The sequence below is a fragment of the Undibacterium sp. Di27W genome (assembly GCF_049340345.1).
In the GTDB taxonomy this organism is placed as follows: domain Bacteria; phylum Pseudomonadota; class Gammaproteobacteria; order Burkholderiales; family Burkholderiaceae_D; genus Undibacterium.
In genome coordinates, this window is record NZ_JBMPOS010000011.1 from 1 (window position 1) to 57,671 (window position 57,671).

Here is a 57,671-nt window from a genome sequence, read left to right on the forward strand (position 1 = left end):
CCAGGTTTCCGCGCCCTCCGAGTGGTGCCAAAGAAGCCTGACCTAAACCAGTACCATTTCCGCTGACAATCGCTACCATGTAATTTACCTTTTCTGTTCGTGCCAATTATTTTTACGACAATTGCAAACCTGTTGCATGTCGCTTTCGTAAGCAATAATCCAAACATTTCGGAATTTGTTTAGGTGAAATCGAAAATAATTTGCATATCCGTTGATTATTTTTAAATTAATCCCAATTTATTATAAAATATTTATTATTTTGCTAAATTACAGAATAAATGACGGCGACAGCATCTTGTGAAAGGCTTGGTTTTTGAAGGTCCGATAATGGCAACGGGCTAGAAATTAAGCAATCAGGCATGCACTTAAATCTGCATGTGGGCTTGCTTTTTGGCTAGAATGTCGCCGTGTTTGCGTATTTGCAGCACCATTGGCCAGACTATTACTAGGACTTTATTGATGAATACCACTACTACCGCTAGCTTTGATGAGACTTTGCAGGAGGCTTTGCGTGTCAGTCAGGCCAATGATGGCCTAGCAGCCATCAGGCTGTTTCAGCAGGCATTGGCGATTAATCCGCAATCGGCAACAACATATTGTTTGCTGGCGGCGGAGTACATTACGCTTGGTCAGGTAGCAGAGAGTGAAACGGCCTATGCGAATGCGCTGGTGTTGGCACCTGATTTCCACTTGGCACGGTTTCAGATGGGTTTGTTACAGTTCACGTCTGTCCGGGTGGCAGTTGCGCTCTTGACCTGGCAACCTTTGTTGGCGTTGCCGGATGACCATGCACTAAAGTTGTTTGCCATGGGCTTTGCGCATATGGCACAGGATGATTTTAATGTGGCGTTGGGATATTTTGACCGGGGTATTACTTGCAACATCGATATTGCGCCTTTGAATACGGATATTCAGCGGGTGATTGCGGAGATCAAGGCCTTGCAGGAGAAACTTGCTCTGGGGGCGTCAAATCCTGCTGAGCCAGCCCCAAGTATCGCGCCAGTTGAAGAGGGAAATAACGAAGAGTCAGAGATAGAAGCTAGTGCACATTTCTTGCTGAATAATTATCAGCAGCAGGGGCCTTTGCACTAGTCTATTGGTCAACATCCATGGCCACGAGGGTGGTCAGAATTTTGTGTAAACGTTATTTCGTTTATTTCTGCAATATGTGGTCATCAAACTGGATGGTGAAGCGATTGAGTGCTCCTTTCCAGTCCCGTATTGGTATTATCTATTTCTTGCTGTTGTTGAGCACCAGGTAGAACAATCTAATGGCTGCTTCATTAGTGGGAAACGAACTATGCGTTTTTATGACCTTGTGCAGCCTCATGTTAATTGACTCAATGACGTTCGTTGTGTAAAGAACCTTACGGATCTCCGCCGGGGAGTCGCTCTCCGAGTTACACCGTCATGATTACCCTATTGGCAGTTACCGCTGGCCTCACCTGGCCGCGAATTGCATGAGAATGAGACTAGCTTCGTCGACATTGACTGCAGTGTAAACGGTGCGCAGATTGCGCGGCTACTGTGCTAAACATAGAGAACCATAGATGCAATTTATCCAATATATTTCAGAGCAAATCCACACATTGCTTGATAAACACATCAGTGTTGCGTTTAAACCGTGTTTAGATGTCAATAGTGTTGCGTACCCAAGACGACCACTCTGCAACAAATCTAGAACTCACTGAAAAGCAACAGGGCTTGCTAATAATCCTGCGGATTCGCCTTGTACAGAATATGCAATACTGCGCCGGAACTACATAGTTTGAGAAATTAAGAAGAGTTTGACACGAGTGGAAAAAGATGCTGCAATCTCTGATAAATCGGTCGATACTTTATCTCTTTCCTTAACACTTTCGCGTTCAAAGTTGTGGCCGCAACAATGCTCAGGATAAAATTTTCAAGTACTACTTAATTCCAGGTGCTTAGACGTCGAATGGAACCATCCTGTATCATGTTTTCTATGGCTTTCGCCAATAATTTGGATGTAGGATTGTTTTGAGCTTCAGCCCGGCTACGTAATACAAAGCTTGTCTGACCAATTATGAGCGGAGTTCCTAATTGTAATTGTGGTTCTTGTTTTTCAATTGCGTCAAGAATGCCAGGCAGGGTTGCCACAATTGCAGCAACCCGCTCTGCCTGAAGCATGCGAAGTCCATTCGCTACGGTATTAATTTCGACTCTTTTTATTCTTGCGTCTTGGCCTATGTGCGGGTAATTTAAGCGACGCATTACACCTAATCCTTTGTCTGCAACATAGGGAATAATATCTTCATACGACTTTAAGATGATCTCTTTTTTGGTAATGAGCGCCACTGGGACTTGCCAAACTGTCGCTAGTTGAGGCGCATCTTTGTCATTGAAATTTTCAACCAGGGCAATGCTGTAGCCGTCTTTATCTTGATTAAACAAGTTAATGTGACGACTACTGGGTACGATCACTATCGTCAAAGGGATGCCGCTGCGGAGGCTGATCTCCTCAGCTATCCGAACGTTGATACCCTGAGACAGGCCATTCTTTATGTAGGAATATGGTGGCGCTTCAGTTAAGTAGAGAGTGGCAGAAGACGCATTCAACGACCACAGGACGCTAGCTAAGGTAACAGCATGAAGCCATGAAAACATTTTCCACCTCTGTATATCAAAGACGACAAGGCGAGCATATTGATTGTAGATAGAGTATATCTGCAAAGAAAGGGCTATTCATTTTTAAGCCAGCGATGTTGTACTCCCAGCGTCAAGTCTTGCTCCATACAAGTCCCAAACAAAGCCCGCATGGCGCCTGAGTGTCACCAATACCGATCAGGATTGATTATTCTTTGAAATAACTAGAAATAAGATTGATTCTCATTTACACTCATGAGATTGTTTGTCTGACATGCATTTTTGTTTGCTTTGTCTTGCAAGTTCATTTGTTCAATCGTATTTTGTAATGGCGCTTATGAGCGGTTTGAGATCAATGCCTAATCAGTTTGAGGATACTCGCCACCAAATATGCACTGGTCCGGGTATTAGAATTTCCCATATCGACTACACACCACAGCAATACCGAAGTGTGAAATCAGAGTCCCCTCCCTGCCTGGCTTTATGTGTTTTTTTGGAAGGAAGTGGGGAGTCAATACTGGCCGACCGATCAAGAATCAATTTTGCTCCGGATCAGGCTTTATTATTCGCGTCACCAATGAGTAGTTGTTCGGAAACAAACTTGCCTGCTCATCAGAGATTGCGCGCCATCGAAATTCATTTCACGGCACAGACGCTGGAGCAGATTCAGGGAATGCAAATTCAAGCCATGTTGCAACGTCTGGCGGCAAATTCTAAACTGCGCCCTGGTGGCACTGAGAGTTTTCTGTATCAATTTCCAGCTTCTGCTGCAATTCGTGCGATTGCAGAGCAAATTTTTCGCCTGCGTACACCTGAGGGGGTGCAGCAACTATTTTTGCATAGCAAGGCGTTGGAATTATTGTCATTGATGGTGGACACCTTGTTATCAATCTTGGCGGCACCGCAAAGCGTAGATAAACCCGCCATGCAAAAACGTGATCACAAGAAACTGGATCGGGCACGAGAATGCCTGCTGTCAAGACTTGATCACAATTGGTCGTTGGCAGAACTGGCCCATGTCGCCAATTTGAACGAACGAAAACTGAAAGAAGGTTTTAAGACATTATTCGGCAATTCAGTGCATGCTTATTTACAGGAAAAACGCATGCAAGCTGCTGCACATTTGCTCAATTGTACAGAGCTTAGTATCACCGAAGTCGTGATGCAAACCGGTTATGCAAATCCTAGTCATTTTTCAAAATTGTTCCGCCGCCATTTCGGTATGTCGCCCCGTGAGTTTGTGCAGTTAAAATCGCCCTCCTCTTAATAGCTGCTGTCATTCAGGCGGCTTGACGAAAACGCCAGTGGCGGCTGGCTTGCTGTTGTTGCCAGAAATGTGTATACATACCGCCATGCTGCATCAGCTCAGCATGATTGCCTTGTTCGATAAGTACGCCATGATCAAGCACCAGTATCTGGTCAGCATCAGCGATGGTATGCAAGCGGTGTGCAATCATCAGCACGGTTTTGCCGCGTACAAGTGCTGCCAAGGCCAGACGTATTGCGTGTTCATTGCCAGCATCTATGGATGCCGTAGCTTCATCGAGCAGGATGATGGGTGCATCTTTCAGTATGGCGCGTGCAATCGAGATACGTTGTCTTTCACCACCAGACAGGTTACTACCACCCTCGCCCACCATGGTTTGATAAGCTTGCGGTAGTTCTGCAATGAAGTCATGGCAGCACGCAGCACGCGCAGCAGCAATCAGTTCTTCCTGTGTTGCATCAGGCCTGGCTATGCGCAGATTGTTTTCTATAGTGTCGTTAAAGAGATAACTTTCTTGTAGCACGATGGCTAGTGTGCCTATGAGTTCATCTTGGTGCATATGACGTATATCGACACCACCTATCAGGATTTTACCGCTTGCCACATCATGAAAACGTGCCAGCAAGTGCACTATGGTGGTCTTGCCAGCACCACTTGGACCTACCAGGGCAGTCACTGTGCCTGGTTGTGCGCTAAATGAAATATTGCTCAAAGTTTGCGCACCAGGCTCGGCACTGTAGCTGACATTGCAGAATTCTATATCGTGGCGCTCAGGCACTACAGTCAAAGCAGGTTCAGGAAGACTTTTCTCATCCAGCAAGGCTGCTATTCTTTCAAAGCTTTTTCCATAGTATGCCAGTTGCGCCAACAACAAGGCCGATTCATTCAGCATGGCATAGAAACGCTGGCTCATGACCAGGAACATGACGAGCGCGGCATGTGCCAGGCTAGCTTCCAGATTCAATTGAAAGGCACGCGCCAGTACCAGTAAAAAACCGATTTCCAGCAAGATAGAAAAGCCAATAGCTGCGATACCTGCAATGATTTCCACACGTATAGACAATGCACGCAGGTTTTGCAGCGCACCCAATACCTTGTCATAGCCACGTGCTGACACACCAAAAGCACGGATCACCTTGATACCTTGCACGAATTCCAGCAAGCGGCTATTCGTCGCCGCTTTTTGGTTGACTTTGGCGCGGCTGATCCTGTTTGCTGCCTCTTTGACGAGATGGAACAATAATAAACCTGCTGCCACACTGGCCATGGCCAGCACGCCTAAACGCCAATCTATATAGAGTAACAATGCTCCCGTCAAACTGGCAATGGCCAGCCTGCCACATAACTCACCGGCCAGATGGGTAAAGGCTTCTTCCACATGTAGCAGGTTTTCTGTCATGACAGCCGTCAACTCACCAGTCTGCCTATGTGCATAAAACCCCAGTGGCAGGCATCGCAGGTGTTCAGCAATTTGCAGTCGCAAGTCACACATCATGCCAGTGCCACCAATAAAGCCATCCACATTGGATGCGATGCTGCACACTAATTGCAGCAGCAAACTGGCGGCCAGTATCAGGGTCAGTTTGATCAGCAGAGTCATGTCGAAATAAGCACCAAACATGGCATTTAATGCGGCAAACAGGACGACATAGGGGATGGTCGCAAACAGTGATTCTGCCACCCGCCAGGCAATACTACAGCGGAAGCGCCCCGTATTACTTGCTGGCGCGCGGTCTTTCACAATGCGCATTAATCCAAATATCATCTGCATCAGGCAGCTCCCTTAATGTACTCATCGGCTGAGGCAGTTTTGATTTTCCAACTGGCGCTCTCGCTTTGCAATTGCCATAGCTGGCGGTATAAAACACAGTCTTCCAGCAACTGTGCATGCTTGCCACAAGCGATGATACTGCCTGCATCCAGCACCACGATCTGGTCAGCGTTGATGATGGTCGACAGTCGATGAGCGATAACCATGACGGTCTTGTCACGCGTTAGTGCACCCAGGGCTTGCAATAATTGTGCTTCGTTGATGGGGTCAGAAAATGCCGTGGCTTCATCAAGGACAATAACCGGTGCATCCTTGACCAGTGCCCTGGCAATGGATAGACGCTGTTTTTCGCCACCAGATAGACGCGCACCACGCTCGCCCAATACAGTTTGATAGCCTTGCGGCAAGCGGCCAATAAAGTCGTGAGCCTGGGCCGCAGTCGCCGCTGCGATGACCCGCTCTTCGCTGATATCTTCGCGACCAAGGCGTATATTTTCCAGCACCGTATCGTGGAACAGGAAAACATCCTGCATCACATAGGCTACCTGGGCAGGCATGTTTGCCAGAGGCAGTTCACGCACATCTACGCCACCAATGTTGATCGCACCTTGCTGCACATCCCAAAAACGCACAAGTAATTGTGCGAGTGTCGATTTGCCAGCACCACTAGGGCCAACGATGGCAGTTAAACTGCCCGCAGCCATCTTGAAACTGATGTCTTGCAAGACATTCACATCACCGTAAGCGAAGCCTGCGCGAACAAATTCCACGCTGTTGTCAACGGGTGCCAGTGTGCCTGTGGTGTCTGGTAATTCAGGCGCCTCCATCAAGTCCTGTATACGTCCATAACCATCCTGTATCAGGCGCATCAAACTGCCAAAGAATGCCAGTTGAAACAGCGGTCGGGTAATACCCAGACCCAGCAACAGGCATAGAACAAATAATTCCAGAGGCAAACTGCCCTGCAGATACCAATAGCCACCAAACGGCAATATGCACAGCATATTGGCTCCAATGACCACGGTGAAGGCTGACCAGGCTGGTACTGTCAGTTTCACCATGCGTACGATGACGTCAAAATAGGCGGCGACCACCTGCGGTAGCGCCACTGCACTGCCATTGCTTGCAGCACCGTGATGATAAGTCTTGATCACGGCAATACCTTGTACATATTGCACGACCTGGCTGCCCAGGCGGACATTGACTTCATTGTATTCACGCATGACTTCCGGTACTTTTTTCCATAGCAGCAGTTGAACTAAAATTGCCAATGGCACAGTCACCAGGGTCACTAGGGCCATGCGCCAGTCCAGATAAAACAGGGCAATGGCGCTGACCAGAGGTAAGGTCAAGGCAGCGGCGCTATCATTAAGATGGTGGGCAATGAATAACTCCAGCCTGTCTACGTCATCACGCAATACTTTATTGGTGGATTCTGCACTGCGTGCAGTTATCCAGCCCATCGGTACACGCCTGAGCTTGTCTGCCACCGCCAGACGCAGGTCGAACAGAATATTGAAAGCCGCCAGATGTGCCAGTATCCCACCACTGACTTGCAGCAACCAGCGCAAGCCCATTGCCAGCGCGCCCCAGCCTAGTATGGGCCAGAATCCGGCAAACGTTGTTTTCTGCCCTGCTAAACGCAATAACACCAGATAAATGACGATTAACGGTGTCAGTGACAACACACTGCTGAACGCGCTGAGTATGCCAGCCCAGATCAGGCTGGACTTGCGTGTGCCAGCCAGTGCCAGCAACGCACTCAAGCCACGTTTGCGCTTGGCCGTAGTCTTTGATTGATCATTCATCATGCTGCCCGCTTGCTTAGCTGTTGTAGTTGAATGTGCCCTGCCAGATGAATTTCTTCCTGCGCACTTTTGAGAAAATAATTAAGCAAGATGGACTTGGGCATGGCACTCATAATCCAGTTGCGCATGCGAAAAGACCATGCGCTGTCCGGCAAATACAAGCTAGCCGCCTTACGTCCTCGCACTTGCAAGGCATGTATGCCAGGGCGCATGCGCTGCTGATAACGTTGTAAGGCTAAAGGGCTGGAATCTGCCGCCAGCTCTTGCGCCAGACAACAGGCTCCAGCCAGTGCCATGCTGGCAGCTTGGCCGTTTGCCAGACTCAGGCAATGTGCGGCATCGCCCAGCAAGACTACCCTGCCGCGACTCCAGTCAGGCAGATGTACCTGCATCAGGGCATCCATATAAATGGGGCTTGCAGCAGGTAAGCTAGCAATGGCATCTGTGACACGCGCATGGCTGCCAGCAAATTGAACTGACAACCGGGCTTTGCGGGTGTCTTGCTTAACTGCGGTCTCCAGGTCAGATTTCCAGATGTGCAGCGCCGTGACGCCTTTATCACCGAGTCGGTAATACATGCTCATGCGGCGTGGCTCGGCTACGGCCACCATGTCTTCTTCCAGCAGCGTATCGGCATCCATCCAGTAAGCTGCTGCCTGCATGCCCAGATGCTGACAAAATTCAGTATCTGGCCCAAATGCCAGCCGCCGTGTCGCCGAACGAAAACCATCAGCACCGATCACATAGTCAAAGCGTTGGTCATGGCCATTGCTGAGTTGTACGTCTACACCCTGCTCGTCTTGTCGCAGGGAAGAAATTTTTGTCCCCAATTGCAAATCTGCTGCATCATTCAGACTTTGGTACAAGATGTCGGCGAGATCATTGCGTAAAACCGTATGATGCTCAAGTTGTGCCATCAGCTTGCCATGGTTAAATTGCATGATGGTGCGTCCATGCGCATCCAGATAGAGATGACGTTCCATGGACAAGCCTGCATGGCTGAGTTGTGCCAGCAAGCCCATTTCCTCTATCACACGCAAGCCTGCGCCAGAGACACTGAGCATATAACCCTCGTCGCGCAATGTTGCAGCCTGTTCAACGATAGTGACTGCATATCCGCTACGACTTAACCACCATGCTGCACATAAGCCACCAATACCAGCACCGGATATCAAAATACTTTTACTACTCATGCGATATGTCCTGCTTTTCCTGTTATTGCAGCAGCTTGCGTGCGCAGCATGGCCTGCACTTCTGCACGGGATTCGCGCAGGAAAAAATGTTCGGCGTCTATGCTCATGCCTGCAACCGGTGTCGCGCTGTAAGCTTGCCAGCCCCTCATATGTGATGGCGTGACCAGTTTGTCGCGAGTGCCTGCCATGGTATATATAGGACAAGGCAGGCGTCGCCGGTCAAAACGCTGGTAACGTGCACCGACAGCGAAATCTGCCTGCATGGTTTTTTGTACTGCCCGCATCATGGCTGGTGCTGCCAGCACGTCTGGTGGTGTGCCGCCCAATACCCTGAGCACTACTGACAGATCAGCGTGATCGAAAGGCGCGATTTGCAATAAATTAATCAGCATGGATGACAATGGCAGATGTGGTGGATTGGTTGCCGTCAGCCAGAGCGCTGCCGGTGGTCTGCCGGCATCGGTCAATGCCAGTGCCAGCTCATATGCCAGCAAGCCACCGAGACAATGACCGAACAACGTAAACGGACGTTCATCACCTATGGCATTCAATTGCGGCCGAATTTGTCTCATGGCCCAAGCCACCCACTGGTCCATGGATTGCAAAGGAGCGTCTATCAGAAAACCTTCGCGACCAGGCAACTGTACCGGGCAAAATTGCATGTCGTTCGCCAGCGTTTGATGCCAACCACGAAAAACCGAGGCACCGCCGCCAGCGAAAGGAAAAGCAAAAACAGGCAAACGCGCATCATTGCCAGGCACACCATAAGGAAAAACCTCGTCGACAGCTGCTGGTGCTGCAAAAGCAGCAGCCTCTGTTATCCTCGTCATTGGTCTAGTCACAGGCAGTTGCCAGTCGGGCAGATTATCATTGACTGCTCTATCGTCACGAATAAAGCGCAAAACCTTATAGCGCAGACTGGCCCTTGCCAACGCTGTCTGTTGTGCGGCAAGCTCTTCACTGAGCACGGTTTTTAAAAAATTTTCTTCATTACTGACAGTGTCATCGCTATCATGATCTTTGAGATACTGCATCTGCCTGCAGTTGGCCGCAGCGAGTACACCTGCGCTGAGGTCTCGACATGAGTCCAGCCTGAATCCGCTATCCACAAGCTGTCTGCTCAGCATTTGCCAGGCAGCCTCGTCGAGCAAATCAGCAATCAGCAAGCAAGCGCCCGTTTTCAGCGTACGCGCTGCACTGAGTATGAAGGTGGACGGCGCATGCAATTCCTTCAGCAACTCTATGGCCAGTATCACGTCCTGGCTGGCAGCCATCTGAGGCAGGCTGGCAGCGTCAGCCACCTGCCAGCGCACTTTCAATCTTCCAAAACGGCTACGGCAAGCCTCAATCTGCTCGGGTGATAAATCAATGCCAGTCAAGCTGGCAGGCGTCTGCTTGTTTGCAATAGCTGCCAGCGTACCGCCACGACCACAGCCAGCATCGAGAATATGGCAGCCATCCAGAGCAGTGTCGCCGATAATTTCCCACAACAGGCGCTCCTGCATGTCGCGCGCAGATTGTTTATTTTCTACTTCCGCATAGCCACGATTCATGAATTCAAAACGCTGCCCGGCATCGAGAGCTTTTACCAGGTCATTCAGGCGTGCATATACAAGACGAGTCAGGTTAGTTGCTTCCTGCGCTTGCAGATTGGCCTCCATCATGACCTGACCTCTGTCAGCGCTGGTAATGCCGGGGCTTCTGCAACATTATCCGGTTCACCATCGGCGGCAGCTCTCGCATACAAACGAGGAGCCATCAGCAAACCTGCAAATGCCAGTCCACTGGTAATAATGAAAGTCGCACCATAGCCCAGCCTCGATGTGACCCAGCCTGCGCTGAGACCAAATGCCAGGGCACAAAATGCGTCTGTACATTGCAGCAGGGAATAATCAGTACCCGCCTGCGCCGGTGATGCCCAGTCCATCATGATGGTGTACAAGACCACGAAACCTAGCGACATCGTCGTGCAAAACAGCAGGAATATACCCGCCAGCAAGGGTTTCGCATGCAAGGCCTGGCTTTCGATAAAAAGATAGCTAAGTTGCAGTATTAAATAAGCGATCAGGCTGGCTTTCAGCATAGTCAGACGCTGATAGCGTTTGAGTAGTAAACCGCCCAGCAAGGCACCAACCACACCAGCGATAGCCACACCCGCACCAGACAAGATGCCGATTTCTACTACTGCAAAGCCACGGTCTACCAGATAAGTCAGCATGATGGCGCTGAACCAGCGCAAAGATGCCTGGCAACTGATGATGGTTGCCATTCCCCAGCGTATGGTGGGACGACGCCAGGCTGCCTTGAGGCTGGGAGTCGTCTTGATGACAGGCGCGACAGGTAATATACGCCGCTGGCGTAGCCATAATGCGGGCAAGCCACACAGCGCAACCAACGCTGCCAGGCAACGTATGCCGGTTTCCCAGCCCAGGTAACCAACTGCCGTCACCAGCAAACCACCACCCAGTATATAACCCAGGTAGCTGCCACCTATCTGCATGCTATTCCCCAGGCTGCGCTGCGCAGCAGGCAATGCCTGCACTGCCATGCCGTCGGTGACTATATCTTGCGTCACCGATGCCACCATCAGCACCAGTAGCAAAAGCATGATGCCTGAGAGCGCAGATTCCAGCGGCAACAAAGTCAATACCAGCACACCTAGCAGCAGGAATAACTGAAAATTCCCAGCCCAGCGCAGGCTTTGATCAGCCTGCCCTTGAGTCAGGCGGTCTATGCGCGAGGCCCATAAAAATTTCAGGGCACTAGGCAGGAACAACAGCGACAGCAAGCCTATCTTGTCCAGACCTATGCCACGTGCCCGCAAGAGCACGGGCAAGCCTTCGTGTACCAGACCGCTCAGCAATCCCTGGCTGGCATACAGACCGCCGAGTACAGTAAGCAGGCTGCCAGCTGCCATAGGTGCGCCAATTTTTTTCATCATAATTGCGCTTGCAGGCGTAAGCCAACAGTGCGTCCACGATTGTATTGTCCGAAATTACCCAGTGGCCCGAATGAGAACGCATAGTTAGGCACGACACGGTCACTGACATTATCAACATAGGCAGTCAGGTTGAGGTGTTTATTGATTTCCCAGTTAAGCGAGGTATCGATCTGGGTATAAGTCGGCTGACGCAGGGTATTGGCTGTATCGAACCACAAATCACCCGAATAAGTGAGGTTGGTATTCCAGCGCAGTGCGCCTGCACCCGCAAGTTGGAAGCGGTATTCCGTGCCAGCCCGCAAACTGAGAGGCGCAACATAGGGCACACGCTTGCCATTCAAATCCACATTGCCTGCCGGTGCGTGGAAGTTTTCTATGGTGCTATGTGTCCAGCTGGCACCACCACGCACACTGAAATCTGGCGTGACAGCAAAAACCGCATTGATTTCCAGGCCATTGGTTTTGGCATCACCGACATTCGTCAGCAACTGGAATGGGCCAGATTGTACCGGTGCCTGCAAGTCACGTGTATTGCTATGGAAAATCGTGCCATCCAGTTGTAAGCGATGGCCCATCAGATCAGCTTTGAAGCCAGCTTCCAGGTTGCGTATGGTTTCTGCCTCATAAGGAATGCCACCCACCGTGTTTTCTGCAACACGGTTATAACCACCGGCCTTATAGCCTTCGCTGATCAAGCCATATACACGCCACTCAGGTGTCAATTGATAACCCAGTGACAGCTTAGGACTGACGTGGCTGAAACGCTTATCAGCAACAAAAGACAATGCCGCCGGGCCTGTGCGTTTAAAGTCAATATCTGTTTTATCTACGCTATAGCGCAAACCACCGGTCAAATCCAGACGTTCATCAAGATGCCAGACCGCCTCGCCGAAGATTGCCGTGGATGTGATGGTCGATGCACTTTTGCTGGGGCCAGGAAACAGGAAGGCAGGCACTGTTGGCACTGCCACACCGCGCAAACGTTCAAAGTCCTGTTTTTCATAGTACAGTCCAAACACGCCATCTACTACACGCTTGCCACCGCTGGTCGCCATGCGCAATTCCTGGTAATAGGTCTTTTGGTTTTCCGGATCGGCATTGCCGGTAGTGATAACGCGGTCAAATTTCCTGTCCTGGTAAGAACTGCTGGATGTCAGTTTCCAGTCGTTGACGAAGTAGTCAACGCCAAGACCTACCTGGCTGACAGTGCGGGTCAACACTGGCTCAGCAAAATCAAATGGTGTACTGGCAATGGCACGGCGCTCTTTCAAGGGGAAGGACTGAAAATATTCATCATGTGCGCTGTAACGATCACGACTGACCGTCAGCATGGCATCCAGATCACCTCCCTTTGGTGCCCAGCGCAGGCGCGCCCGTCCCAAAGCTTCGCGACTGGAACCCAGATCGTCAGCACCATTGGCAGCACGCAGGCGGCCCGGATATTCGTCAGCATAGACATTGACGTCACCATACAGACTGTCATTGATCAAGGCACCACTCGCCATGACATCAAGGCGACGCGTCATATTGCTGAAATCCAGAGTCAGATTTGCCTTACTGGTGTTGTTTGGCTTGCTGGTGATGATATTAATAACACCACCCTGAGCCGAACGGCCATACAGGCTGCCTTGCGGCCCTTTCAGTAATTCGATTTGCGCTACACCAGTCAGTGGCTGGGTAAAATAAGACATGTCCTGGGGTATGCCATCGACATAAACCGTTACCGCAGGATTATAAAAGTCAATTGCGGGTGCGCCGCGCATGCTGAACAGTGAGTAAACGCGGGTACTGCGCGGCATGACTGTCAGTTCAGGGAATATTTTGCCCAGCTCATCGGTACGGACAACACCAGCTGCATGCAGGCGCGCTGCTGTAGCGACTGAATTGGCGACATCTGGCGTCAAGCCAGTCGCATCAAGTTTGGTGGATGTGACCACCAGCTCTGGTAATACATAGTCTTCGCGCTGTTGCGCCATCGCCCCGCTCATCATACTGCTTGCACCCAGTGCACCACTGGCCAGTAAAACACTCCGCAAATAACTCAACTTCATTTCCACTCCTCTTTGATCAGTGGCCGCAGTATCCACGGCAATTCCACAGCGCACTACCGTGATCGGTGCAAAAAATATCGTGATCGGTACTTTTAATTGATAATCATTCTCATTTGGAAGATATTCATATGCTAATGCGGAAAGCCTATATGCAAGCCAGCAAATAAGACCAGTTTCCGCGATGCCAACTGATATTGAGAAAAACAATGACCAATACACCCGCCATCTCTTTGAGCCAGCACCCTACCCTGGTTGACTGGATAGAACACCATGCACAGCACCAACCTGATGCCGAAGCCCTGTGTTTTATCGGCCAACGCTCGGATAGCACAGATACCAGTGATGATGTGCGACTGACTTACGCTGCCTTGTCCGAGCGGGTAAGGCGTTGCGCTGTCAGTCTGCAGGCATGCACGAATCCTGGTGACAGTGCGCTGATACTTTTCCCATCTGGCATAGATTATGTGGTTGCCTTGCTGGCCTGTTTTTATGCGGGCGTCACCGGCGTCCCGGTCAATTTACCAGGTGCTGCCAGGGTTAAACGCGTATTGCCAAAACTGGGCGACATCACACGCGATTGCAGTCCGGCCCTCATCATCAGCAACCAGCAAGTGACTGAGGCCAGCGGCAGTGACTTGCAAGCCTTTGCCAATGAGCATGGTTTGCGCTTGCTGCAACTGGAAGACATGCAGGGAGAAAATTCACAAACCTGGCAACGTCCTGTGTTAAACGGCGCTGCACTGGCCTTCCTGCAATATACCTCAGGTTCGACTGGTCAGCCCAAGGGGGTCATCAACCGTCACGGCCCTTTGCTGCATAATCTGGAATTTCTGGGGCGACTGACTGCAGTCGACACACGCCAGGCCAGTGACACCGTTATTGCCAGCTGGTTGCCGCTATTTCATGATCTGGGTTTGATCATGGGCATACTGCTGCCGCTGGCCTATGGTGGCCGCGCAGTTTACATGGCTCCAATGGCCTTTGCTGCTGACCCTCTGCGCTGGCTGGAGCTGGCGACACGTGAGCGTGCAACTGCCCTGCCCTGTCCCTCATTTGCTTTGCGCCTGTGTGCAGATGAAGCCCAAACAGCAGCGTTAAGGCTGAGAGACATTAACCTCGCATCTGTAACTTGCCTGATGCCAGCGGCAGAACCGGTATTGCCAGCCCAGATAGAAAGTTTCCATGCCACATTCGCGGAACGTGGCTTGCGCCGTACAGCCATCAAGCCTGCTTATGGCCTGGCAGAGGCAACCTTACTGGTGACTGCCCACGTCGACGACCATCATCCTTATTTCATTGATGTAGACAAGGTGAAACTGGAACGTGGATATGCTGTCGTCAACCCAGCCCATAATGGAAATACAGACACAGGCATGCGCCGCTACACCAGCAATGGCAATGATTTTGGTGGCCAAGATGTACGCATCGTTGATCCCGGCACTCACGCAGCCCTGGCTGAAGATCAGGTTGGTGAAATCTGGATCAATGGTCCTGCTGTTGCAGGCGGCTACTGGAATAAGCCGGAATTGAACCGCGATATCTTTGGTGCCTGCATAACCAGCATCAATATCAATGAAGAAGACTGCAAGCCTTATCTGCGTACTGGCGACATGGGTTTCATGCATGAGGGGCATTTGTTTGTCACCGGCAGGCTTAAGGACATGCTGCTGTTTCGCGGACAATGCCATTACCCGAATGATATAGAAGTCAGCAGTGGCCGCAGCCATGCAGCAGCCGTGCCGGAAAGCGGTGCGGCATTTTCTATCACGCTGGGTGATGAGCAAACAGAGCACCTGGTCATCGTGCAGGAAGTCCTGAAGCAGGCTGGTGTCGACTATCAGCATATCGTCGATACCATACGCGCATCAGTGGCAGAAGAGCATCAACTGAGCAGTCATGCCATCGTGCTGATACGCAAAGGCACTTTGCCGCGTACTACCAGTGGCAAGGTGCGACGTGCCGCTGTGCGGCAAGCTTATCTTGATGGCAGCTTGCCAGTCCTGCACCAGCATGTACTGGATGCACAGCCGATCACTGAAGCGTCAACGAATACTGATTTACTGGATACATTGCGCCCGCTGTCATTGGCTCAACGCCACCAACATTTACGCAACTGGCTGGCAAACGAGGCTGCCGCCATACTGGGCACGGTCACAGCAAGAGCAATTCATCCCGAAGCCAGCCTGTTTAATTATGGGCTGGACTCCATGTCGGCAGCGCGCCTGGTCGCAAGCGCAGCCAAATCCCTGGGTATGAGCTTGCCGGACAACGTGATATTCGATCACCCCAGCCTGGCCGAACTGGCAGTGCATTTACAAACTGTCTTGGTGACGCAGGCAGGCTTGCCACTTGCTGCTAATAATTCTTCGCCAGTTTCTTCTGCACCGGATCGTGATATAGGAAAAGCAGTTTCCGCTTCCACAGACAAAGAAGCCATCGCAGTCATCGGCATGGCGTTTCGCTTGCCAGGACAGGATGGGCAAGATGCCAATAGCGATGAAACATTCTGGGACATGCTGGAGCAAGGCGGTTGTGCCATACGCCCTGCACCATCAGAACGTTTCCGCACCCGTGAAGATATACCCGGTTTTGGTGCTTACCTGAATCATGTTGATCAGTTTGACGCTGCCTTTTTCGGCATGTCACCGCGTGAAGCAATGAATACAGATCCCCAGCAGCGCCTGTTGCTGGAAGTGGCTTGGCATGCGCTGGAAGATGCAGGCCAGCGCCCTGCTACCCTGCGTGGTAGCGACACCGGTGTATTTGTTGGCATAGGTACTGGCGACTATGGTCATCTGCCTTTCATCAGTGGTGAGCCTTCGCATTTCGATGCCTACTGGGGTACTGGCACTTCATTTGCCGCTGCCTGCGGTCGCCTGTCTTTCAGTTTTGGCTGGGAGGGCCCGTCCATGGCGGTGGATACCGCGTGCTCGGCTTCGCATAGTGCCCTGCATCTGGCGGTGCAAAGCCTGCGTGTGCGCGAATCTGGCTTGTCACTGGCTGCCGGGGTCAAATTGCAGTTATTACCTGAAGTCGATCTGGTATTGCACAAGGCCGGCATGCTGGCTCTTGATGGTCGTTGCAAGACGCTGGATGCACGCGCTGATGGTTATGTACGTGGCGAGGGATGCGTGGTGCTGGTGCTGAAACGTTTGTCCGATGCCCTGGCCGATGGGGATGCCATACGTGCCGTCATCCGTGACACAACAGTACGCCAGGATGGTGCAGGTAGCAGTCTGTCAGCGCCAAATGGCGCTGCCCAGCAACGCCTCCTGAGCCTGGCGCTCAAAAAAGCGGGGCTGACGCCCGCCGATATCGACTATATAGAATTGCATGGCACAGGCACCCGCCTGGGTGACCCGATAGAATATCAATCTGTCGCCGATGTCTTTCGCGGTCGCGACTTGGATGACCCTTTATGGCTGGGTTCAGTCAAGACCAATATCGGTCACCTGGAAGCTGCCGCTGGTGCCGCCGGCCTGGTCAAGACTATACTCGCCATCGAACATGGCAAGTTGCCGCCTGCGGTTGAATTGCAAGAAGTTAATCCTTTGATTGATCTGGATATCATTCCTGCGCGCGTGCCAAATCAAACCATTAACTGGCCCATGCGCCAGTCTCTGCGTCGTGCGGGCGTGACTTCATATGGTTTCGCCGGAACCATAGCTCATGTCTTGCTGGAACAGGCACCTGTAGCAGCTAGTGTCAAACCATCAGAAAAAATCACTGCGCCACAGCTTTTTCTTTTGTCTGCACGCTCAGCAGAATCACTGCGCATGCTGACATTGAGTCATGCAAAAAATTTAGCGAAATGCGATGACTTGCCTGCACTGGCACGCGGCATGGCACGCCAGCGTGAACATCACAGCATGCGCGCAGCTGTACTGGCATCCAGTCGTGAAGAACTGGCTAGTGGTTTGCAGCAGTTGATAGCACCCGGATATACAGCGACAGAAGCAATGCGCAATCCACGCATAGGCTTTTTGTTTACTGGTCAGGGCTCACAATATAGCGGCATGGCACGTGAATTGTATGCGCAGCAGCGTGATTTCCGTCAGGCGCTGGATGCTGTTGATGCTGCACTCGCTGCTGACCTGGGCATGTCTGTCATCGCCCTGATGCATGACGATGCACACAATGAACGCTTGCAACAAACCGCATTTGCCCAGCCAGCGCTGTTTGCGCTTGGCTATGCGCTGGCAAAAATGTGGCAGGCTTTTGGTGTGCAGCCAAGTATCGTACTTGGCCACTCCATAGGTGAATTTGCCGCAATGGTCATTGCTGGCTCGCTGACGCTGGAACAGGCTGCGCGCCTGATCGTCAAGCGTGGCGCATTGATGCAGGCACTACCGGCGGGTGGCGCCATGCTGGCGGCACGGGCAACACCAGAGCATGCCCTTGCTGTGCTGGCCGGATTGCATGCTGACCATGCCAGCGAGATTGCCATTGCAGCCTTCAATGGCCCTCAGGATGTGGTGTTTTCTGGCTCTGCGGCCGCGATAGAAGCAGTGCAAGCCTTGCTGACTGCGCAGCAATTGCATGTACGTGCCTTACAGGTATCCCATGCCTTTCATTCTCCTTTGCTTGATCCTATGCTGGCTGCATGGGAAAACACGTGTGCAGCGCAAGTTATGCAAGCCTCTCTCATTGCAGTCTGCTCCAGCTTGACAGGTGAATTGTTGACGCAGGCACCAGATGCAAGCTATTGGAAAAATCATGCACGCCAGCCAGTACGCTTTGACCAGGCGCTGCAAAATGCCGCCAGCGCCTGCGACATTCTTTTGGAACTAGGTCCGAACGCTATTCTGAGTGCGGTGGCCCAGCGTAACCAGGCTGCGCAGGATTGGCCACATGCTGTGAATTGTCTGGCAAGCTTGTGCCGTGGCGGCAGCGATCTCACCGCCATAGGCGATGCCTGTGCAGCACTATATATCGCCGGACAGGATTTTGACTGGGATCATGTCTTCTCTGGCAGCCTGCCATCTCCACGCAGCTTGCCGCGCTACCCGTTTGAGCGTCAAAGCTATTGGCTTGATTATGACGATGATGCTCCACGTCTGCCTTTGCAACTGCAACCGCAGCCAGAACGCGCAGCAGCGAGACCTGTTGATCTCTACACCATGCAGTGGGAAAACTTTACGCTGGCAGAAAATGGCACACATGCGCCGCGCTATTTCCTGCTGGGTGGAGACATTGCACATACAGCCGCCTTTGCTGCCGAATTGAAAAACACAAGCGCCAATATCTACTCATTGACAGCAGGTGAATGGCCGCTGGCAGCAACCCAACTCGAAGACAGCGATGTCGTAATTTATCTTGATGGCTGGCATGCACAAGCTGAGCATGTGACGCTGGCAGATCAACAAGGCTGGCAGTTGACTGAGTTCGTCAAGGTATTACAACACCTGCAAAAGAAACCCCGCGTCTTGTTGCCCACCAATGCGGGCCAGGCAATTGCAGGTAGCTCAGGTAATCCTTTGCAAGCTTCCTTATGGGGTGCGGCACGGGCATTGGCGCTCGAATATCCAGGCCCACGCTGGCTGATGGCAGACAGCGATGCTGGCCTGTTGCCGTGCGTATCTGCCTTGCCAGCCCTGTTGCCCTTGTTTGGCAATGAAGAAGCTGTGGCCTTGCGCAACGGACTATGGTTGCACCCCCGCCTTGAACCTGTCAGTGCACAAACGCATGAAGTAGCAGTACCGCCAGCCTTGAAACGGGACGGCATCTACCTCGTGGCCGGAGCCTATGGTGCACTGGGCCGTCACGCCACGGACTGGCTGGCAAGCCGTGGCGCTCGTCATCTGGTGTTACTGGCACGTCGTGCGGCACCTGCAGGCTGGCAGGCAAGACTGGCTTTATTGAAAGCCCAGGGCATACAGATCACCCATATTGATGCAGACGTGGCAAATGTAGATGACATGGCGCGAGTATTTACGCACATCACCAGCATGGAACAGGATAACGACCTCTGTCTGGCCGGTGTCTTCCATTGTGCAGGCACCAGTCGTTTCAATGACCTGGCCACGATCACGAATGACGATTATCAGGCCGTCAGCCGCGCCAAGATACAGGGCGCATGGCTATTGCATGAGCATACGCGTAGCCGCGCACTGGATTATTTTGTCTGCTTCACTTCAATTTCCGGCATCTGGGGTTCACGCTTGCAAATCCCTTATGGTGCGGCGAATGCTTACCAGGATGCACTGGCGCGCATGCGTCATCACCAAGGCTTGCCTGCACTGGCGATTGCCTGGGGCCCCTGGGGTGGCGGTGCTGGTATGTCCGAAGTGGATGAAGACTTGCTGCAATTATTGCGCGCAGCTGGCATAAGGCGGCTGGCACCAGCCCGTTATCTTGCCACGTTGGATAAACTGCTGGGCGGCGAATACATCACAGACGACGGTACTTGCGTCGCTGTCGATGTAGCATGGCAGCAATTCGTTCCCTTGTACGCCTTGTACAACCCGGCCAATACTTTCGAGCGTTGCCTGAGTGCCAGCCAGGCAAACGCAATTGCCGTATCAACCACTGCCGACACCCCCAGCACCCTGCATGCCCTGAATGAACAGGCACGCCAGGCAGCAGTGCATGCCTTCGTGATTGCCGAACTGGCCCGCACCCTGCGGGTCACGCCTGCACAACTGACACCAGATATCCAGTTGCTGAAGCTGGGCATGGATTCTATCCTGGTCATGGATTTCTCGCGCCGTTGTGAAGCTGGCCTGGGCGTCAAATGTGAATTGAAAGCTATTTTCGAACGCAACACCCCGCAAGGCCTGACTGATTACCTGCTGGAACAACTGGGTAAACAACTGCTGGATTGTCATCTCCAGAAAGAGACCGAGCAAATCATTGCCGACCCAGCCAATGCGAACGCCCCCTTCCCGCTGACTGAGCTGCAACACGCATATTGGATAGGTCGTCACAGCCACTATGGCCTGGGTGGAGTAGCTTGCCATGCCTATCTCGAAGCCGATGCGCCCAAGGGCCTGGACCTGGATTTGCTGGAACGCTGCTGGAATATGCTGGTCGCCCGTCACGGGGCACTGCGTCTGGTCATCGCTGAAGATGGCCAGCAACGTGTGTTACCCAAAGTACCTGACTATGTATTGTGTGTGGCTGACCTGACTGATGCCGATCAAACCACAGCCGACGCACATTGCACTACATGGCGTGAAACCATGTCGCATCAGGTGATGGATGCTGCGCAATGGCCCTTGTTTGACCTGCGTGCCAGCCGCCTGCCTGGCGGTGCAGTCAGGCTGCATATCGGTATAGACATGCTGATCAACGATGCCACCAGTGGCCAGATCATCTGGGAAGAACTGGCGGCGCTGTACCAGGCCAAAGCGGATATACAGCTTGCCGGTTTATTGCCATTCCAGATTACTTTCCGTGATTATGTGCTGGCTAAATACGTCCATAGTAGCCAGCGTCGCGCCGAGCGCGAATCTGCCAAGGCCTTCTGGCTGGAGCGCATCCCTGCCCTGCCATCGGCCCCACAACTGCCTTTGCGAGCTGAAGCCTTGCGCCAGACCAGCCCGACATTCTCGCGCAGGCAACAGCAACTGGCAGCACCCTTATGGCAAAGCTTGCGCGACCAGGCTGCCCAGGCTGGTTGTACACCAGCGTCATTGCTGATTGCGGTGTTTGCCGAAGTGCTGGCAGCCTGGAGTGCTGAACCGCAATTTACGCTGAACCTGACTATTTTTGACCGCCTGCCCTGGCATGCCGATGTGCCGCGCCTGCTGGGTGACTTTACTGCTGTCACCTTGCTGCCACTCGATTGCAGCGAAGCCCTGCCATTTGGAAAGCGCGCCGCCGCTATCAACGGCACAGTGCTTGAACATTTGCAGCATCGTGCTTTCAGTGCTGTTGATGTCATGCGTGAATGGAACCGCGGTCGTGAACGCCAGGATGCGATAGCTATGCCTGTCGTTTTCACTAGCCAGTTGGGTATGAATGATCCGACCAAGGGGGCAGCGCCCGATAGTGCACTGGGCAATGTCGTCTACGGCATCAGCCAGACCCCGCAAGTCTGGCTGGATCACCAGGCATGTGAGCTTGATGGCGCACTGATTTATAACTGGGATGCAGTCGATGCCTTGTTCCAGCCGGGCACGCTAGATGCTATGTTCAATGCCTATCATGGTTTGCTGGAAAAGTTGGCGACACAGCCACGGGCCTGGCAGCAGGCATTGCCAGCATTGCTGCCACCAAGCCAGCAGGCAGTACGCGCGCAGGTCAATGCCAGCGCTGCCGCCATGCCTGATCGTTGCCTTGATCAGTTGTTCTTTGAGCAGGCACAGCGCAGCCCGCAAGCCATCGCCATGATCGCCCATGAACAGCAATGCTCATATGCAGAACTGGCAGACTGGTCCTTGCGCCTGACAAACGCCTTGTTACAGCATGGTGCACAACGCAGCGACCGCATTGCTGTCGTCATGCGCAAGGGGCCGGAACAGGTCGCTGCCTGTCTGGGTATCCTTGCAGCCAGTTGTGTATATGTACCTGTCGATGCTGATGTACCTGCTGCACGTTTGCAGGCAATACTTGATGGCAGCCATATAAAACTGGTGTTGACACAGGCTGATTGCCTGCCCATCGTGCAGGAAATGTGTGCCAGTCGCGAAGTGACGGTACTGGATGCCAGCCGGGCTGCAACACAAACCTGGCCCGCTACTCTACCGCAAGTTGAACGAGCAGTGACAGATCACGCTTATGTCATCTACACCTCAGGTTCAACCGGCATACCCAAAGGGGTATTGATTGATCACCGTGGTGCGGTAAATACGGTGCTGGATATCAACCGACGTTTTGATATTGGTCATACTGACCGTGTGCTGGGGCTGTCCTCGCTGTATTTCGATTTATCCGTGTATGACCTGTTCGGTATTTTTGCGGCAGGCGCTGCGCTGGTATTGCCAGCCGCAAGTGGCACACGAGACCCCGCGCACTGGCTGGATTTGCTGTTGCGTCATCGTGTCACAGTCTGGAATTCAGTACCAGCCCTGCTTGAACTTTTGCTTGATGAGGCAGAAGCTGCCGGTGCATCACTGGCTGGCCTGCGTCAGGTATTCCTGAGCGGTGACTGGATAGCGCTGGGCTTGCCAGCACGACTGCGCACGCAGGCACCGCAGGCAAGACTGGTGGCAATGGGTGGTGCAACCGAGGCATCGATCTGGTCCAACTGGTTTATTGTGCCAGAAATATTGCCAGCACAATGGCGTTCCATCCCCTATGGTTATCCATTGGCCAACCAGCATTACCGTGTGCTGGATGCTCGCCTGCGCGATTGCCCTGACCATGTCAGCGGTGACCTGTATATAGGTGGCGCGGGACTGGCCGTGGCGTATGAAAATGATGCTGCCAAGACTGCCGCCAGCTTTATCATCCATCCCGTGCATGGCGAACGGCTCTACCGCACTGGCGACCTGGCCCGTTACTGGGGCGATGGCACACTGGAATTTTTAGGAAGGCGTGACTTCCAGGTCAAAATCGCTGGCAACCGCATAGAACTGGGTGAAATTGAAAGCGCCCTCTTGAGCCATCCTGGTGTTCGTGAGGCGGTTGCCGATGCTGTTGGCCCGGCACGTGGCAACAAGCGTCTGGCGGCATGGGTAGTACCCAATACAGCCGACACCAGCCTGTACGACGCCTTTGCAGGCAACCCCGACTTGCACAGCGAACGCTGGTATGCTGTTGAGCAGGCTGGCAATCAAACTTTTACCCAGACATACAGTACGCAGCAAGCTGAGAGACTGGAACAGTTCTGGTCCTTGATGGACCATATTGGTCTATGCATGATGCGCGATACCTTGCTGGCTGCTGGTGTGCTCCCAGGCGGTCATGGACAGATACTACAGATGCTGGCACCCGCACCGGACCTGGTCGTGCTGGCACAACGCTGGTTGAACAGCCTGAATCTTAATACGCAGTATGACAGCGAAGCTGCCTGGAACAACCTCACGCCAGCAGCACTGGACTTCGGCTTATCACGGACTGTCTTACAACGCCTGCGTTCAGGTGCGACTCAAAGGCTGGAAGTGTTGCGCGGCCAGGCCAGCGCTCTGGAAGTGTTTTACGGCGCTGATGACACTCTGGCTCCTGAGCACATGACGCGCATGAATCCCTTGTCCAGTCTTTGCACATCTGCGCTGGCTGCCGCCATACGCAGCCTTGCGCAGCATCTGGGACGACCTTTGCGCATACTGGAAATTGGTGCGCGCAGTGGCGCAGCAACACGTGATTTACTAGCGCGGGTAAACGATTGTGCGATTGACTATACCCTGACCGACCCTGCGCGCAGTCTGGTCGAGCAGGCTGAACAGGCGTTTGCCACGCAAGAGAGCAATCCCTTGCACACTATCCATTGCCGGGTATTTGAGCATGAACGATCAGCGACGACACAGGGGATGCCGGAATACGAATCCGATTTGCTGATTGGATTCAATGCCTTACACCGCAGCCGCAATATCCCGGCCTTGTTAAGTCGCCTGCGTCGTCTCTTGAATGTGGGCGGCATGTTGCTGGCCCCGGAAATCACGCGCAACAGTGATTTCCAGCTGGCGACAGTCGCCCTGCTAGAAGGTGGCTATACCCAGTTTGAAGACCGCAGGAAGTTCAATGGAAATGCGCTTTTGGCAGCAGATGCGTGGCTGGATGAATTGGCGCAGGCAGGTTTTGCAGCCAGCGCTGCATCCGGCATAGACAGCAATGGCGGCATGCATTTACTGACAGCACGCCAGACCGATACGGTATTGCGTTTTGCCCCGCGTCGCCTGGTGGAGCATCTGGCGAGCTTGTTACCAGCATACATGGTGCCGCAGACCATTCTTGAACTGGATGCCTTGCCATTGTCTGCCACTGGCAAAGTCATGCGTCAACAATTACCACGTCCTGAAATGGGAGGTTCTCGCCGTACCAGTCGTCACGCTGGTAATGATGCGATGCCAGCAGCAAACGACCTGGTCAGGATATGGCAAGAATTGCTGGGTGTTGCAGACTTGCATGGCGATGACGACTTTTTCGATCTGGGTGGCGATAGTCTGATCGCCGTACGCCTGATAGAAAGAGTGCGTCACGGCATGAATGCACATGTCGCCTTGTCAGACCTGTTCGATGCATCCAGCTTGTCCGCATTTGCAGAAAGAGTGGCAAAGGCAGCGCCATATGAAGACAGCCTGCCACCACTGTTGCCTGATGCAGCTGCACGTTATGCGCCCTTCCCGTTGACGGATGTACAGCAAGCCTACTGGATAGGACGTGATGAAAGTTTCGAGCTGGGCGGCGTTTCCACCCATCTGTATGCCGAGATTGAAGTTGAAGACCTTGCCATAGCTGATCTGGAACGAGGCTGGCAACAGGTCGTGGCACGCCATGACATGCTTCGCGCAGTGATTAATGCCGATGGCATGCAACAGGTAGTGCAGGATTTGCCAGCTTACCAGCTTGCCAGCCATGATTTACGCGCTGCCAATGCCTCCGAGGTATCCGAGTGGCTGGAAATCACACGGCTGGAGCTGTCACACGAAGTGTTCGATACAGCACGCTGGCCCTTGTTCACCGTGCGTGCCGCGCAGATGACAGATAGCCGCGTGCGCTTGTTTATCAGTCTCGACAATCTGGTGTGTGATGGTCGCTCCATGCGTACCCTGCTGGCAGAATGGTCGCAATTCGCCCGTGATCCGGCTTTGCAATTGCCTCCATTGACGGCAAGTTTCCGCGACTATGTCATGCTGACCCAGCAAATCGAATTACTGCCATCTTATCAGCGCTCAATGGCGTATTGGCATGACAAGCTGAGTATCCTGGCACCTGCTCCGGCCTTGCCGCTAACGCACTATGCGCCGGAAGATGTGTCACCACCTCACTTCACTCGCCGTGAAGCCAGCCTGACACCACAAGATACCCAGGCCTTGCAGGCACAGGCGGCGGCACATGGCGTCACTGTCAATGCAGTATTGCTGGCGGCTTATGGTGAGGTGCTTGCCAACTGGTCTGCAATATCGCGCTTTACCTTGAACCTGACCCTGTTCAACCGCCCGCCTGTGCATGAAGAAATAGATGCACTGGTCGGTGATTTCACTTCGCTGGTGCTGCTAGGTTTTGATGCAGGAGTAACAGCCAATTTTGCTGAACGGGCATTTTCCATGCAGCGGCAGATCTGGGCTGACCTGGAACATATGCAGGTATCGGCAGTCCGTGTATTGCGCGAAGCCGCGCGCCGCAACCGTCGCCTGAACCAGGTTGCCATGCCGGTCGTGTTTACCAGTGGTCTCGGTGTAGCCAGCGATGGCGCTGCAGAACTTGACTGGCTGGGTGAGTTTGTCTATGGCATCAGCCAGACACCACAGGTATGGATAGACCAACAAGTCGTTGAACGCGATGGTCTAATGGTATTCAACTGGGATTCTGTCGATGCTCTGTTCCCTGAAGGCTTGCTGGATGACATGTTCCAGGCATACCACGGCTTGCTATTGAATCTGGCGCAGAACGGTAGTGCATGGCAAAACAGAGTTGTCATGCCGGTGAATCGCTGGCCTGCCTCACCGCTTAAATCCGTGAGTGATATTTCAACAGCCACACTGCCAGATAACAGCCCTGTCGTCGACGATAAATTGCTGCGCATGGTCAACAGCCGTCTTGCTGCGCTGCTTGGTCATCATGAACTTGCGCCACAGACCAATTTCTTTGAATTGGGTGCGACCTCACTGGATTTGATACGGCTACGCCAGCAATTGCAGGTAGATAGCGGTTTGGTACTCAGCATTACTGAAGTATTTCAGCACACCAGCATCGCCGCCCTGGCCGCACATTTACGTAGCCGTCATCAGTCAATGGTAAGCGAAGATATTTCCAGTAATGAGATTGGACAAGCCCGCAAACGCCAGCGTCTGGACAATGACCGCCGCCGTAAACGTGGCCAGCAATCCAAAGCCTGATGACTAAAAATCACAATAAGAAATCACAAAAATAAAATATACAAGGATATTTATGAATACAAGCAAGCAAATCAATTCAGCGACAACACCAGACTATGGCGACAGCATGCCCGTCGCCATCATTGGTGCTGGCTGCCGCATGCCGCGCGCTGATGATATTTTTGAATATTGGCGCAGACTGGCAGACGGTGAAGAACTCATCAACTTTTTCGACGCAGAACAACTGGCTGCTGCCGGTGTCGACCCCGCCCTGTTGCAACGCCCTGGCTATGTGCCAGCCGCTGCGGTGGTGGCAAATGCAGACCGTTTTGACTGGGGTTTCTTTGGCTATTCGCGCCATGAAGCAGAATCCATAGACCCGCAGCAAAGACTGTTCCTGATGTGCGCATGGGAAGCGCTGGAAATGGCTGGCCATGCTCCCGCCGAACTGGCTGCCAAGGGCGATGAATTGAAGATAGGTGTCATCGGTGCCTGCAAGATGAGCAGCTATTCCGCTGCCTCCTTCGACAAAATGGAAGAAATCGCTTCTCCATCCACCTTTGCCCGCCTGATAGGCAATGACAAGGACTATCTCGCCACCCGCGTATCTTATAAGCTGGGGCTGACCGGCCCCAGCATGACAGTACAGACCGCCTGTTCCAGTTCACTGGTGGCGATACATCTGGCTTGCGAACAGATTGCCAGTGGTGAATGCGATATGATATTGGCGGGCGGCGCAGGCATAGGCTTCCCGCAAGAGTCTGGCTATGTACACCGCGAAGGCATGATTTTTTCAAAAGATGGTCATTGCCGCCCGTTTGATGCAGAAGCAGGCGGCACCACCATAGGTAATGGTGTGGCCGTCGTCTTATTGAAATCACTGGAGCGAGCTCTGGCTGACGGCGACCCGATACTGGCGATCGTGCGTGGTTCTGCCGTCAATAATGATGGTGCTGGCAAGGCAGGCTATACCGCACCGTCACCAGAAGGCCAGGCGCGCGTCATCAGCGAAGCCCTGCTCATGGCAGAAGTAGATCCAGCTAGCATAGGTCTGGTGGAAGCGCATGGCACAGCCACCCCGCTGGGCGACCCTATAGAAGTAGAAGCGCTGACCCGAGCCTGGCGCAAGCACACCAGTGCCAGCCAGTATTGCGCTCTGGGTTCAGTCAAATCAAATCTGGGTCATCTGGACACTGCTGCGGGTGTCGCCAGTTTCGTCAAGGCTGCGATGGCCTTGCATTTTGGCCAGGTGCCACCGAGTCTGCATTATGAACAGCCCAACCCGGTCATAGATTTTGAAAACAGCCCTTTCTTTGTCCCGCAGATGTTATTGCCCTGGCCGCTGGATCAGGGGCCACGCCGGGCCGCAGTCAGTGCCTTTGCCATAGGTGGCACCAATTGTCATGCGATACTGGAACAAGCCCCGGCACGAGCCACATTGGTGCCTGAAAACGGAGATCCAGTGTTCTTGTTGCTCAGTGCGCGCAGTGAAGCTGCCTTGAAAACACTGGCGCAGCGTCATGCATGGCGTTTGTGTGAATGGACTACCGATCAGTCTCTGGCGGATTATTGCGCCACCAGTGTCCATCATCGCAGCATCTACCCGTATCGCCTGGCACTGCTGGCCAATGATGCCGATGGCCTCATCAATTTGCTGTATGCCTTTATCGATGGCGACGATATAAAAAGCAAAAAACGCCAAAATCAACAGACCCATGCATGGATAGCTCATACGCTAGTTCCTGATGCTGACACACAGGGCTTGCTTGATTTTGTAACAACCCAGGCCAGTGCTGAACATCCATCTTGGGAGCAGCATCCCGTTTGCACTGTCCGCCCTGTCGCTCGTGCCTTGTTGCCGACTTGCCCTTTTGAAGGCGAACGTTGCTGGTATACCAAGCCTGGCTTTAATCCTGTGGCCATAAGCAAGGACGATCATCAGGCATGGCAAGCCATGCGCAATGCGGGTCACCAAAGCGCAGCCGCATTGGCGGCTGACCTGGATTTATCAGCCCTGCCACGTGAAAACGAAGGTGTCGATGCCCTGCATGCCGCCTATGTAGGTCAGGCATTTGCCGCACTTGGTATATTTAACAACAATGACGGCTGGATGGATGTAAAAGCTTGCCTGCAAGCCGCAGGCGCTCCTGCTCGTTTCCATCAGTTGTTTGCACGCCTGTTGCGCGACCATGCGGATGCTGGTTTGCTGGAAACGCGTGGTGCAGGTGAGCAGCTCAGTTATCGCAGCCTGCGCAAAAACTTGCCAGACCCAGGCCCATGGCTGGTGTTGATGCGTGAACTGGGTTATCAGCAACTGGCTGATCTGGTTGAACGCACTGGCCCGCGTCTCGCAGACATGCTGGCTGAAAAAGTGGATGCAGTCAGTATAGTCTTTCCTGGTGCTGCCATTGATGATGTCGAGCATATGTATCAGGATCAGCCATATTCTGTCTACCTGAACAGCATCGCCGCCGCTACTGTAGCGAGCTTGGCGAAAGCGCATGGACGACCACTGCGCATACTGGAAGTGGGTGGCGGTACTGGTGGTACGACGCGTGACATACTTGCGCAATTGCCTGCTGATGCTTGTGAGTTGTATACCTTTACTGACCTGGGGACACTATTCCTGCAAAAAGCACGCAAGAAATTTGCAGCCTATCCTTTCATGCAATACCAGAGTTTTGACATGAATGGCCCGGCTATTGCTCAAGGCCTGAAGGCTGGCAGTTATGACCTGATCGTCGCCGCCAACGTACTGCACAATGCACCTGACCTGCGCGTGATGTTGGCCAACCTGGCTACGGTGCTGGCTCCAGACGGTGCGCTGATGATGCGTGAAATCACTACACCGAAAAAACTGTTCGACTTTGTCTTTGGCCCCTTGGTGCCTGCATTAAGCGATAGTAATCAACGTGATGGAGAATTGTTTGCCAGCGGCCTGCACTGGCAGCAGGCATTGACTGACGCCGGTTTTGTACAGACCGATGCCATGCCCGCAGAAGGCTTGCCTACCCACGCACTGGGTGAACAGATTTTGCTGGCCCGCTGGCCAGGCATGCTCAAGGACAGCGCGTCAATAAATACGGTTATTGCCAAGCCCGATACCGCCCATGTACTGACAATATCAGAACCAACTATCGGCAAAATCATCACAGCCGTTTATGTCTGGCTGCCGCAATCTGGCAGATGTCAGCTGGAAAACCTGCGCTGGCATCTGGATATCAGCAATTCGCCCTCTCCTTTGCGATTGGAATTGTCTTATAGTGGCGACCGCTTGCATGTAACGGTATCAGATACAAGAGACATCCAGCAAACCTTGTTGACCGCCACAGTCTCGCATCCCCGCGCATTGCGCAGACAGAGCAGACAGATCGTAGAAGCTATTCATCTAGACCCGTCTAACCATACATTGCTAGACCGTGTCATCGGAGCTTTAAATGACGATGCATCCCTGTTTGCTGGCATGGACAGCCTGTATTTGCTCACATCTACAGACAATGTGCAAAGCCTGCGCCTGCATCTCAATGAGCAGAGCGCTGTGGTGACTGATGCCACAGGTCAGGTACAGCTCGACTTGCGAGGAATAAATCTGTTAAGCCGCCCTGCCGCTTTGCCGTCTTTGTGGTCTGACAAAGGCGATGCAGAATTGTTTGGCTGGCAATGGCAACAAGTAGCTGCGACAAACCAGTCGCTTCTATTGCCACAACTATTGCCGCGACACGTACTGTATATCAGCAATGATAATCAAACCGAATTCAGCCAGGCATTCACCAATGCTGGTGTCGATTGCCGCATACTATCTGCGGCTGAACTTATGCAGGACAAACAGGCACTGACGACACTACTGTGCTCAGATACTACGTTTGATGCCGTCGTGTACAAACCAGAGACCACCAAGAATCTCGATGATGCAATCTCGCTCTTTGACACCTTGGGTGTAACACCACTGGTAAATCTGATGTCGGCATTGGCGACACTAGCTATCGTGCCGCCTCTATTCATCCTCACGCCAAATACCTATGCAGTCACAGAGATGGACCTATGCACTTCCTGGCCAGCCGCTAGTACGAGTGGATTATTGGCTGTAGCCCGCCAGGAAATGCCAGTCCTGCATTGCATGCAGCTAGATACTGCAAATGCCAACGCACAAGAACAGGTGCAGGTGATCTTGCAATTGCTAAGCGATCCCCAATTAAAACATGCGCCTGTGCTCGCTATGCGGGATGGGGTTTTATATCGCCAGCAATTGGCCCCAACGACCTTACCAACAGCAGCACCCTTGCACCAGGGCCGTCATGTGCTGATAGGTGGTTTATGTGAACTGGGCCTGGAATTGGCCCATTGGCTGGTTGCCAATGGTGCACGTGACCTGGTCTGGCTGACACGACGCGCACCTGATAGCAAAGAAAAGCAGGTACTGGACATGCTGCGCAGCCAGGGTGTCGCGATCCACATTGATGCCAACGCCGATGTGACCGATGCAAAAGCGTTCACAGCAGCACTGCAAAGACTGGCAGACGGGCCAGCGCTGGGCATCATCTTCCACCTCGCAGGCCTGATCAATGATGCACCATTGAGCGCCATAAAAGCGCAAGACTGGGAAGCCAGCCTGACAACAAAATTGCGTGCTGCTTTGCGCATGCATGCGCTGGAAGCACAATTGCAGCCCGCTCTGTCAGTCTACTTTTCTTCTGCAGCCAGTGTCTTTGGTCCTGTTGGCCAAGGTGCCCATGCTTTGGCTAATGCCACATTGGAGGCTCTGGCAGAGCATCGCAGCCGTGCTGGCTATGATACCCTGGCAATAGCCTGGGGCTTCTGGCGCGAGATAGAAAGCGAGAAACGCCAGGGTCTGGCAGCTTATCTGGCTGAACGTGGCATGCTGGGTATGTCAAACACCCAGGGCTGGGCCTTGCTGGCCAGTGCCATAGGCGGCAATGCCTCGGTTTATCTGCCCTGCAATGTGGACTGGAAACGCTTTGCAGTGCAAGCGACTTCAGCACAGCAAGCACGTTTTAGCCAATGCTGGGATGAGGTATCACCTGTCATAATTCCGCAGAAACCAATATTGGCAGATCATTCAACCGTGCCCCTGCTACATCAATTGCGTGAGCATATCGCGGGCGTGTTAGGTTGCCCTGTCGATCAGGTGAATGAAGACAGCAAACTGGTACAGATGGGTCTGGATTCATTGCTGATGCTGGACCTTGCCGAGCAACTGAAACAAAAATATGGCCTGACGGTATCCGCCGAAACCCTGTTCAAGGCCGATACACCGAAAACGCTGGCTGCAGCATTGCAATTGCAAATGGATGGGCAAGCCGATCCAGTGGCAGCCTTGCTACAGGCAGACATTGCCTCAGCCTTGCCTGCAGCACAGCGTTATTTACGTAGCCGCCTTAGCAATCTCTTGCAATGTGGCGAAACAGATATGAGTGAGGATAGCAAACTGGTCGAGATGGGGCTGGATTCCTTGCTGTTTCTGGAGTTGAGTGAAACCATACAGCAGGAATTGGGCTTCAAACTGTCTGCCGAAGTGGCATTCCAGGGTGGCAGCATAGTAGCCCTGGCAAAAATACTGGTGAATGCACTGCGCCCGGACCTGGATGCAGCAAGCAAAACCCCTGCAATATCAGGATTACGCCAGGCATTGATGGAACTGGAACAGCGCGAAGGCGGCTGGCTGGCCAGCAATGGTGATGTATTGCCACGACCAGGCAACAAGGCTCAAGCACTGACAGGCTTGCGTAAACTGCACTGGCAATTGCGCAGCAAAGACTTGCCTCAGCAGTTGTATGTGGAATTTGACAAACCAGGTAATTTTGATCTGGCTGGTTTTGAACTCGCATGGCAGTTGCTGCTGGAACGCCACGCAGCATTACGCACGACTGTAGATGCACTGGCAAATCTGCATGTCATGACAAAAGCACCGTATTACCCGATACAAACAAATGACTTGCGTGGACTGGCAGCACCACAAAGAGACGTAGCACTGGCGGCACTGCGCAATGAAATGACAGATGCAGTCAGTGATCTTCAAGTTTGGCCACATTTTGACTGGTGTGCCAGCAAAATCAAGCTGAAAAATCAAGATGTATTGCGCATACATTTGCGTATAGATACGACGCTGACAGACATAGAAAGCTTCCGCATCATGCTGCGCGAACTGCATTTATGGGTGCTTGATCCGCAGCGGTGTCTACCTGCCTTGCAATTTAGCGCCAGTGACTATTACGCGTGCGAACAAGCTTTGGCTACGACCACGGTTCATGCAAAACAACTGGCGACATACGGCAAACAACTTGGACAACTACCTCCTGCGCCATCGCTGGTAAAAGCTGATGCGTTTGAGGCATCAGGCGGAGAAATCAAAGTCTGGCGTGAAGCCCTGCCACGTGCCAGTTGGCTGGCATTGAAGGCAACTGCAGCGCAAGCTGGCCTGACTGGCACCGCTGCCATGCTGGCTGCCTATGCCACAGCCATTGCCGCATGCTCAGAGCGCCCTGACTTCAGTCTGCGACTCGATTATCCAGACCGCAAGCCTTTGCATGCACAAATAGGCAATGTCATGCTCGATGCCAGTGACAGCGCCGTCATAGGCTGCCATACCAATGTGGCCAGTTTCATGACATTGGCACATGCATGCGCCGAAGCCATACAGCAAAGACTGGCAGCTGATCTGCTGGACGGTGCTAGCGTGCTGGCTGCCTATCAGACAGCGGGCTCAGGTCGCCCAGCAATTCCTGCTATCGCCATGACCAGTCTGCTGGGTGTGCGCACTACCTATGCCATTCCAGAAACATCCGATCCCTTGCTGGGCATGCCTGCCTATGAAATAGCAACACAACCAGGAACGGCACTGCATTTCCAGGTATTGGAAGAAGAAAGCGCGCTGCTGTATAACATAGACTTGCACACGGGCTTGCTGTCCAGTGAAATGGGTAATACGCTGATGCGCCATCTCGGCATTATCCTGCAGACCCTGGCCACCTCACCTGCAGCATGGAACGCTGAGCCGCACAGCTTGCTGCAAACAGCTAAAGAGGTGAAGCATGGCTGATATCCTTAACGTAATCGTCTGTGGCACCCGCTTTGGCGAGCACTATCTGGCGGCTCTCAATTGTGCTGAACATCTGTGGTCTGCCAGACCTGCACATCTGCCTCGGTATCGCCTGGCTGGCATCGTGGCAAGAGGCAGCGCCCGGTCGAGAGCACTGGCTGACAAGCTGGCAGTGCCGCTGTATACCGATATTACGCAATTACCCGGCTATATAGACATAGCCTGCGTAGTGGTGCGCAGTGCCATCGTCGGTGGCGACGGTTCTTCACTGGCACGTGCGCTGCTGTCAAAAGGCATACATGTATTGCAGGAACATCCTGTGCATCCGACTGATATCGTGCGCCTGCGCGCACTAGCGGCACAGCATGGCAAGCGTTATCACGTCAATACCTTTTATCCACATCTGCAAGCTGGCAAGCGTTTCATTGACTATGCACGGCGCAGTGCTGCTGAGCGCCCGCCAGCTTTTATAGAAATAACCACGAGCTTGCAGTTGTTGTATTCAAGCCTGGATATTGTTTGCCGCGCCCTGGGCAAAGCCACACCCTTTGCCTGTTCAGAGCCACTGGCATTGCAAGGCGTGCTTGCTGACTACGCATCGCCCTGGCCCTTCCGGGCTATACAGGGTTTGATAGGTGGTGTGCCGTTTTCACTGAACCTGCAAACCTGGCTGGACCCAAAAGATCCCGACCACCATAGCCTGGTGATGCATAAAATTGCCATAGGTGGCCCTGAAGGCAATGTCTTGCTGGCCAATAGTTACGGGCCGGTGGTCTGGAGCCACCCTATCTACGCACCAGATTATGAGCGCGACGATGCCCAGTCTTCTTACTTGTTAGCCGCAGATCTGTTTGCAGAAAGTCGTTTCAACCGCCAGCCCACGGCAACGATATTTGGCAAGCCACATGGCCCCAGTCTGACAGAAGCTGCCGCACACGACTTCCCCCTGGCGATACATGCCGCGCTGGATGAGTTGATGCAGGATGATGCCCCAGTTCATCAAGACCAATGGTGGCAAGCCCATGGTGAGGCCTGGCTGTGCATCATGCGTGCAGTCGGTCCGGCGCAGATGAGCAGTTGTCCACCGCCGCCACCGCCCTTTCCCAACCCTGTCAGCTATGCAAAGGAGTACCAATCATGAGCCAGACTGCAATGCAATCACAAGCAAGCGCAATTGCCACATTGGATCGCAATCGACAGGCTTATGCAGGCTTGGCAGAGGTGCTGGAAAACGCCGGTCTGGCAGAGCATGCGCTTTACCTGAACTGGGGCTATGCGCCGCAAACCGGCCTGGCCGACTGGGCATTCAGCGCATTACCCGCTGGAGAAACCGGCATGGCGCAGGCTCGTCTGATACTGGAAGTGCTTGGTGATACCTGCTTGGCAGGCAAACGTGTACTGGATGTAGGTTGCGGCCGCGGCGGTGCACTGTCCTTGCTGGCACGCCTGTATCCGGATGCCAATCTGGCAGGTGCCGACCTAAGTGCCGCAAATATTGCTTACTGCCGGAGACGCCACCAGCATGCCCGGTTAAGGTTCCAGGTGGCCGATGCCTGCCGCCTGCCATATGCAGATCAGAGCGTGGATGTCTTATTGAATCTGGAATCATCCGGTGCTTACCCTGATCTACCCGCCTTTTTTGCACATGCTTATCGCGTGCTTAAACCCGGTGGTCGCTTTTGTTATGCCGACGTGCTGGCCGCCGATACTCTTGAACCCATACGCCAGGCATTGCTGCAAACTGGTTTCGTGCTGGAGCGAGAACGCTCGGTCAGCAAGCAAGTATGTGCTGCCAGAACTGCCAGCCCGGCAGGTCTATGGACAAGGCTGGACAAGGCACTCAATAATCTGGACAAACCCGGCTTGCGCGCAGAGCTGGAACGTTACCTGGCCCAGCCTGAATCTGGCTTATTCCATGCACTGCAGGATGGCCGGGCTGATTACCACATCTTCCACCTGCGCCGTGCCGATGCGCCAGCGGGTAAAGTCAGCCAAGAGATTGCAGCACAGCTGAGCGGGCGTTCTGCCAGACTTGATCAACTGGAAAATCAGGTGATTGCTGCTCCAGCAGAATCTGTCTGGTTTCCATTCACAAGGCCTGATGCAAACAAAGGCCATAACGTATTCGCTCTGCCATATGCTGGCGGTGGTGCATCCGTGTATCGCCAATGGCAGTTAAGCCTCCGTGATGCACAGACAAGCTGGCGCATCTGCCCTTTGCAATTGCCTGGTCGCGAAAGCCGCCTGACAGAAACTGCTATCAACGACATGGATACCATGGTGGACCAGATAGTCATGGCAATTGCACCATATACGCATCTGCCCTGGGCACTGCTGGGATGCAGCCTGGGTTGCAAGATTGCTTTCGAGGTGGCGCGTCGCTTTGAGCACATGGGGCGCAAACCGACATTGCTTTTTCTGATGGCTTGCCCTGCCCCCAGTCTGCCATTAAAACGCCGTGTGTCAGCCTATAACGATCATGATTTTGCCGGTGAAGTAAGACATTTGGGCGGTACGCCACCAGAGATCATGGCAGATGCAGAAATGATGCGCACCATTATCCCTATCTTACGCAATGACAGCGCACTGGCGGAAGGCTATACCGCCTCAGCCGATGACAGGATCCATACTCCCATACTCATGGTCGCAGCCAGTGATGATCATCTTGTGACAGTAGAAGAAGCCCGGCGCTGGGGACGTCACACTGCTACAGGTTTCGACTGGCGCATGGTCGATGGCGGGCATTTCTTCCTGCGCAAACGGCGCGTAGAATTAATTGGCTACTTGTCCGATGCTCTCAAAGCCAGTCAAAACACAGCACTGCAAGAGGAGTTACTGTGCCAGTAACAGCACTTGCAAGCATGTGCCAGATGGAAGATATTTGTTTGGAGAGGAATGAAATACTCGTGGTTCTGGCCAAACGCCAGCTGGCAGAGCGCATGGCATTGCAATTATTGGATGAGGCAGAAGTAACCCGTTACCATGCCTATGTTTTTGAAGCAGACAAGCAAAGGCATTTGCTGGCACATGGCTTAAAGCGCCAGGTATTGGCCAGGTTGACTGGCCAAGCCCCTGAATCCCTGCAATTTCGTGCAGGGCCTGCGGGCAAACCTTATCTGCCTGATCAGAAAGTGCAATTTAATATCTCACATAGTGGCGACTGGGTGGCACTGGCTTTCAGTACTACCCATGTCGTCGGCGTCGATGTGGAACAGGCCAGGGATTTGGATTACGATGATCTGCTGACGCAAATCGCCCATCCCGCAGACGCTCTGACTATATTCAATACCAATAGTAAGAGTAGCGAGCAGCGCTTTCTGGCAAGCTGGAGCATGAAAGAAGCAGTAGCAAAGTGTGCTGGCAAGGGTTTATCCATGCACTTCCCTTCTCTGCGCCTGACGGCAGATGAGCATGGTAGACATGTTTGCATTTCGCAGGAAGACAGCTGGCATGTCCGCCATCAAATGCTTGGTAGCACTCATCTGGCAGTTGCCAGCTCCAGCGCCAACTGGCATCTTCGCTTGCTGGAGCTGGAGTGAGCAGCTATCCTTTAATGATTCAAGATGCTGGCTTCCTGAGGTGAACCAGTCTGGCCTTTCTCTTTTTGATCCAGATAATCATCCCTGTGACACTGAGCATGGCGACGATCAGGCCCAACAGGGAAATAAAGATACGACCAGGCAAGCCCAGTATGCGCCCAGAATGCAGGGGGAATTGCGCTTGCAGGAAAATATCCCCTGCACTTCCGGTACCAGGGATTTTTCCACCCAAGGACTGGCCATTTTTGCCGTCAAAATATAGCCAGGCATTACCCAGGCCAACATCGCCGTGATCATTGCCGGTCTCAAAAAAACCTACGCCATAGACACCAAAAGCAGGTGAATAAAATACCCCGCCAGCAGGCAAGGTCCAGCCACGTTGCCCTGCTTCTTGCTTTGCCAATTCCATGACATGCTCGCGACTGATGGCTGGGATCATGGGTTGATCTGGCGCTTGCGGTGTACGGCTGGCAAAAACATCTGAGCTTAATGGTGAGAACAGAGAGACGATGGGGCGTACCACCTGCGCATTCAAATTCATGGATACAGAGGTGATGGCCAATAGCAAAATAAGCAGCCATAACCAGACGCCACTTGAACGATGCAAGTCAAAATTAAGCTTATGCCCACCTTGCCTCCAGCGAAAGGCAAATGATTTACGCCAGCTGCGCCAGTGAGGAAAGGACAGCCATAAGGCAATAAAACAGTCCAGCACCCACACCATGCCTATGATGCCCATGAATAAAATACCCAGTTCTACACCAGCGACATTGGGAATATGCATGGTGTAATGCAGCTTGTACAAGAAGGGTAAAAGATTTTCGCGGCTAAGTGATATTTCACCCCATTGCCGCTTACCCTGCACATCACCGCTAAGGGGGTCTACAGCGATTTGGTTAAAACCTAATTCATAGGCTTTGCCGGTGGCAGGATTGATTTTGCCTTCCACCGACATTTGGCTGGTATGTCCTGGTTCTGCCTCGTTCAAGACATAGGTCACCCATATCCTGGGGTCACGCGCCTCTACCTTGTTCGCCAGTTCCAGACCAGAGAAGGGTTTTACTTCTCCGGCTTTCGCCATATCCTGGCTATGTGCCTGAAACAAATGTGGATTGAGCAAGGCATCCAGCTCATGATCCCAGGAGATAAAAGCACCCGTCAAACCAGATATGAAAAGGAAAATAGCCACCGCCAGCCCAAACCAGCGGTGCAGTAAAACAAAAACAGGACGCATCAACATAAATTTTTTTGTCTATTAATATTTCCAGTTGATGGCAACACTGCCGTTTCTTGGCGCAGCATAATAGCCCTGGTCCCAGTACAGGCTGGTCAGGTATTTCTTATTGCTGACATTGTTCAGGTTTGCTGAAACGCTCAAATTTTGGCTGATATCGTAGCGCGCCATCAGGTTCAAATTGGCATAACTGGCCTGGCGAATAACGATGCCCTCACCACCATCACGGAAGGTATCGGCCTGCCAGTTGAGGCTGGCACCTACCCTGGCTTGCATCAGGAAAGGTAGTTGATAAGTCGTTGACAGACGCAGTAATTTCCTTGGCACATAGGTTTTAACGTCTTTATCATTACTATCTTTGATACTGAGCTGGGTGTAACCAGCGCTGAAGTTCCAGCCTTTTGACAACTCACCACTGGCCTCGAGTTCAAAACCCTGTGATTGCGCATCTATGCCACGATAGTAAGCTTTGGTGCCTGTCATGCCCGCTTGTTCTGCAGCATTGTTTTGCTGGATTCTGAACACAGCACCAGACAAATTGAGTTTGCGATCGAACAGCTCAGTCTTGATGCCCAGCTCATCGCCCTTGCCTTTGATGGGGTCCAGGGTCCTGCCACTCACATCCACTTCACTTTGGGGATTGAATATCTCAGTATGACTGGCGTAGATCGAGGTATTCGGCGCCAGATCGTATACAACACCGATATAAGGCGTGGTATTGCGGGCAGATTTCTGGCTACTGACGCCATAAGAGGTGCCTGTGCTTTGTGCCTTGGTCAGGTTGACGCCAGTAATCAGTTTGAACTGATCCGCCAGATTGAAGCGGGAAGCAATAAATACAGTCTTGCGCGTATCTTCATAGTCACTGCCTTCCATAGAAGCATTGAATGCTGGTTCAGGGTAATTGCCTGTCCAGTTAGTGATGTCAGGTAAAGCTGTGCCTATGCCAACGCCATAATGAGACACATCGTTCATTTTGGATTTTGACCAGTTGAGGCCAAAACTCAAGTCATGCTGACGCCCTGCCAGGCTGAATTTACCTGTGGCATACAGATCAAACAAGGTTTGTGAATTGTCGGCATTGTACAGGGATGGATAGCTATATAAGCCCAGACCTGTTTTGCGATCAGGTGTGCCATAAACATAAAATAACTTGGAATCTGCCTTTACTTTATTGTGACTGAGTACAGATTTGATTTGCCAGTCGCTATTCAGTTGATGACTCAACTCCAGAAAGCTGCGGTCATCCTGCGTCACCCAGCGCGACCAGTCAGCCGCTGTACTGGTCGATGTCCTGTAATTGGTCGGGCTGCCATCTGTGAAATACAAAGGCAAGGCTCCCCACATACCACCTTTGGCATCATTCTTTTGATGTGCATGACCAAGCGTCAGCATCGTCGCATCACTCAGATTGGCTTCGATTACACCGTAGACTATGGTTTTTTCAGGAGAATAACGGTCCAGATAAGAATCACCTGCTTGCTTCGCAACAACGATGCGGCCAGCAACAGTGCCTGCGGCATTCAGCGTGCCTGAGACATCAGCATCCAGCCTGCGGGTATTCCATGAACTCAAGGTCAAGCCTGTAGAAGCCTGGAACTGATAAGTTGGTCGCTTGCGTATGAAATTGACAGTGGCAGAGGGATTGCCAGTGGCTGACATCAAACCATTTGCGCCACGCACGATATCTATCCTGTCATAGATCGCCGTATCAATATCCCCGGCTACATTACCAGTGGTGAACGGCATGCCCATGCCATCGAACTGGAAATTGGTGATATCAAAACCGCGCGCCATGTAATAAGTGCGATCGGTTTCTACCTTCTCTACCGATACACCAGTGGTATTGGCCAGCACCTCATTGATATTGACTTGCTTGAAATCATCCATCTTGGCACGTGTCACTACCGAGATGGACTGTGGTGTTTCACGCAAAGAGAGGTCAAGCTTGGTAGCAGAACTACTTTTCCTCGCTGTATATGCGCCCGTCTTTTCTGTACTAGCTTCATTAGTCAGCGCCCCCTTTACCACTACCTCAGGTAATTCGGACTCAGCAGCGTTTGCTTCTGCAGCATATACATTGTGTGATGCACTTAAAGCGACAGCAAGGGCAAGTGCCATGGGATGTAAACGAAATGACTTGGTATTATCGTTATAAAGAGAGGACAAGCGGTTTTGCGAAAGCATGAAATAGCCTTGAGAGTGATTGCCTATGCAGAGACAGCAATCTCCAGCACCGGCCCAAATTGAAAAAACAAGATGGGCGGATTGTACTTAAACTATTTTGTAAATGCAAATCATTCTCATTTGTTTTAAATATTGTAAATGACAAGCCATTTTATTGATGATCGTGATAATCCGTTTCCCCCATCTTCCAGTAACCTGTTGCATGAACATTGCCCATGCTGATACGTGGCTCTTCACGCAAATGCTGGCGTATGCGCTTGGTTAACATGGACTCTGCCCCTATGAAGACCTGCGCCAAACCAGCAGGGAATTCTGCCTCGCGCAATGCCTGCAATAAATGCTTGCCGCTATTGATGCTCTCGTCCTGGCGATAGACCCATATCACGCTAACATCGGCGATAGCGTGGTAAGACTGCTGCTCGGCCTCATTTTCAATTTCCATGAAAGCCATGACCTTCACGCCAGCGGGCAAAGACTCTATGGCCGATAAAATCGCGGGTATCGCCGTCGCGTCTCCGACAAATAATTGCCAGGCACTCTCAGCCTGATAGTGATAACCGGCGCGTGGCCCGCCTATTTCTATTTGTGCACCAGGCTGGACTTCGCTGGCCCAGGTAGCCGCAATGCCTGAGCCGTGCAAGATAAAATCGATAGACATCGTGCTAGACTCAGCATGGTAATGTCTGACTGTGTATGCGCGCCCTTCTACATCCTCTTGTCCGGGTACAGTAAAAAACAGTTTCATTGCATGCGCAGGGATTTCTATCCTCAAACCCTCTAGTGCTGATACATCCAGCGTAATGCGTTGCATTTTTGGCGTGATGCGCTGGGTATCGATCACCGTGGCCATGCCACGTACCAAAGGGGGGCGATGTATGTTCATACGTTTCCTCAATAAAATAGATGGTCTCAATGGACATCACTGCTGCCGCCATCCTGAAAGCAATCCAGAACGGGCACTGAAGACCTGAAAATCTTAATTAATGCTGGTGTTTATAGGGAGATACTCTCAAGCCCGTCTACCAGCAGGTGGGGTATGCCCTGGCTGCATGCCTCAACCCTGGCGCGCACGCCATAGGCAGCAGACAGCAAGGCAGGAGTTAACACTTCCCTGGGCTTGCCACTCGCCAGCAAGCGACCGTCTTTGATAACCAGTACATGGTCGGTGTGGCGTAAAGCGATATTGATGTCATGCAGGACGATTAGTGTCGTCATATTCCTGGCGATGGTTTCACTGCGCACCAGGTCCATGACATGAAATTGATAATTCAAATCCAGAGCTGATAAAGGCTCATCCAGCAGCAATACCTGGGGATGTCTTACTAGGGCCTGCGCCAATCCCACCAGCTGACGTTGCCCACCGGAGAGCTGATCCAGAAATTGCATGGCAAGATGGGCAATGCCAAGTCGCGTCAGTAAATCCAGAACCATGGGGATATCGCGCTGTGCCTTAGCTTTGTCAGTAAACACATATGATGCGTTCGCTGCAGCCAGCACTGATTCCAGCACAGTCAGGTGCAATGCCTCAGGCAAGTTTTGCGGCAAATACACTATCCGCTGCACAGTGGCATCCGCTTGATTAACTGGTTGCTCATGCTCATCAAACGCAATCTTGCCGGTTGATTTGATCAACCCAGCCAGGGCTTTCAAGAGGCTGGACTTGCCGCAGCCATTGGCACCTAGTACGGCGATCAATTGCCCGGACGGCAAAGCATCCACAGACAGATCGTGGATGATTTCACGCTTGCCGTAATACACATGGAGATTTTGTAAGCTCAAACCACTCATCGCCCCTGCCCCCGCATGCTGAATACGATCAGCAGGAAAAATGGAATGCCAACCAGAGCTGTGACTATGCCTACCGGTATGATGACGCCAGGAATAATATTCTTGGAGGCGACAGATGCCATGGACAAAATCGCCCCACCTATCAAGGCAGATGCAGGCAGATAAAATCGATGGTCTTCACCTACGAATCGTCTCGCTATATGTGGCGCAACCAGGCCAATAAAGCCTATTGTACCGACGAAGGCAACGGCAGTCGCAGACAGCAGGCTGACACGTATCAACACTCCCAGGCGCAGGCGTTTGACGCTCACACCAAAACTGGCAGCACGCTCTTCCCCCAATCTGAATGCAGTCATTTTCCAGGCATTGGCCATGGCAAAAGGCAGCAATACAACGAACAAGGCAAAAAGTATCCCGACCTTGACCCAGGTCGCTTGCGTCAGGCTGCCCATGGTCCAGAACACCACGCCTTGCAAGGCGTCAGCACTGGCGACAAATTGCAATAAGGAGAGCAAGGCATTGAAACTGAAAACCAGTGCAATGCCAAATAACACAACACCAGAGGCTGGCATACCACCCCAACGGGTGACAGCATCCAGCATGACGGCACTTAAAACCGCAAATAAAAAAGCATTGCTGGAAATGATCCAGGTGGGGGAAATACCAGGGATGCTGATATTCAAGACTATCGCCATGGCCGCACCAAAAGCCGCAGCAGATGAGATACCCAAAGTGAACGGGCTGGCCAATGGATTATTTAATATGGTCTGTATTTCAGCGCCAGCCAGCCCCAGTGACAAACCTACGGCTACGGCAATCAAGGCATATGGCAGACGCAATTCCCATACGATGACCTGAGTCGTCGCATCCACTTCATTTGGATGTATCAAGGCCTGAAACAAGCCAGACAAACTGAGCCCTGATGGCCCTAGCGTAAAATCAACCAGTAGAGTCGTTACAATGAGAACTATCAAAGTGACAAGTATGATGACACGCTTGTATAACTGACGCTGGTAAGCCAGTGTCACTTCATTCGCGCTTGCAGGCAAAACACTTTGCATCATGGTGCCGACTTCAAGGTGGCAACTGGCTGGCCCGGAACTTGCTGCCTGGCCTGGGCCTCGATCCAAAAAGTGCCGCCTGGCTCTATCGCCAAAAATTGTTGATGCATATCGCGCCATGTCTGTTGCGGATCAAGTTTTTCAAACAAGCCTGGATGCTGCCATTTGGCCATGGCTTGCAACAAGGCCATGTGATAAGGCGTGACATAGAAATGATGCCAGGCACCAAATACCTGATTATTTTTCACTGCATTCAAGCGCGAGAGTTGCAAGCGATGAGCCACAACTTGCAGGCTTGCCAGCGCCTGCTCAGGTTGTACTTCTGAACCCATCTTCACGCCAGCCTTGTCCTGAGGCGCACCAGTACCAGTTGCCATATAAAGCGCAGGTTGCTGGGCCAGCAGGTGCTCCATATTGACTTCGCCCATCGTGTCTTTCAGCCAAGGGGTAGCGATATTGATGCCACCTGCTGCCGTCACGAACTCCCCTATGCCAGTATTGCCTGCGGAGGTAATGTTTTCTATCATGCCTGCCCGCAAGTCGACAAAGACATGAGGCTTTTTGTTCTCGGGTATTTTGCTGACAACGGCACTGACTTTCTTCAGATTGTCTTCGTAAAAACGGATGAATTTTTCTGCCTGTTCTTCACGCTGCAAGGCCTTGCCCATCAGGCGTAAGCTGGGTATGGTGTTGCGCAAGGCGGCATTTCTAAAGTCGACGAACAACACTGGCACTTTGGCTGCCTGCAATTGCGTGACTATCTCATTATGTGTACTTGGACCGTGACCAGAAATACTTAAGATCACAATATCCGGCTTAAGTGCCAATACTTTTTCAGCGCTGACGGTGTTCTCTGTCGTCTTTCCGATCAGGGAAATTTGCTCTATCGCCGGAAACAAACGGCGATACTGGGCAAAGCTTTGAGGATCCAGCAAGCGAAAATCCCCTTGCCAGCCGACCAGACGATCTATAGGTTTTTTACCTTCCAGTAAAGCTAATGCATAAAACAGGCGCCCCTCACCCAAAACTATGCGATTGACTTTAGCTGGCAAACTGACCTGGCGTCCCGCCATATCCGTCACCATGGTTTGTGCCAGCACTGTTTGCTGGCAGCAGAACAAGGTCGAAAAAAGCAGGAGCAACAAAGACAATTTTGAGCGTAAACAAAAAGCTGCTTTGGCAAGGCCCAAGCTTATTTTCAACAGAATTTTCATCATACTTCTCAAACAATAAGAAAAACAAATTCCCGCTTGCGCGGGAATATTGACTACAGATTAAATACAGTAAGCCGCATTAAATTTTCCAGGCCAGGGAAATGCGCAGATCGCGACCTATTTCAGGCAAAGCTGCTACAGCACTCCAGCGTGGATGATAGCCAAAGCTGCTTTGGTCGTAATAGAATTTATTGAGCACGTTCTTGACGCTGAAGGTAACAGTAAAGTCATCTTTCCCGGTTGGCAGCCAATGTGCATACAAATCATGCACGCCATAGCCAGGCTTGGTAGCGCTGCCTTCAGGAACAAAACTCAATTTTTCCACAAAGCGGCCTGTCCAGCCAAATTTCAGCGCTGGATTTGGCAAGGCATAATCAAGTTGTGCCACCCAGGTACGGGAAGAAGCATTCCCCAGCAGGAAGGCATCGCCGCTCGATAAAGGTGAGCCATTCAGCTCTGGCTTGGAATGGGATACACCAAGGCTGCCCGACCATTGTTGCTCTTGCAAACCTATGCTGGCATTGTAGCCACGCACTTTGACATTGCCCATATTGTCGCGATAATCATCGTAACCTATGTAATTCGCAATCTTTTGCTCAAAAATACTGCCATTGATCTGCCAGCCGGCACTCTTCCATTGCACACCAAACTCAGTGTTTTGCGCCTTCTCTGGATTGATGGAGACATCATTATCCTGATATTGCTTGAGGAAAGGTTCGACGATGCCGACTCCACGCAAAGCACGGGCATGACTGAGACGGAGAGTCAAGCCATCGCTAGGAATAAATTCCAGGTTGACACTAGGGGAAACTCCACTGGAATCAAACTTTTGACGCTTCATGTCGGTATAGCTGTACTTGTCATAGCGTGCACCCAGACCCAGCATCCATTGCGCACCCAATACCATGTCGTCTTGCAGATACACGCCACTGACCTTGGCTTTTTCATCGTTCAGGGACACGCCAGCAACCCTGGATAAACCAGTATCCTTTTTATAGTCAAAGCCATAGCTCAGTTTATGATCACCAAGGCGCGAGACATTACTCAGGTTAAAGCCCTGCGTCTTGGTACCCAGGCGCTCTTCATCACTACTACCCTTTTGCAACTGTATGATGTTTTCATTGTTATAGACTGTCGCATGCAGGGACAATAAGGGATTGCCAGGAGCATAATCATAATTGGCTGTCGTTGATTGCCTGGACATACGCTGCTGTTGCGCAGGATTGATCGCCGTCACCAGCATATTGGTACGCTGGTTGCGCAAGCCCTCATCTTCATTTTTGTCATAAGACAATTGAAAACGATGTCCGCCATCTATCTTGCCATTCAATTTCAAGAAACTTGATGAGGTATCGATGGCCGTATTGGCGACGGTATTGCCATGACCATCTTTATAGTCACTGCTTTTCAATACAGTCTGGCTGAAAATCAAATCCAGATCATCCGTCAAACGGCCATAGACAGTGCCGCTGAACTTGCTACCCTTGTTCACTGTTTGATAGCCACCTTTCAACAAAGCACCAAAGCGCTCACCATTGCTCAGCAAATCGCTGGCATTTTTTGTCGTAAAGCGGACTGCACCCGCCAAGGCACCAGGGCCAGCTGTGGCCGCACCTGTGCCAGCTTCTATCTCTACCCGCTTGATCAGCTCAGGCTCTATCATGACTTGCCCGGCATGGTGATAGGCAGACTCAGGCTGGCTGGCACCGTCAATCGTGATGGTCAGCATGCGTTCTGCAATGCCATGCACATAAATTTTTTGCGCGATTGGCAAGCCACCGCCGCCCAGACTCACTTCTGGCGTTTGCTTGAACAAGTCTTGCAGACTATTCGCCTGCTCTACTTCTATGCGCTTGGCATTGACTGTTGTATTGGTTTCATTGCCACGTTTGGCAGTGATTTGTACTTGTTCCAACTGATTTTTGGCTGCAGCTTCAGTCTGAGCTTGTGTATTTACTGCAAAACCCAAGGCCAGGAGCATGACCATAGGTTTCAAGCGAGGAGAAATGGAAGGAGTGATCTTGGACATGGATATAGTGCGCAATTTGCTACGTTAAGTGTGACTTGATGATTAATGTGGATATAAGCATGAGCTGCAAAAAGATAAACCCTTGATTTTCCCCCAGAAAATCACGTCAGCTTCAATCTGAGTCTCAATTGATAATGATTTGCATTTACATTCTCAGTTTGCTATTGTTCCACACCTGAACAGAAAAAACCTTTGCGCAAGCAAGAAATTTCTTTGCTAAAACACTTTTCATAGAGTCTGGTTGTAAATACATGAATCATTCCGAGACGAAATCTGAACAAGTCGTCAAGCGACATGAATTGACCCGGCAATCTGAGCGTGTTGTCAAAAATCACCAGATAACCAATCCACAGGTATCTGCCGACCATCCTGTCTTGAAAGGGCGAGTCAGCTTTCAGGAACTCCGTCCTGGGCTAGTACTGCATACCTCAGATGTACAAGACCTGTACCCCATGTCCACCCAGGCAGAACTGGATGCAGGCATGACCCTGGTACTGGTGCTGGATGGCAGCGCCGATATTACCTATGGCAAACGCCGCTTCGCCTTTGGCCCTAAACCGGACTCCAATGGCAAAATGCAAAGAGAGGCGGCACTGGTCAGTTTTGCGGAACCAGAACTATTTAAACGTCGCTCACAACGTGGGGGCTTTGAACGCACGGTAACCCTGGGGGTATCTCCCGAATGGCTGGCGGATAGCGGACTCAGCAATGTCGAAGGCCATACATCGCTGGATATTTTCAGTCGCACACATCTGAATACCGAGTTTTGGGCACCGTCGATGCGCATGCAGTCCCTGGCAGAGCAAATCCTGACACCTGCAGCGCTGGAACCCGTCATGCATCACCTGTTTCTTGAGAGTCGCGCCATAGAAATTTTAAGTGAAGCTTTTACTTCCGTTCATAGCAGATTTGCTTCCGCACATGCTTCGGTAATGAGGCAGCAAAGCTTGCGCCCCAAAGAGCAACAACGCGTGGCACGCCTTCACGACTTCATCAATAGCGGTGAGGCAGATACCTTGAGCATGACTGAAATCGCCAGACAAATGGGCGTGAATGCCAACACTTTGCAAAAACAATTCAAGATCGCTTATGGCGCGAGCATCTTTGAATATATGAAAGAACGCCGCATGCAAATTGCCTACACGGCCTTGTTGAAGCAGGGTATTAGCATCAGTGCAGCAGCCCAGCTCGCTGGCTATCAAAACCCGGCAAATTTCTCAACAGCATTCAAGGCAAGATTTGACACCCCTCCGAAAAATGTGCGAAACAGCACGATTCGGGAGCGGCAAATGGGCTTGCAATGAACACCAGTGAAGAGTTTTGCTGTTAGCGACCTGGTCTATAGAAACTTTCCAATCCGTCGCTTACCGTCGCGTGAGATAAAAACCTGGGCAGATTGGCAATGATGCGTGCCATTAGCGATGGTCGAATAGATCTCTGCCCTTTCATGTCAAATTGAAGCCAAGACTTGCCAAGTCTATGGCGATAGCCTCCCCTATTCCTGAACTTGCACCTATTATCAATGCCACATGTTTTTTTGCATGGCGTTCAGCTTTCGCAGGATAGAATCCTGGAAATTAGCGACAGGGGTAAAACGATGAGGTGATTTATCAATATTGTCATGGTCAATAAGATCATTGAAACGAAATAATTAGTTACTCATATTTACCCAGATGGAGTTTATCAAAATGGTAAACTCATGCTTTAGTTGTGATTTCTCAACATGAGAAAGTATTTGGCTTTTCTTGCCAAAATTTAGCCTATATTAAGTGACCTTTCTCTTATAGATTTTTTATGCAATCGTTTAGTAGCACCGACACGGTAACAAACCCAGAAATTTTGTATGGCGAGGAAAGACTTGATTTCATACGAGAGGAAATCCTTGCAGATTTATTAGAGGCAAGCGCGTCTGCGTTTCCTGACAAGATTGCACTGATTTCTGGTGATCAGTCCGTCAGCTATGGTCAATTGAACGCTGATGCAAATCGTGTTGCTTCTGTCCTGATTTCAGCGGGCGTGCGCCCCGGACATATTATTGGCCTGTGGTTGCCGCGTGGCATACATCTGCTGATTATGCAGGCAGCCATTGCTAAATCTGGCGCAGCCTGGTTACCTTTTGATGCAGATACTCCGATAGATAGAATTGCTGTTTGCCTTAATGATGCTGCTGCTTTTGGCATCTTGAGTTGCCAGGCGTTTGAGCCGCACTTGGCAGAGCTACCTTGCCAGAAATGGCTGGCCGAAACAGCCTTGCTCGATGCCGGGCAAAGCATGTCAAAACGTGGTCCCGTAAAAGGCAGTGACCCTGCTTATGTCATTTACACCTCAGGTTCGACTGGCAAGCCCAAGGGCATTCTGGTAAATCAAGCCAGCATTTGTCATTTTTTGCGTAGTGAAAATCATGTCTTGGGCATACGCCATGAAGATCGCGTGTATCAGGGGTTTTCACTGGCATTTGATATGTCATTTGAAGAAATCTGGATAAGTTACCTTGTTGGCGCAAGCTTATGGCTGGCACCAAAAGAAATTACTGCAGACCCGGATGCCTTGCCGCTGGCTTTGAATGAAAACCGCATCAGTGTTTTACACGCCGTCCCTACCCTGCTCGCTTTATTCAGCCATGAGGTAGATAGCCTGCGCCTGATTAATCTTGGTGGTGAGATGTGTCCCGAGGTTTTGGTCACGCGCTGGTCACGCCCTGGGCGGCAAATGTTTAATACCTATGGACCGACGGAAGCCAGTGTGTCGGCAAGTCTGGCACAGTTACAAGCAGGTCAGCCTGTCAATATCGGCAAACCTTTGCCGAATTATTCCTTGCTGGTGATTGCGACCGATATTGAAAATGGTTTGCGCCTCTTGCCCGCAGGTGAAACGGGGGAACTATGTATTTCGGGGCCAGGCGTAGCAATTGGTTATCTGGGACGCCCGGATTTGACAGCTGAAAAATTCTTGTCAAACCCCTGGGCTAGAAATGCTCATGAAGCCAGGCTGTATCGCACTGGTGACCTGGCTTGCTTTAATCCAGATGGCAGTGTGCAATGTCTGGGGCGAGCCGATGATCAGGTGAAGATCCGTGGTTTCAGGGTTGAGCTTGGCGAGATTGAAACGGTGTTAGCCAAACAAGCGGGTGTAGGCGCAGTAGCGGTAGTCTTGCGCAAGGATGATGAGATCGATCAGATCGTGGCTTTCATCGTCAATGATCAATTGCCAGCAGATGCAGAGGCTGCCGCTTTTGCCCAGCATGCGGCAGCTTTACGGACAGAACTTGGCAGGGTCTTGCCGGTATATATGGTGCCGGGCAGGTTTGAATATCTGCCTGAAATGCCCAGGCTGACTTCAGGAAAAATAGATCGCAATACGTTAAAAAAAATAGGCTTGGCCAAACAGGCTGCCAACAATGAGTCGGATGCACCAGAAACCGAGACTGAACTTGTACTATTTGAGGCTCTGGCCAGTCTTTTTCCAGGACAAGCAATACGACGCACGTCGGACTTTTTTACAGACTTGGGCGGCCATTCTTTGATGGCAGCAAAATTAGTATCCATATTACGCAAACATCCACGTTTTGCCTATTTCAGGATCAGTGATATTTATACGCATCGCTATATCGCCAAGATGCTGGAAGTACTGGAAGCCACAGCCCCAAGTCAGGATGCTGCTGCGGCGGCGAGCCAGTCCAGTTGGACCACGGCTCCTGAATGGAAACGCTGGTTTTGTGGTATCGGCCAGGCTGCAGCCATTCCCTGGCTGGTGGCCATGCGCATGGTGCAATGGCTGGCGCCGTTTTTTGCCTATCATTTCTTTACCGGTGATCCTGAAGATTCCATTGCAAGAGCCGTATTTTTATCGGTCGGTGTTTTCTTATTATTGACAGTGACAGAATTTGCGATTGCCATTGCGGGTAAGTGGCTGATAGCAGGTCGCTTGAAGGCCGGCCGCTATCCTCTATGGGGATGGACATATTATCGTTGGTGGCTGGCTGACAGATTGGTGGAAGCTGCACCAACTTACATGCTGAGTGGTTCGTCTTTGTATAGCTGGTGGTTACGTGCGCTGGGGGCAAAGGTAGGTTCTGATGTCGTCATAGGCTCCATGACCTTGCGTGCTCCGGATTTGCTGCACATAGGCGATCGCTGCAGTATAGGCAATGCCAGTAATTTTGAGAACGCCAGAGTGCAACACGGAGAACTCATACTGGGCAGCATAACACTTGAGGATGATGCTTATGCAGGCTCCTACGCTGTACTGGAAGGTAATGTTCATATAGAAGCTGGCGGCCATCTGGATGGACAGTCTGCCTTAAGTGCGGGGCAGCGCATACCAAAATCGAGAATCTGGAAAGGATCGCCAGCCAAAGACATAGGTGCGTTTGATGCATCAATTTTTCCGCCAAGACCGACGGCATCACGTTTGCGTCTGGTCGGTGAAACTATATTTTTTGTGTTTGGTTCTCTGTTAATCAGCGCCCTGTTTTTCATGCCGGTTTTCCCCAGCTTTGTGACCATAGACTGGTTTGATAATTCTGAATTATTTCCTGGTTTACAAAGTAACTCTGTCATTTTCCAGCTGGCGAAGTATTTCCTCCTGGCCTTCCCGGCCACTGCTGTCTTGATTGTCTGCACGGCGCTGTTGTCTGCTGGTATACGCTGGAGTATTTTGCCGACTTTAAAGCAAGGGCAATATCCTGTGCACGGTAATACTTACTGTGGAAAATGGCTGGTCAATCAGATACAGGAGTCCAGCCTGAATGTGTTGCATGGTGTTTATGCCACAGTTTATGCACCTTTCTGGTATCGCCTGCTGGGTGCAAAAGTCGGGCGTGGTGCCGAAATTTCTACTGCCCTGGGGGTGGTCCCGGATATGTTAACTCTGGGCGATGAAACCTTTATTGCTGATGCCGTATTGTTGGGTGACGAGCAAATAGATTGTGGCTGGATGAGCATGCATCCCACCATTATTTCGCGCCGCAGTTTTGTCGGTAATGGGGCATATATACCGGATGGCACGATTTTGCCTGAAAACGTCCTGATAGGCGTTCACACCAGTGCCCCAAGTAATGCGCAAATGCATGAAGGCGACACTTGGCTGGGTTCACCGGCCATCCATTTGCCTGCCCGCGAAGAGACCAAGGGGTTCCCGGAAAACCTGACCTTCCGCCCATCCATTGTTCGGCGTCTGGGGCGTGGCCTCATTGAGGCTTTCCGCATCATCGCACCGCATGCCATGGTGATTGCGGTTGGTTATACTATCGTTCTGGACTTGATGCCCTTGGCCGGGGATGATCGCTGGAACGAAGTTTTGTATTACCTCGTCGTTGCAGGCTTGCTGTACGGTATAGGCAGTTTTGCTTTTGTACTGTGCTTGAAATGGCTATTGATTTTCCGTTACAAAAAGAGCAGCGTACCTATGTGGACGCCCTTTGTATGGATCTCGGAAGGTATCACCAATTTGTACGAAGGCATAGCTGTACCCAACTTCATGCGTTATTTGCGTGGCACCCCCTGGCTGCCATTGGTATTCAACCTGCTGGGCTGCAAAATCGGGCGTGGCGTATATATGGATACCACTGATATCACCGAGTTTGACTGCGTTAGTATAGGTGACTATAGCGAAATCAATGCACTCGCCTGCCCGCAGACACATCTGTTTGAAGACCGTGTCATGAAAATTGATCATGTCATTATTGGTGAGCGCGTGTACATGGGCCCGCGTAGCTCGGTTTTGTATAGCGCTGTGGTGGCAGATGGTGCCAGCCTTGGCGCGATGACACTGGTCATGAAGGGTGAATACATTCCAGCCAATTCCAGTTGGCATGGTTGTCCTGCCGCCATGACAGGCGTTTGATTTATGTCAAGCTGACTTGCCTTTCACCGAATGGCAAGTCAGGCTTGAGCTAATCTGCAGACTTTGCGCGCAATGGATCGTCCAGCTGCGACCAGGCTGTTCTGCCATCCTTTATATTAATTATTTCCTGTTGCTGATTTAATTCACATGAGGGATAGCGCACAGATGCCAACAAAATAGCCTGTCATGATGTGGCTCACGCTCAGCAGGTTCGCCGGACTTGCGCGAAAATAATCAAGAACATAAGCGCTGACATGACACAATACCCAAAAAAATTTGCGCAAAACCCATCTCCACCAAGAGTGAAGAAAACGATACGCATAGAGTTGGCTAAATCCACGATGATTGCGATTGTTGCAGTTGTCTTGGGGTTTGCACTGATCTCTCAGTTGATCCCAGTCATCTTTGTATTGATCACTGCGCTTATGCTGGTCGGCACGCTCAATCCTGCAGTAGCCTGGCTGGAACGCCATAAAATTCGCCGTTTTACCAGTATAGTCATCATATTTGCTGTATTGATGGTGGTTTTGGTAGCTCTGGCGGTTTTTACAGTGCCACCATTTATTGCCCAAGTTGTCAGCCTTGTTCAGCAGGAGCCGGAATTACGAGGTCGCCTGATCAAGTTTTTAGCTGCCTATCCTCTCACGGAATCCCTGGCAGATGGTTTGAAGCATATACAGTATGCCGCGCTATTCAAATCCTATAGTAGCGAAGCAATGGCTTTTTCGAGAGGTTTTTTCGAAATTATTGCGTATGGCGCAGGTTCATTTTTTCTTGCCTTGTACATCATGATAGACCGTGACCGCTTGCGTGGTGCTTTGTTTGCCGTAATCCCGCGCGCCCACCACATCAAATTGGCGCGCATCATGCTCAATCTTGAGACCATCGTTGGTGGTTATGTACGCGGCCAAGTCCTGACTTGCGCCATGATGGCCGTCTTTCTGTTTGTTTTACTCTCTGCCTGTGGCGTACCTAATGCGATAGCAATTGCGGCTTTCGGCGGGATTGTGGATGTGCTGCCTTTTGTTGGCATTTTCCTCACCATGTTACCTGCAGTGCTGGCAGCCCTGGCTATTGGTGGCGTCGCGGCGACGGTGGTTTTTGTATTATTGCTTTGCTATGAAGAGTTTGAAAGCAGAGTATTGATACCCATAGTATATGGGCGTGCATTGCGCTTGCCATCATCGATAGTTCTATTCGCCTTGATCGCTGGTGGCACACTGTACGGTATCGGCGGTGCGCTACTCGCCTTGCCCGTTGCAGCGACCCTGCTCATGCTTATTGATGAACTGAAAGTTGAATTGCCAGGTGAAAGTCCGCAACCCAAGGACTTGGCTGTGCAACAAGATGATATCGTTGGCGAGGCCGAATACCTGCGACGCACGAATGGCATGCCCGCAGAGGAGGCAGCAGGAATCGCCCTTGAAATTTCTGGAGATAGAAAACTCAATGAAGAGGATAAAACCTCAGACAATTCTATTTCGCTTGAGAATGTAGTGGGAAACGTGCTTGAAAATAATTGAGTTGGCGCCGCTGAACAAGTTTGTTAATGCACGCTGTTGATGTAGCCTTATTTCTTAACAAGATTTACGCAAAATTGTCCTGGCAAGGCGTAGCGACGAAGACAGTACTTTAGCTAGGAGCTAACAACGCAGCTAGGGCGGTTTTGCGTAAGTCTTACTTAATCTTGATTACTATCTGCGACGATTTAGTACTTGCCCCATTAATGCGGTGCCAGCCGTTTCCTTGCCACCTGGCCCAGGTTCAAACTGCAAGTCATCGAGTTTTAATTCTTCTTTGCATACTGTACAAGCAGGAATGGCACTGGTGATGTGGCCGCATTGCTGATGACGAATGAGTAAAGGCTGCTGCCCTTCTGCTGTACGCCATTTATCTCCCCAGGCAGTCAGTGCCAGTAATATGGGATACAAATCCCGCCCCTGCTGGGTAAGGCTATAGCGCCATACGCGTTTATCCTGAGTATCTGGCCTACGCTCAACGATGCCCTGCTCCATCATTTTTTTCAAGCGGGCTGTCAGGATATTGGACGCTACACCAAGATTGCGCTGGATATCGTCAAAACGTTCAAAACCCAAAAACAGATCACGCAAAATCAGCAATGACCACCACTCACCGATGACTTCCAGCGTGCGGGCAATTGAGCAGGAAAAATCAGAAAAAGAACTGCGCTCCATAATTTAGCTTGCTTGATGCAAGTTAACTGTTTACATTGCTTGCATTATGCCAGTGAAAGATAGCTATGTATGCTTATATCGTTGAGAATAAATTACGCAAAATCTTTGCCGCCATCAACGCAGGCGATGTCAGCCTGATGCTAAATGGCCTGGCTACTGACTTTACATATCGATTTGAAGGGGATTCGCCAATTTCTGGCTTACGCAACTCTCGTACATCCATGGCTTTGTGGTGGGAACGCCTATACCGCTTGTTCCCAGGCTTTCATTTTGAGGTAAAGGAAGTTGCGGTACTGGGGCCACCGTGGGATACCCGCATTCATGCCGTACTCGACTTTATTGTGCCGCATCAGCCAGATGGGCCTTACAAGAATGTAGTGATGCAATTCATGCGCATGCGCTGGGGAAAAGTCACTTACATCCAAACCCTGGAAGATATACAGCGTTGCAGCCGCTATCTAGCCTGGAGTGCAGCACAAGGATGCGAGGAAGCATTGGCTGCTCCTATTACTGATCAGGCCTGGCCCGGACCCGGCCCTTTCTTGCGTGCATAGACTCAGATATTCAGATGCATATTTACCAAAAAACTACACCCGACAGACGCAACTTGCTGCAAACAAACCCCTCCAATATCTTGGATGTGTTTGCAGCAAAAGTTTGCTCATTCTGTTGGAATAAACTAATAACCTGCTTACCAGTTGGCTTTGGATAAAATGATCAGCCATTTGCGAAACAGCAGCACTTCCAAATGCCCGGCTTGTATACCAGTGCTGCAATCCAGTACAGGATTGACATAATAAGAGCGCTGTCTAAAGTCGCGGCAAACAAATATTTCGCGACGACCCAGGCGCATCAAAAATGAGGTCGGGGCGAATTGCAGGCTGAAGCGCGTATCAAAGGACTGTTCGAGGTTTGCCATAATTTCAATCTCCATATCGGTTGGTATGTGATAGAGGAACGGTCATCAAAACAGCCATGCGTTCATCCATGAAACGAACTTTAACACATACTACTGTATGTGCAATCAGTATTATGTAACACTGTGGTTTTCTCATCTCCTGCAATCTCTTGCTCCAGTCTCATAGTACGGGCACATAAAATAAACTTTGAAGTCTTTCGCCATATTACATATACTGTATATTTAATCAGTATATGTAATATGACCCAGGTTTCCTCACTTCCCCCTGAACGCATACACCCCGCGTTGTGGCGTGCATCGCAACTGGCGCGTGCTCAGGGCGGTTATTTGCCCAGTGGCTATGCAGAACTCAATAATGAACTGCCTGGCAGTGGCTGGCCACAGGGGCAATTAACCGAGATTTTGCTGCCACAGATTGGCACTGCCGAACTCAGCTTGCTTAAACCCGCATTGAGCCAGCTTGATGGACGTCCCATTGTTTTATTGACGCCACCTTATGTACCGCAAGCATTGGCTTTTGCATGTACAGGTTTGCAATCATCGCAGTTGATCTGGATACGCTGCCAGAAACATGTAGATGCCTTATGGGCGGCTGAACAGGTGTTGCGCAATAGCAGTTGTGGTGCGCTGTTGTTCTGGACATCCAGCATCCGTAGTGAAGCTTTGCGTCGTTTGCACCTGGCAGCGCAAAGCTCAGAGATCTTATTCTTTTTAATGCGTGACATGCGGGCGGCACAGCAAGCATCTCCTGCGCCCTTGCGATTGAGTGTGCAAACCAGTCAATATGGCCTGGAGCTGGGCATACTCAAGCGCCGTGGCAGCCAGCGCGATGCGCCGCTGGCATTGCATGTACCCGATCATCCTTATTTGTATGCCTATGCTCATCCAGGCAAAGAAAAACTTGCGACAAACTATGGCAACTTGCCCACCACTGTGGATAGCCGTTCACCTGCCTTTACTCCAGCTTGAGGTGTTCGTCACCCCCTTGTTTGCTCAGCAAGAGACGCAAGTCAGTGTGATACTCCATCAAGGCCGGGTGACATCCATGTCTGAATCTGCCGATCAGGCTGGCATACGTTTGAATATGCGCGCAGGCGGCGTGCAGATGTTGTCTGCTGATGCGGATTATTATCAGCGTGATCAAAATAAAGAACAACTGGCGTTGCAGGCAGTGGCAACTGCGCTGCTGCAATACTCGCCACAAGTCTGTCTGGGAGAAGATCAATGCATACTGGTTGATATCAGTGCCAGTCTGAGCCTGTTTGGTGGCATACGCGCTTTGCGTAAACGCGTGCAGGAAAGCATGCGCATTCTGGGTTATACAGCAACCACAGGCATTGCTCCCGTTGCCAGAGCTGCCTGGCTATTGGCCAAGCAGGCATCGCGCAGATTACCCAGAGGACAGCATGTTTTTAAACCGCAAAGATTGAGTCAGCGTCTGGACAAATTACCAGTCAAATTACTCACTGCAGCACGGCCTTTGACTGAATTATTGCAGGGCATAGCCTGTTATAACCTCAGAGATTTACGGCAATTACCCCGTCCAGGCTTACAAAGACGTTGCGGCAAAGCTTTACTCATAGAACTGGATCAAGCCTATGGTGAGCAGGCCGAGGTACACGAATGGTATCTGGCAGCGCCAGAATTCAAAGTCAAAATCGAATTACCAGACCGTATAGAGCAAGCGGAGTCACTTCTTATTTTTGCCCGCAGCCTGCTGGCCCAGTTATTGGGATGGCTGGCAGCGCAGCAACTGGCGGTTACGCATATACACATGGAGTTATTGCATGAACGTGGCCGGCAGGCCATCCCTCCGACCATGTTTGATCTGCAACTGGCACAAGCATGCTGGCAAGAATCGCACCTGCTGAGTTTGTTCAAAGAAAAGCTCAGTCAGCTCAAATTGCATAGTGCCGTCATCGGTATGCTGCTGGAAGTAAAGCAAACTATAGTACGCGAAGCACAAAGCTATACCTTGTTCCCCGAACCTGGCGGCCAGGCAAGTGAACATAAGCGCTTGCTTGAACTTCTGGTTGCCCGCCT

The 57,671-nt window shown here is 51.6% G+C and carries 29 protein-coding genes and 1 pseudogene (1 of these 30 running past the window's edge); 13 read left to right on the top strand and 17 right to left on the bottom strand.

Annotated features, from left to right (window positions below):
- Nucleotides 1-459 precede the first annotated feature (459 nt).
- Complete coding sequence (locus tag ACO0LF_RS20630) at nucleotides 460-1,092, top strand: hypothetical protein (RefSeq protein ID WP_423017423.1); 633 nt, start codon at nucleotides 460-462, stop codon at nucleotides 1,090-1,092.
- A 61-nt stretch (nucleotides 1,093-1,153) separates the two neighbouring features.
- Here the strand turns inward: ACO0LF_RS20630 and ACO0LF_RS20635 are convergent.
- Nucleotides 1,154-1,390: pseudogene (locus ACO0LF_RS20635) on the bottom strand (transposase); the annotation flags it as partial.
- A gap of 524 nt (nucleotides 1,391-1,914) precedes the next feature.
- The gene (locus ACO0LF_RS20640) at nucleotides 1,915-2,628 is read right to left on the bottom strand and encodes a substrate-binding periplasmic protein (RefSeq protein WP_423017425.1); all 714 of its coding nucleotides are present in this window, start codon (nucleotides 2,626-2,628) and stop codon (nucleotides 1,915-1,917) included.
- 253 nt (nucleotides 2,629-2,881) lie between these two features.
- Between ACO0LF_RS20640 and ACO0LF_RS20645 the strand changes: the two genes are divergently transcribed.
- Complete coding sequence (locus ACO0LF_RS20645) at nucleotides 2,882-3,874, top strand: helix-turn-helix domain-containing protein (protein ID WP_423017820.1); 993 nt, start codon at nucleotides 2,882-2,884, stop codon at nucleotides 3,872-3,874.
- Between the two features lie 13 nt (nucleotides 3,875-3,887).
- On the opposite strand, the gene ACO0LF_RS20650 is transcribed toward ACO0LF_RS20645, so the two are convergent.
- The 6 genes from ACO0LF_RS20650 to ACO0LF_RS20675 are packed head-to-tail and all read right to left on the bottom strand — an operon-like array spanning nucleotide 3,888 to nucleotide 13,638.
- Nucleotides 3,888-5,645, bottom strand: coding sequence for an ABC transporter ATP-binding protein (locus ACO0LF_RS20650; RefSeq protein WP_423017427.1), 1,758 nt, complete (start codon nucleotides 5,643-5,645; stop codon nucleotides 3,888-3,890).
- Nucleotides 5,645-7,456 (bottom strand): ABC transporter ATP-binding protein, encoded by a 1,812-nt coding sequence (locus tag ACO0LF_RS20655; protein ID WP_423017429.1) that lies wholly within the window; start codon nucleotides 7,454-7,456, stop codon nucleotides 5,645-5,647. The genes ACO0LF_RS20650 and ACO0LF_RS20655 overlap by 1 nt, the downstream gene beginning before the upstream one ends.
- Nucleotides 7,453-8,646: an FAD-dependent monooxygenase gene (locus ACO0LF_RS20660; RefSeq protein ID WP_423017431.1), complete on the bottom strand. Its 1,194-nt coding sequence runs from the start codon at nucleotides 8,644-8,646 to the stop codon at nucleotides 7,453-7,455. Before ACO0LF_RS20660 ends, ACO0LF_RS20655 begins: the two co-directional genes overlap by 4 nt.
- Complete coding sequence (locus ACO0LF_RS20665; protein WP_423017432.1) at nucleotides 8,643-10,310, bottom strand: alpha/beta fold hydrolase; 1,668 nt, start codon at nucleotides 10,308-10,310, stop codon at nucleotides 8,643-8,645. Before ACO0LF_RS20665 ends, ACO0LF_RS20660 begins: the two co-directional genes overlap by 4 nt.
- The gene (locus ACO0LF_RS20670; protein WP_423017433.1) at nucleotides 10,307-11,587 is read right to left on the bottom strand and encodes an MFS transporter; all 1,281 of its coding nucleotides are present in this window, start codon (nucleotides 11,585-11,587) and stop codon (nucleotides 10,307-10,309) included. The genes ACO0LF_RS20665 and ACO0LF_RS20670 overlap by 4 nt, the downstream gene beginning before the upstream one ends.
- Nucleotides 11,584-13,638 carry a TonB-dependent receptor gene (locus ACO0LF_RS20675; RefSeq protein WP_423017435.1) on the bottom strand — a complete coding sequence of 685 codons (2,055 nt, stop codon included), beginning with the start codon at nucleotides 13,636-13,638 and terminating at the stop codon, nucleotides 11,584-11,586. Before ACO0LF_RS20675 ends, ACO0LF_RS20670 begins: the two co-directional genes overlap by 4 nt.
- Before the next feature lie 206 nt (nucleotides 13,639-13,844).
- Between ACO0LF_RS20675 and ACO0LF_RS20680 the strand changes: the two genes are divergently transcribed.
- From ACO0LF_RS20680 to ACO0LF_RS20700, 5 genes are read left to right on the top strand one after another with little or no spacing between them, the layout of a single operon-like run.
- A complete protein-coding gene (locus ACO0LF_RS20680) occupies nucleotides 13,845-26,582 on the top strand; it encodes an amino acid adenylation domain-containing protein (RefSeq protein WP_423017437.1) in 12,738 nt (4,245 codons plus the stop codon).
- Between the two features lie 52 nt (nucleotides 26,583-26,634).
- Nucleotides 26,635-33,618, top strand: a complete 6,984-nt coding sequence (locus ACO0LF_RS20685; RefSeq protein WP_423017439.1) for a beta-ketoacyl synthase N-terminal-like domain-containing protein — start codon at nucleotides 26,635-26,637, stop codon at nucleotides 33,616-33,618.
- Nucleotides 33,611-34,759 carry a Gfo/Idh/MocA family oxidoreductase gene (locus ACO0LF_RS20690; RefSeq protein WP_423017441.1) on the top strand — a complete coding sequence of 383 codons (1,149 nt, stop codon included), beginning with the start codon at nucleotides 33,611-33,613 and terminating at the stop codon, nucleotides 34,757-34,759. Before ACO0LF_RS20685 ends, ACO0LF_RS20690 begins: the two co-directional genes overlap by 8 nt.
- The gene (locus ACO0LF_RS20695; protein ID WP_423017443.1) at nucleotides 34,756-36,465 is read left to right on the top strand and encodes a thioesterase domain-containing protein; all 1,710 of its coding nucleotides are present in this window, start codon (nucleotides 34,756-34,758) and stop codon (nucleotides 36,463-36,465) included. Before ACO0LF_RS20690 ends, ACO0LF_RS20695 begins: the two co-directional genes overlap by 4 nt.
- 23 nt (nucleotides 36,466-36,488) lie before the next feature.
- Entirely contained in the window at nucleotides 36,489-37,157 is a 669-nt protein-coding gene (locus ACO0LF_RS20700; protein WP_423017445.1) for a 4'-phosphopantetheinyl transferase family protein, read from the top strand.
- A 19-nt stretch (nucleotides 37,158-37,176) separates the two neighbouring features.
- Here the strand turns inward: ACO0LF_RS20700 and ACO0LF_RS20705 are convergent, their stop codons facing one another.
- The 7 genes from ACO0LF_RS20705 to ACO0LF_RS20735 all read right to left on the bottom strand — a co-directional run bounded on the left by ACO0LF_RS20705 (nucleotide 37,177) and on the right by ACO0LF_RS20735 (nucleotide 46,670).
- A complete protein-coding gene (locus ACO0LF_RS20705; protein ID WP_423017822.1) occupies nucleotides 37,177-38,391 on the bottom strand; it encodes a PepSY-associated TM helix domain-containing protein in 1,215 nt (404 codons plus the stop codon).
- A 21-nt stretch (nucleotides 38,392-38,412) separates the two neighbouring features.
- Complete coding sequence (locus ACO0LF_RS20710; protein WP_423017447.1) at nucleotides 38,413-40,578, bottom strand: TonB-dependent siderophore receptor; 2,166 nt, start codon at nucleotides 40,576-40,578, stop codon at nucleotides 38,413-38,415.
- A gap of 151 nt (nucleotides 40,579-40,729) precedes the next feature.
- Entirely contained in the window at nucleotides 40,730-41,461 is a 732-nt protein-coding gene (locus ACO0LF_RS20715) for a siderophore-interacting protein (protein ID WP_423017449.1), read from the bottom strand.
- 110 nt (nucleotides 41,462-41,571) lie between these two features.
- Entirely contained in the window at nucleotides 41,572-42,366 is a 795-nt protein-coding gene (locus ACO0LF_RS20720; protein ID WP_423017451.1) for an ABC transporter ATP-binding protein, read from the bottom strand.
- Complete coding sequence (locus ACO0LF_RS20725) at nucleotides 42,363-43,430, bottom strand: FecCD family ABC transporter permease (RefSeq protein ID WP_423017453.1); 1,068 nt, start codon at nucleotides 43,428-43,430, stop codon at nucleotides 42,363-42,365. The genes ACO0LF_RS20720 and ACO0LF_RS20725 overlap by 4 nt, the downstream gene beginning before the upstream one ends.
- The gene (locus tag ACO0LF_RS20730) at nucleotides 43,427-44,527 is read right to left on the bottom strand and encodes an ABC transporter substrate-binding protein (RefSeq protein ID WP_423017455.1); all 1,101 of its coding nucleotides are present in this window, start codon (nucleotides 44,525-44,527) and stop codon (nucleotides 43,427-43,429) included. Before ACO0LF_RS20730 ends, ACO0LF_RS20725 begins: the two co-directional genes overlap by 4 nt.
- Before the next feature lie 193 nt (nucleotides 44,528-44,720).
- Complete coding sequence (locus ACO0LF_RS20735) at nucleotides 44,721-46,670, bottom strand: TonB-dependent receptor domain-containing protein (RefSeq protein WP_423017457.1); 1,950 nt, start codon at nucleotides 46,668-46,670, stop codon at nucleotides 44,721-44,723.
- Nucleotides 46,671-46,921: 251 nt separating this feature from the next.
- Here ACO0LF_RS20735 and ACO0LF_RS20740 point away from each other — a divergent pair, with 251 nt between their 5' ends.
- The 3 genes from ACO0LF_RS20740 (at nucleotide 46,922) to ACO0LF_RS20750 (ending at nucleotide 54,037) form a co-directional block, all read left to right on the top strand.
- Entirely contained in the window at nucleotides 46,922-47,974 is a 1,053-nt protein-coding gene (locus ACO0LF_RS20740) for a helix-turn-helix domain-containing protein (RefSeq protein ID WP_423017459.1), read from the top strand.
- A 490-nt stretch (nucleotides 47,975-48,464) separates the two neighbouring features.
- A complete protein-coding gene (locus tag ACO0LF_RS20745) occupies nucleotides 48,465-52,514 on the top strand; it encodes a Pls/PosA family non-ribosomal peptide synthetase (RefSeq protein WP_423017461.1) in 4,050 nt (1,349 codons plus the stop codon).
- A 254-nt stretch (nucleotides 52,515-52,768) separates the two neighbouring features.
- Nucleotides 52,769-54,037, top strand: coding sequence for an AI-2E family transporter (locus tag ACO0LF_RS20750; protein WP_423017463.1), 1,269 nt, complete (start codon nucleotides 52,769-52,771; stop codon nucleotides 54,035-54,037).
- A 171-nt stretch (nucleotides 54,038-54,208) separates the two neighbouring features.
- On the opposite strand, the gene ACO0LF_RS20755 is transcribed toward ACO0LF_RS20750, so the two are convergent.
- On the bottom strand, nucleotides 54,209-54,709 hold the full coding sequence (locus ACO0LF_RS20755; RefSeq protein WP_423017465.1) for a winged helix-turn-helix transcriptional regulator: 501 nt from the start codon (nucleotides 54,707-54,709) through the stop codon (nucleotides 54,209-54,211).
- Nucleotides 54,710-54,774: 65 nt separating this feature from the next.
- On the opposite strand from ACO0LF_RS20755, the gene ACO0LF_RS20760 reads away from it, so the two are divergent.
- Complete coding sequence (locus tag ACO0LF_RS20760; protein ID WP_423017467.1) at nucleotides 54,775-55,263, top strand: nuclear transport factor 2 family protein; 489 nt, start codon at nucleotides 54,775-54,777, stop codon at nucleotides 55,261-55,263.
- Between the two features lie 137 nt (nucleotides 55,264-55,400).
- On the opposite strand, the gene ACO0LF_RS20765 is transcribed toward ACO0LF_RS20760, so the two are convergent.
- Entirely contained in the window at nucleotides 55,401-55,628 is a 228-nt protein-coding gene (locus tag ACO0LF_RS20765) for a hypothetical protein (RefSeq protein ID WP_423004292.1), read from the bottom strand.
- 240 nt (nucleotides 55,629-55,868) lie between these two features.
- On the opposite strand from ACO0LF_RS20765, the gene imuA reads away from it, so the two are divergent.
- Nucleotides 55,869-56,597, top strand: coding sequence for a translesion DNA synthesis-associated protein ImuA (gene imuA, locus ACO0LF_RS20770; protein WP_423017469.1), 729 nt, complete (start codon nucleotides 55,869-55,871; stop codon nucleotides 56,595-56,597).
- Nucleotides 56,542-57,671: the 5' portion of a Y-family DNA polymerase gene (locus ACO0LF_RS20775; RefSeq protein ID WP_423017471.1), read on the top strand. The gene runs 382 nt beyond the window's last position; only the first 1,130 of its 1,512 coding nucleotides appear in the window; its start codon is at nucleotides 56,542-56,544; the stop codon falls past the right edge of the window. Before imuA ends, ACO0LF_RS20775 begins: the two co-directional genes overlap by 56 nt.

Bases quoted from the DNA above. Each gene is read 5' to 3' on its own strand.
- ACO0LF_RS20685 (WP_423017439.1), top strand. From the start codon at position 26,635: ATGAATACAAGCAAGCAAATCAATTCAGCGACAACACCAGACTATGGC.
- ACO0LF_RS20715 (WP_423017449.1), bottom strand. From the start codon at position 41,461: ATGAACATACATCGCCCCCCTTTGGTACGTGGCATGGCCACGGTGATC.
- ACO0LF_RS20760 (WP_423017467.1), top strand. From the start codon at position 54,775: ATGTATGCTTATATCGTTGAGAATAAATTACGCAAAATCTTTGCCGCC.
- ACO0LF_RS20630 (WP_423017423.1), top strand. From the start codon at position 460: ATGAATACCACTACTACCGCTAGCTTTGATGAGACTTTGCAGGAGGCT.
- ACO0LF_RS20705 (WP_423017822.1), bottom strand. From the start codon at position 38,391: ATGCGTCCTGTTTTTGTTTTACTGCACCGCTGGTTTGGGCTGGCGGTG.
- ACO0LF_RS20710 (WP_423017447.1), bottom strand. From the start codon at position 40,578: ATGCTTTCGCAAAACCGCTTGTCCTCTCTTTATAACGATAATACCAAG.
- ACO0LF_RS20650 (WP_423017427.1), bottom strand. From the start codon at position 5,645: ATGCAGATGATATTTGGATTAATGCGCATTGTGAAAGACCGCGCGCCA.
- ACO0LF_RS20680 (WP_423017437.1), top strand. From the start codon at position 13,845: ATGACCAATACACCCGCCATCTCTTTGAGCCAGCACCCTACCCTGGTT.
- ACO0LF_RS20725 (WP_423017453.1), bottom strand. From the start codon at position 43,430: ATGATGCAAAGTGTTTTGCCTGCAAGCGCGAATGAAGTGACACTGGCT.
- ACO0LF_RS20640 (WP_423017425.1), bottom strand. From the start codon at position 2,628: ATGTTTTCATGGCTTCATGCTGTTACCTTAGCTAGCGTCCTGTGGTCG.
- ACO0LF_RS20735 (WP_423017457.1), bottom strand. From the start codon at position 46,670: ATGTCCAAGATCACTCCTTCCATTTCTCCTCGCTTGAAACCTATGGTC.
- ACO0LF_RS20660 (WP_423017431.1), bottom strand. From the start codon at position 8,646: ATGAGTAGTAAAAGTATTTTGATATCCGGTGCTGGTATTGGTGGCTTA.
- ACO0LF_RS20655 (WP_423017429.1), bottom strand. From the start codon at position 7,456: ATGATGAATGATCAATCAAAGACTACGGCCAAGCGCAAACGTGGCTTG.
- ACO0LF_RS20695 (WP_423017443.1), top strand. From the start codon at position 34,756: ATGAGCCAGACTGCAATGCAATCACAAGCAAGCGCAATTGCCACATTG.
- imuA (WP_423017469.1), top strand. From the start codon at position 55,869: ATGACCCAGGTTTCCTCACTTCCCCCTGAACGCATACACCCCGCGTTG.
- ACO0LF_RS20720 (WP_423017451.1), bottom strand. From the start codon at position 42,366: ATGAGTGGTTTGAGCTTACAAAATCTCCATGTGTATTACGGCAAGCGT.
- ACO0LF_RS20745 (WP_423017461.1), top strand. From the start codon at position 48,465: ATGCAATCGTTTAGTAGCACCGACACGGTAACAAACCCAGAAATTTTG.
- ACO0LF_RS20755 (WP_423017465.1), bottom strand. From the start codon at position 54,709: ATGGAGCGCAGTTCTTTTTCTGATTTTTCCTGCTCAATTGCCCGCACG.
- ACO0LF_RS20690 (WP_423017441.1), top strand. From the start codon at position 33,611: ATGGCTGATATCCTTAACGTAATCGTCTGTGGCACCCGCTTTGGCGAG.
- ACO0LF_RS20665 (WP_423017432.1), bottom strand. From the start codon at position 10,310: ATGATGGAGGCCAATCTGCAAGCGCAGGAAGCAACTAACCTGACTCGT.
- ACO0LF_RS20700 (WP_423017445.1), top strand. From the start codon at position 36,489: ATGGAAGATATTTGTTTGGAGAGGAATGAAATACTCGTGGTTCTGGCC.
- ACO0LF_RS20645 (WP_423017820.1), top strand. From the start codon at position 2,882: ATGCATTTTTGTTTGCTTTGTCTTGCAAGTTCATTTGTTCAATCGTAT.
- ACO0LF_RS20740 (WP_423017459.1), top strand. From the start codon at position 46,922: ATGAATCATTCCGAGACGAAATCTGAACAAGTCGTCAAGCGACATGAA.
- ACO0LF_RS20675 (WP_423017435.1), bottom strand. From the start codon at position 13,638: ATGAAGTTGAGTTATTTGCGGAGTGTTTTACTGGCCAGTGGTGCACTG.
- ACO0LF_RS20670 (WP_423017433.1), bottom strand. From the start codon at position 11,587: ATGATGAAAAAAATTGGCGCACCTATGGCAGCTGGCAGCCTGCTTACT.
- ACO0LF_RS20750 (WP_423017463.1), top strand. From the start codon at position 52,769: ATGACACAATACCCAAAAAAATTTGCGCAAAACCCATCTCCACCAAGA.
- ACO0LF_RS20765 (WP_423004292.1), bottom strand. From the start codon at position 55,628: ATGGCAAACCTCGAACAGTCCTTTGATACGCGCTTCAGCCTGCAATTC.